The organism is Nocardioides sp. JCM 18999 (assembly GCF_055391175.1).
The window spans coordinates 3,249,191-3,305,027 of sequence record NZ_AP043887.1 but is presented as its reverse complement, the minus strand read 5'-3'; the positions used below and the strand labels follow the sequence as shown (position 1 = coordinate 3,305,027).

Sequence of the window (55,837 nt, the reverse complement as noted above, 5' to 3'; positions counted from 1 at the left end):
CGCGGGAGGCGCCGACCAGCTGGGCGAGCTCCTCCTGGGTGAGGTCGTGGTGCACGTGCACGCCGTCGTCGGCGGTCCGACCGAAACGGTCGGCCAGGTCGAGCAGCGCCTTGGCGACGCGGCCGGGGACGTCGGAGAAGACCAGGTCGGCGACGACGTCGTTGGCCTTGCGCAGGCGGCCGGCGAGCTGGGCGAGCAGACCGGAGGCGATCTTCGGGCGGCCGTCGAGCCAGCGCAGCAGGTCCTCGTGCGCCAGCGAGGCGAAGGTCGAGTCGGTGACCGCGGTGACCGTGGCCGAGCGCGGGCCCGGGTCGAAGAGCGACAGCTCACCGAACATCTGGCCGGGGCCGAGGATGGCGAGCAGGTTCTCGCGGCCGTCGGCCGACGTGCGGCCGAGCTTCACCTTGCCGTCGACGACGATGTAGAGCTTGTCGCCCGAGTCGCCCTCGTGGAACAGCACCTCGCCACGACGCAGCTTCGTCTCGGCCAGCGAGGAGAGCAGCGCGGTTGCGGCCTCGTCGTCGAGCGCGTTGAAGAGCGTCGCCTGCCGCAGCACGTCGTTGTCCACCAGAACCTCCGTGTTTCGCCGCTGTCGCCCACCACCGGGCCGTCGGGTGAATCCTAGCCGTGGTATTCCTCACAACGGTGCAGCAGGGGTACTCCGAGACGACTCGGTGTCGTATCGTCGCCCGTTGCTCTCCGGCCGTACTCTTGGCGGGTGCGTGCGACGGGTGAGCTGGCTGCGGAGAGCCGCACCGCCCTCGTGAGGCGGGCACGCAAGGTCGACCGGATCCTCGCGGAGACCTATCCCGACGCCAAGGCCGAGCTCGACTTCGACAATCCCTTCGAGCTGCTCGTGGTCACCGTGCTCTCGGCGCAGACCACCGACAAGCGGGTCAACGCCGTCCGTCCGACCCTGTTCGCCGCCTACCCCGACGCCCGCGCGATGGCCGCCGCCGACCGCACCGTGCTCGAGGGCATCGTCGGCCCGCTCGGCTTCTTCCGCGCCAAGACCGACTCGCTGCTGCGCCTCTCCGCCGCCCTCGTCGAGGAGTACGACGGCCAGGTGCCCGGCTCGCTCGAGGCGCTGGTCAAGCTCCCCGGTGTCGGGCGCAAGACCGCCAACGTGGTGCTCGGCAACGCCTTCGACGTCCCCGGCATCACCGTCGACACCCACTTCGGGCGGCTCGTCCGGCGCCTCGGCTGGACCGAGGAGACCGACCCGGTCAAGGTCGAGTTCGCGGTCGCCGACCTGTTCCCGCCCCGGGACTGGACGATGCTGTCGCACCACCTGATCTGGCACGGCCGGCGTTGCTGCCACGCGAAGAAGCCGGCCTGCGGCGCCTGCCCGGTCGCGCGTCAGTGCCCGAGCTTCGGCGAAGGCCCGACCGACCGGGACGCCGCCGAGAAGCTGCTCCGCACGGAGGGTCCGAACTGATGCGCCGGCTGCTCGGGGCGGCCGCGGCCGCCGTACTCGCCGCTGCGCTGACGGCGTGCAGCGCCACTCCGCCGAAGACCACGGCGGAGCAGAAGGACTTCCCGGTCGACACCCCTGAGCTGGTCCAGCTGAAGCAGCAGGCCGGGGTCGAGGAGTGCCCGAGCGGCGCCGTCGCGTCGGGCGAGGGCGCGCTGCCGAAGGTCACCCTCGACTGCCTCGGCGGCGGCACCCCGGTCGACCTCTCCACGCTCCAGGGCCCGCTCATCCTCAACGTGTGGTCCAGCGCCTGCGACCCGTGCCGCAAGGAGATGCCGATCCTCGGCGAGTTCCATCGCAAGCACGGCGACCAGATCCCGCTCCTCGGCGTGGACCTGCTCGACAACTACCCGGGGGTCGCGCTCGAGCAGGCGGCCGAGCGCAAGGCGACGTACCCCCAGCTGTTCGACTTCTACGGCGAGATCCAGGAGACCAAGAAGCTCTTCGCGCCGGGTCTGCCGACGTTCTTCTTCCTGCACGAGGATGGCTCGATCACCCGCGAGTCCGGCGGCCTGACGTCGATGGACCAGCTGCTCACGATGGTCGACACCCAGTTCGGGACGAAGCTCTCATGAGCGCGACGCCGAGGCCCGCGTGGCTCGACGAGGTGGCCGCGGGCGCCCGGTCGATCCCGGCGACCAGCCTGACCCGGTTCCTGGTCCCCGACGGTGCCGACGCCCGCCGCTCGGCGGTGCTGATGCTCTTCGGTGAGGGGCCCGACGGCCCCGACCTGGTGTTGACCGAACGCAACCACACGATGCGCTCCCACCCCGGCCAGGTCTCGTTCCCCGGCGGTCGGCTCGACCCGGGGGAGACCGTGACCCAGGCCGCGCTGCGTGAGGCGCACGAGGAGATCGGGATCGCGCCGTCGTCGGTGGAGGTGGTCGGGTTCCTGCCCGAGCTGTGGCTGCCGCCGAGCAACTCCGCCGTCACCCCGGTGCTGGGCTGGTGGCCCGAGCAGCACACGCCGACCCCGACCTCGGTCGACGAGGTGCACGCGATCTACCGGGTGTCGATCGCCGAGCTCGCCGACCCGGATCACCGGATCACCGTCTCCTCCCCGGCGCACAACTGGCGCTCCCCGGGCTTCCTGATCGGGCCCGACAAGGACGTCATCCTGTGGGGCTTCACCGCCGGCGTGGTCGAACGCTTCCTCGCCTACCTCGGGTGGATCACCCCGATGCCGGACGCGCGCGAGGTCGAGATCCCCGCCTACATGCTCGCCGGCTCCGAACGTGCCGGTGGCCGCGACCTCCCCGAGGTCTCAGAGTGAAGGACCTCGCGTGAACTGGTTGGACTGGGTCCTGATCGTGCTGGTGGCCTGCTACGCCTTCTCGGGCTACTGGCAGGGCTTCATCACCGGCGCCTTCGCCACCGTCGGGCTGCTGCTCGGTGGCTGGGTCGGCGTCTGGCTCGCGCCCCAGGTGCTCGGCGACGCCAACCCCTCGGTGTGGGTCTCCCTCGGCGCCCTCTTCATCGTGATCCTGACCGCCTCGCTGGGCCAGGGCCTCTTCCAGTACGCCGGCGCGCGGGTGCGCGACACGATCAGCTGGCGTCCCATCCGCGCCCTCGACGCGCTCGGCGGGGCGGCCCTGTCCGCGGCCGCCGTGCTGGTCGTCGCCTGGGCGCTGGGGGTGGCGGTCTCCGGCACCCGGATCGGGCCGGTCACCTCGGCGGTGCGCGACTCGACGGTGCTCTCCACCGTCAACGACGCGATGCCGCCGCGGGTCAGCAGCGCCCTCGACCAGTTCAACACCGTCGTCGGGACGTCGTTCTTCCCGCGCTACCTCGAACCCTTCGCTCCTGAGCGGATCGTCGACGTCGGTCCCGGCCCGGCACGGCTCAAGGGCGACCCGGACGTCGAGGCCGCCGGCAACTCCGTGTTCAAGATCCGCGGCGCGAACTCGTGCGGCCGCGGTGTCGAGGGCTCCGGCTTCCTGATCGCGCCTGGCTACCTGATGACCAACGCCCACGTCGTGGCCGGCGTGAACAAGCCGCAGGTCTCGCGCGGCTCGAGCAGCGAGCCCGGCAAGGTGGTCCTCTACGACCCCAGCGTCGACGTGGCGGTCATCGCCTTCGACAGCGGCAAGGCCGCCTCCCTGGATCTCGCCGACGCCAAGGCCGGCGACGGGGTCGCGATCCTCGGCTATCCCCAGGACGGACCCTTCGACGTCGAGCCCGGCCGGATCCGGTCCGAGCAGCGGCTCCGCTCCCCGAACATCTACGGCACCGGCACCGTCATCCGCGAGGTCTACTCGCTGCGCGGCCTGATCCGGCCCGGCAACTCCGGCGGCCCCGCGATCGACGGCAACGGTGACGTCGTCGGCGTGATCTTCGCGGCCTCCGTGACCGACCAGGACACCGGCTACGCGTTGACCGCCGACCAGGTGCGGCCGCTCGTCGAGGCCGGGATCACCCGGACTGCGCGGGTGCCGACCGGCGACTGCGCCTGATCCCGGCGAGCGTCTCGTCGAGCAGGGTCACGACCGCGACCAGGCAGAGGCACGTCGAGAGCCAGGCGTACTGCTCCAGGCCGGGGAGGTAGGCGGTCAGTGCCTGCACCGTCGCCACGTACCAGCCGAAGCAGGCAGCGAGGACGGCGACCGGCAGGCCCGACAGGTGGCCCCAGTCGGCCCCGACCAGCATCACCAGCGTCAGCAGGATCATGCCCGTGAGCGCCAGCCCCGGCAGGTACACGGCGACGTTGATCGCGAACGCCGGCCCGGCCTCGAGGTCCAGGTTCGGATCGGTCGACGGGGTCAGGAAGACCAGGCCGTAGATCAGCACGCCCCATCCGGCGATCAGGGCGGCGGCGCCGGCGATCCGGTGGGCGCGGTTGCTCCAGCCGCGGGCCACGTCACAGCCTCGGTGTGCGCGGCGGTTCGGTGCGGCGCTGCCGGGTCGCCTCGATCGCGACCCCGAGCTGGAGCAGCCGGCTGTCGTCGTACGCGCGGCCGGCGATGGTCAGGCCCACGGGCATCGCGATGTCGGCCATCAACCCCATCGGCACGGTGACCGTCGGGATGCCGAGGTGGCGTGGGACGAGGTTGCCGTTGGCCACCCAGACCCCGTTGCGCCAGCCCTGGTCGGCGGAGGACTCGGAGACGTCCATGTCGGCGGGACCGACGTCGGCGACGGCGGGGAAGACGACCGCGTCCAGCTCGAGCGAGTCCATCCAGGCCTCGAGGTCGACCCGGCGGGTCTCCTCCAGGCCGGCCAGGCCGGCGGCCAGCTCCGGGATCTCTTCGAACGAGCCGTAGCCGTCGGCGGTGGCCTGCGCCGGATAGGTCGCGATGTCGTCGTCGAAGCCGGTGTACCGGTCCGGCAGGGCACCCGGCGGGTGCGGGAAGATCGTGGCGCCGTCGAGTCCCGCGAGGGTGTCGAGAGCGGGATCGCCGTTGGCGGACAGGAAGTCCTCCCACGACCAGGCCGACAGGTCGACGATCTCGCGCCGCAGGAACGCCGGCGTCACCAGACCTCGGGTGAAGACCGTCGGCGCCCCGGCCCGGTCGCCCTCGTAGTTCGACACCACCGGGAAATCGACCTCGACCACCTCGGCGCCGGCCGCCTCGAGATCGGCGCGCAACGCCTCCCACAACGCGATCACCGAGGCGCGGGTCTCGATCCGCTCGCCCGTCGGGCCGCCGATCCCGGTCGCACCGACCCCGGCGTCCGGGTCGGCGTTGATGTACATCCGCGGCACCCCGAGCCGGACGCCCTGGAGGCTCGCGGAGGTGGCGAGCGCCGGGTACGACGCCGGGCGCACCGTGCTCGCCGCCGGAATGTCCACCCACGACTGGGAACGCCACAGGTCCCCGCGCGTCTCGGGATCGTCGGCGACGATCACGTCGAGCACCTCGAGCAGGTCGGCCATCGTCCGGGTCTGGGGGACGACGACGTCCATCGTCGGCACCAGCGGCCAGTTGCCGCGCACCGAGATCACGCCCCGCGACGGGGTGTAGGCGCACAGCGCGTTGTTGGTCGCCGGCCCGCGACCGGACGACCAGGTCTCCTCGCCGAGTCCGAACGCGCCGATCGAGGCGGCCGTGGCCGTCCCCGACCCGTTGGAGGAGCCGGAGCCGAAGGGTGCGGTCAACCAGTCGGCGGCGTACGGCGACTCGGCCCGGCCGTAGAGGCCGCGCTGCATGCCGCCGTTGGCCATCGGAGGCATGTTCGTCTTGCCCAGGCAGATCGCACCGCCGGCCCGGAGGCGGGCGACGGCGAAGGCGTCCCACTGGGCGACGAGGTCGGCGAAGGCGGGGGAGCCGCAGGCGGCCGTGAGCCCGCGGACGAGGTAGGAGTCCTTGGCGGTGTACGGGATCCCGTCGAGCGGGCCCAGCAGCTCACCGCGGGCGCGACGCTCGTCGGAGGCGGCCGCCTCGGCCAGTGCCGCGGGGTTGTCGACGATCACCGCGTTCAGCCGCGGGCCGGAGCGGTCGTAGGCCGCGATCCGTGCCTGGTAGGCCTCGACCAGCCCGACCGACGTGACCGCGCCGCTGTCGAGGGCGGCGCGCAGGGAGGCGATCCCCGCTTCGACGACGTCGAATCCGGACGCCGTCGTGCTCATCGGAGCGTCAGGCCTTGCCGGTGAAGGCCTGCGGGATCTTCTTCGCCTCGGCGATCGCCCGTTCCGGTGCGCGCACCTTCTGGACCTTCTTCACGCCGAGGAAGATCAGCAGCGCCGCGACGGCGACGTACACGAAGAAGATGATCATGAAGGCCCACTGCAGGTCGAGGCCGTCGCCGTTCCAGTGGATCAGGTAGGCGAACGAGAACGACAGCATGATGATCGCCAGCACGACCAGGAAGATGGCGCCGGCGAACATGCCGATCCCGGTGCCGCCGTTGGTCAGGCTCACCTTGAGCTCGGACTTCGCCAGCTCGATCTCCTTGGAGATCAGGCTCGAGATGTCTCGGCTCGCGTCGGAGACCAACCGGCCGATGGTGGGCTCTTCGGGGGTGGGCTGCGTCATACGGGGGACCTTACTAAACGGTGACGAGAGTTGGCCGTCGGTCCGTCCTCATCGCGTGGCATTCTCGTGCTCCTCGATGCGTCGGTAGGCCCGGTTGCGCCCGCGCAGCACGACCGCCGCGAGCAGCGCCGAGGTCAGCGAGCCCAGCAGGACGCCGACCTTGATGTGGTCGGTCTGGGCGTCGGTGTCGAAGGCGAGGTCCCCGATCAGCAGCGAGACGGTGAACCCGATGCCGCCGAGCATCGCCATCCCGATGACGTCGATCCAGGTCAGCCCGTCGTCGAGCTCGGCGCGGGTGAAGGTGGCCAGCAGCCAGGTCGACACCGTGATCCCGATCGGCTTGCCCAGCACGAGCCCGGCGATCACCCCGAGGGTGAGGGGGTTGGTGAGCGAGTCGGCGATCCCGTCGAGGCCGCCGAGGGAGACCCCCGCGGCGAAGAACGCGAACAGCGGTACGGCGACGCCGGCCGAGACCGGTCGGACGACGTGCTCCAGGTGCGTGGCCATCCCGTCGTCGGCGGTGCCGGAGGCCCCGATCACCGGGACGACGAATCCCAGCACGACCCCGGCGACGGTGGCGTGGACCCCGGAGGCGTGCACGCACCACCAGGCGGCACCCGCCAGGGGGAGGAGCAGCCACCAGGTGGTGCGGCCGCGACGCACGACCACGGCGAACCCGACGATCGGTAGGACGGCCAGCAGCAGGTACCCCGGCGAGAGGTGGTCGGTGTAGAAGAGCGCGATCACCGTGATGGCGAGCAGGTCGTCGACCACCGCGAGGGTGAGCAGGAAGGTCCGCAGACCGCTGGGCAGGTGCGTGCTGATCACCGCGAGCACCGCGACGGCGAAGGCGATGTCGGTCGCGGTGGGGACCGCCCATCCGGCCAGGTCACCGCCGTCGGTCAGGTTGACCAGCACGTAGATCAGCGCCGGCGCGAGCATGCCGCCGACCGCCGCCCCGACGGGCAGCGCGGCCCGGCGCAGGTCGGCGAGGTCGCCGTCGACGAACTCCCGCTTGAGCTCGAGGCCGGCGACGAAGAAGAAGATCGCCAGCAGCCCGTCCGCCGCCCACTCCTCCAGGGACAGGTGCAGGTGCAGGGCGTCGGGCCCGACGACGTGCTCGCAGAGACGTTGGTAGGCGTCTGCGGCGGGACTGTTGGCCCAGACCAGGGCGATCGCGGCGGCGACGATCACGAGGATCCCGCCGACCGCCTCGGTCCGCAGGATGGCTGCGACGCGGGCGCGTTCGATGGTCGGGATGGAGGTGAAGAGACGAGGCACGAAGTCTCCTTCGGGGTCGGTACGGGCGTTGCCGACCAGACTTCCCGGCGCACCTGCGAGCCAGCCTACTGATCGCCCCTGTTCGCGCCGGCGTGATGGGATGGGGTCATGGGTTACCTGATGCCCCCGGAGTGGGCGCCGCAGGAGCGGATCTGGATGGCGTTCCCGGCGCCCGGCTACTCGCTGGGAGAGACCGAGGAGGAGGCCGCCGAGGCACGTGCTGCCTGGGCGGCGGTCGCCAACGCGATCATCGAGTTCGAGCCCGTGACGGTCGTCGTCGATCCGTCCGAGGAGGCGAACGCACGGGCGCTGCTCGACCCGCGGATCGACCTCGTGACCACGCCGCTCAACGACGCCTGGATGCGCGACATCGGGCCGACGTACGTCCACGACGAGTCCGGTGAGCTCGCTGCCGTCGACTGGATCTTCAACGGCTGGGGCCAGGCCGAGTGGGCCGCCTGGGACAAGGACGAGCTCGTCGGCCGGTTCGTCGCCGAGACCTCGCAGGTGCCGGTGGTGGACTCGCCGATGGTCAACGAGGGCGGCGGCATCCACGTCGACGGCGCTGGCGTGGTGATGGTCACCGAGACCGTTCAGCTGGGCGAGGGACGCAACGACACCTGGACCCAGGAGCAGGTCGAGGCCGAGCTGGGGCGCACGATCGGAGCCACCGAGGTGGTCTGGCTGCCGCGCGGGCTGACCCGGGACTACGAGACCTTCGGGACCCGCGGGCACGTCGACATCGTGGCCACCTTCACCGCGCCGGGGCAGGTGCTGCTGCACCGCCAGGACGACCCGGAGCACCCCGACTTCGAGCTCTGCCGCGAGCTGAAGGCGCAGCTGTCGGAGCGGTTCACGGTGACCGACCTGCCGGCCCCGGTGACCATCCGGGACGAGGAGGGCTGGGTGGACTGGTCCTACGTCAACCACGTCGTGGTCAACGGCGGCGTGATCGCGTGCAGCTTCGACGACGACAACGACGCGGCGGCCGTCGCGATCCTGGAGGCCGCCTACCCCGGACGGCGCGTGGTCACCGTCGACGCCCGGCCGATCTTCGACCGCGGCGGCGGGATCCACTGCATCACCCAGCAGCAGCCGTTGCCCCGGCCGTCGGCGTGACCGGCTCGATGGAGATCCGGCGGCTGAGCTACGACCACCCTGATGCCGTCGCGCTGATCGGTCGGCTCCAGGAGTTCTACGCCGAGCGGTACGGCAGCGGTGACGACGACCCGATCGAGGTCGAGGCGTTCGCCCTGCCTCGGGGGGTGTTCCTGGTCGGCTATCTCGACGGGATCCCGGTGGCTACGGGCGCCTGGCGCCGCATCGAGCTCGACCGCCTGGGTGCCGCGACGCTCGCCGAGGTGAAACGGATGTACGTCGTCGCTGAGCACCAGCGCCGCGGTCTGGCGGGGGAGATGCTGGAGGCTCTGGAGGACACCGCCCGGCAGGCGGGGGTCGAGGCACTCGTCCTGACCACGGGCACGGGCCAGCCCGAGGCGGTCGCGTTCTACGCCGCGCGCGCGTACGACCGGATCGACCCGTTCGGTCACTACGCGCACTCGCCCGCGGTGCGGGCCTTCGGCAAGCTGCTCGTCGACCCCCTTGACCGGATGTAGAACGCGTTCTAGTTTCGGGGCATGACTGCGACCCGCGAAGCGATTCTTGAGACCGTCAACGCCTACGTGAACCTGGTGGCCAACGGCACGACGGACGAGATCATGGACCTCTTCGCCGAGGGCGCGACCGTCGAGGACCCGATCGGCACCGACGTGCGCAGCTCGCCTGAGTCGATCCGCGAGTTCTACGCCACGCTCCAGGACCTCAAGCAGACCGCCGAGATCAAGGCGGTCAAGATCGGTGCGGGACAGGCCGCGTTCCTCTTCGAGCTGGTCACCCACGCCGACGACGCGACCTACACCGTCGCCCCCATCGACGTGATGACCTTCAACGACGACGCCAAGATCACCAGCATGCGGGCGTTCTGGTCCGACGAGGACTTCCAGATCAGCTGAACTGGAGGAAAGTAACGCGCGAATCCGGGTGAACCGGGGCAAAGTAACGCCACGTGTCCAGGAAGAAGCGGGCGAGGAAGCCGCCGATCGACAAGAAGAAGATCGCCAAACGCCTCGACCGTGCCCTGAAGCAGAAGCTGCTCGTGCGCATCCGGCGGTGGATCCCTGACGCCGACCGGATCGACGGGTACGTCGTCGGGGTCGGTGCGCGATGGGTGGCGCTGGCCGATCTCTCCGACGAGATGCACCTCGACGGGTGGACCTTCATCCGGCTGAAGGACATCCAGGCCGTGGACCTCGATCCTGACGTCGAGTGCTTTCCCACGCGCGCGGTCAGGTTGCGTGGCCAGTGGCCGCCGACGAACCCGTGCCCCGACGTCGCCGTGCTCGATGACGTCGTCTCGCTGGTCACGACGGTGCGTGACCTCTCGCCGCTGGTGACCGTGCATCGAGAGTTCTCGAGGCCGGACGCCTGCTGGATCGGCGCCGTCACCGACATCGACGAGCGTCGACTGTGGCTGCATCAGGTCGATCCCGATGCGGAATGGGGTCGCAAGCTTCGACAGAAGGACCTCGACGACCTCACGCGGATCCAGGTCGGCGGCGCATACGAGGAGGCGCGCGCTCTCGTGGCCGGGCCACGGCCCGCGTCCGACTGAGAACCTGCGAAGCGGTGGAGCGCCACGGTCAGTAGGTGACCGTGGCGCTCCACAGCCGGGGTCAGTCGTCGGTGTTCTTCGCCTGGCCTGCGGCGATGAAGTCCATGATCGACGCGTCCGCCAGGGTGGTGGTGTCCCCGACGTCGCGCTTCTCCGCCACGTCGCGCAGCAGGCGGCGCATGATCTTGCCCGAACGGGTCTTGGGCAGCTCGGGGACGATCATGATCTCGCGCGGCTTGGCGATCGGGCCGATCTCGGCCCGGACGTGGTCCGAGAGCGACTTCTCGATCCCCGATTCCGGACCGCCGTCGACGCCCTCGCGCAGGATCACGAACGCGACGACCGCCTGACCGGTGTCCGGGTCGGTCGCGCCGACGACGGCCGACTCGGCCACGGCCGGGTGCGAGACCAGGGCCGACTCGATCTCGGTGGTGGAGAGTCGGTGGCCCGAGACGTTCATGACGTCGTCGACCCGCCCGAGCACCCACAGGTCGCCGTCCTCGTCCTTCTTGGCACCGTCGCCGGCGAAGTAGAAGCCGCGATCGGCGAACATCGACCAGTAGGTGTCGACGTACCGCTCGTCGTCACCCCAGATGGTGCGCAGCATGGAGGGCCACGGCTCGGTGACCACGAGGTAGCCGCCCGACGCGTTGGGGACCGGTTCCCCGGCCTCGGTGACGACGTCGGCGCTGATCCCGGGCAGCGGCGTCATCGCCGAGCCGGGCTTGCCGGCCGTCACGCCGGGCAGGGGGCTGATCATCATCGCGCCGGTCTCGGTCTGCCACCAGGTGTCGACGACCGGGGTGCGGTCGCCGCCGATCACGCGGCGGTACCAGACGTAGGCCTCGGGGTTGATCGGCTCACCGACGCTGCCGAGGATCCGCAGGGACGACAGGTCACGTGCGGCGGGGACGGCGTCGCCCTGCTTCATGCACGCCCGGATCGCGGTCGGCGCGGTGTAGAAGATCGTGACGCCGTACTCCTCGATGATCTGCCACCAGCGACCCCGTTCGGGGGCGTCGGGCGTGCCTTCGTAGAGCACCTGGGTCGCACCGTTGGCCAGCGGGCCGTAGGCGATGTAGGAGTGGCCGGTGATCCAGCCGACGTCCGCGGTGCACCAGTAAACGTCGGTCTCGGGCTTGAGGTCGAAGACCGCGTGGTGCGTCCAGGCCGCCTGGGTCAGGTAGCCGCCGGAGGTGTGCAGGATGCCCTTCGGCTTCCCGGTCGTGCCCGAGGTGTACATCACGAACAGCGGGTGCTCAGCGTTGAACGGCTGCGGGGTGTGGTCGGACGACGCGGTGTCCACCACGTCGTGCCACCACAGGTCCTTGGCGCCCCAGGCCACGTCCTGCCCGGTCCGGCGTACGACGACCACGTGCTCGACCTCGTGGCCGGCGTCGGACGCCTTGACCACCGCGTCGTCGACGGCCGGCTTGAGCGCGGCTGCGGATCCGCGCCGGTAGCCGCCGTCGGCGGTGATGACGACCTTGGCGCCACAGTCCTCGATCCGGGCGGCCAGGGCCTCGGCCGAGAAGCCGCCGAAGACGACGGTGTGGATCGCGCCGAGTCGGGCGCAGGCCTGCATCGCGATCACCGCCTCGGGGATCATCGGCAGGTAGATCGCGACCGTGTCGCCGGCGCTGACACCCAGATCGGTGAGCGCGTTCGCTGCTCGGGAGACCTCGTCCTTGAGGTCGGCGTACGTCAGGTCCCGCTTGTCCTCGAGGGGCTCGCCGACCCAGTGGATCGCGACCCGGTCGCCGTTGCCGGCCTCGACGTGGCGGTCGATGCAGTTGGCCGAGACGTTGAGCTCGCCGTCGCCGAACCAGCGGAAGAACGGGGCATTCGAGTCGTCCAGGACCGTCTGGGGAGCCGTCGACCAGGTCAGTCGCGCCGCCGCCTCGGCCCAGAAGCCGAGGCGATCGGCCGCTGCGCGTGCGGCGTCGTCGGCGGTCACGTTGGCGTTCGCCGCGATCTCCGCCGGCGGCGGAAAGCGGCGCTCCTCGTGCAGCAGGTTGGACAGGGTCTCGTCGGTCACGGTGCAGGATCCTTTCCGGCCAGTCGATCTTCCCCGAGTGGCGCGGGTCACAGTCTAGGTCGCTGGTGGGTTGCACCAACGTTGCCCACTAAGGTCGCCTGCGTGAGTACTCCGCTCGTCCCTCGCGTCCAATGGCGGACGTGGGCGAACCTGATCACCCTGGTCCGCACGGTCGCCGCGATCATCCTCGGCGTCATCGCCATCACGCAGGCCTCCGTGCCGATGCTGGCGATCGCCTACGGCGTCTACTGGGTGGGTGATTCGGCCGACGGCAACGCGGCGCGGATCCTCAAGCAGGAGACCCGGTTCGGGGCGACCTTCGACATCCTGTCCGACCGCGCGAACTCCTCGCTGCTGCTCGTCGGACTGCTCGGGATGCACCACGAGTTCGCCTGGCCGCTCGGGATCTACTTCGTCCAGTTCATGGTCGTCGACCTGCTGCTGACGCTCTCGTTCCTGTACTGGCCGCTGGTCAGCCCGAACCACTTCTACGAGGTCGACCGCACCGTCTACCGGTGGAACTGGTCGGTGCCGGCCAAGGTCGCCAACACCACCCTGCTGATCCTGCTGCTGCTCGCCTCCGGGCTGTGGGGACTGCCGGTCTGGGTGATCACCGTGGTGGCGATCTGCCAGCTCGTGGTGAAGCTGGTCTCGGCCCACCGGGTCTACGGTCTGATCACCGAGCTGGAGCGCACCGAACTCGCTGGCGCGTGAGCGAAAGCCTGACTGGGTAACCGGGATGGGTGACCGGAGTGGGTGAGGCGCGTGGCTGAGCTGGCGCTCGCCTGCCTGATCGCGATCGGGCTGGGCTGGGCCTCTGCGGTCATCCCGGTGATCAACGCCGAGGCGATCGCCCTCGCCGGCGGTGCGGTCAGCAGCGTCAACGACGCGATCTTCGTGACGCTGGCCCTGGCGATCGGTACGACGCTCGGCAAGTGCACCCTCTTCCTCGGCGTCCGCACCGGCAAGAACGCGGTCGCCCGCAAGCGAGCCGTCGACGCCGAGCTCGAGGCCGAGCAGCTCCTTCGCGGAGACCAACACACCGAGGTCGCCCGAACGGCGACCGAGGTGTCCGAGGTGGCCGAGTTGGCCGAGCCGGGGGACGAGGACGCTCCGCCGCCGAGTCGGTGGAAGCGGTTCAACGCCTGGCTGCTCGACGGACTCTCGCACCCGGTGAAGGGCCCGATCGTCATCTTCATCTGCGCCTCGGTCGGGATCCCGCCGCTCTTCATCACCGCTTCGGTCGCGGGTCTGTCGCAGATGAAGATCGTCCCCTTCGCGATCGCCGTCTTCATCGGACGCTGGATCCGGTTCCTCGCGATCGCGATCCCCGCCGCGATGGCGCTGCACCACTGACCGGCCATCTCGGCGAACGACGAGTCAGTACGGGCCGGAGACGATGTTGGTCAGGGGCGCCCCGAGGGCGTAGCGGGTGACCTGCTCGCCGATCAGGCGCTTGGCGCGGGGGTAGAACGAGCTCGCGGTGCCGCCGACGTGCGGCGTCATCAGGACGTTCGGGGTGGTCCAGAGCGGGTGGCCGGGCGGTGGCGGCTCGGGGTCGGTGACGTCGAGCGCGGCGCTGATCCGGCCCTCGGTGCACGCGGCGATCAGGGCCTCGGTGTCGAGGATCCCGCCACGGGCGACGTTGACCAGCAGGGCGCCGGGCTTCATCCGCGCGATCATGGCCGCGTCGAACAGGCCGGCCGAGTCACCGGTCAGCGGCAGGATCAGGATCACCACGTCGGCGTCGGGCAGCAGGTCGGGCAGCTCCGCGACCGCATGCACCGGTCCGTGATCGCCCGTCCGAGCCGTCCGCCCGACCATCACCGTGGTCGCCTCGAACGCCTCCACCCGACGTCGTACGGCGTCGCCGATCGCTCCAGCGCCGACGATCACGACCCGGGAGTCGGCCAAGGACGTGTGCCACTTCCGGTCCCAGACCTGCCGGTCCTGCTCGCGCACGTAGGTCGGGATGCCCCGCAGGGCGGCCAGCGTGAGCGTCAGGGCGAGCTCGGAGGTGGAGGCGTCGTGGATGCCGCGACCGCTGCACAGCGTGACCTGCTCGGGCACCCGACCGCGGAACACGTCGACACCGGCGAACTGCACCTGCAGCACCTCGAGCGCCGTCATCCGGATGAGCACGTCGAGGATGTCGAAGTCGAAGCCGTAGGGCACCGCGGCGAACCGGACCTCCTCGATCCGGGCCAGGTCCTCGGTCGCGAGTGCGCCGAGATCGACGTGGCGGACCTCGGCGCGCTGGAGTGCCTCGGGAGCGATGCCGAGCTCCTGCACGGGGTAGGGGACCCAGACGAGTGGTGTGACGATCATCGGTTTGAGCCTATCCAGGGTTACCCTCGTGGGGTCTCCCCGAGCCGCCGACAGGGTCACCTGTCTTCGGGTTGAGGCCAGGAGGGGACACTCACATGTCCGTCGCCGTTCTCGGCTCCTACGCCCAGATCCTCGGGCCCCGTCAGCGTCGGGCCGTCGTCGGGGCTGCCCTCGTCGGACGCCTGCAGCGTTCGATGTCCAACCTCGTCGTGCTGCTGCTGGTCGCCCAGCACACCGGCTCCTACGGCGCCGCGGCCGCGGTCGCGAGTGCCTCGATCATCGGGGTCGGCGTCGGCGGACCGCTCTGGTCCCGGCTCGCGGACCGGCGTGGGCAGCGCCCGGTGCTCGCGGCGAGCCTCACCACCTCGGTGGTCTCCGCGATCGCGCTGATCGCCGTGGTCACCCAGGACGCACCGCGGTGGACCTGGCTGGTGGCCGGCTTCGCCGTCGGCGCCACCGCCCTCGACTTCGGCAGCCTGATCCGGGCCCGGTGGGCCCGCGCCCTGACCGACCCGGCCCAGCGGCACACCGCCCTGGCGCTGGAGTCGGTGCTCGATGAGCTCTCCTTCGTCCTCGGCCCGTCCCTCGCCGCCGGACTGGCGGCCGCCGTCGGTGCCGGCTGGGCGCTCGGCGTCGCCACCGTCGCCGGCATCATCGGCGCAGCAGGCATCGCCTGGTACGGCGAGACCGTCGGTGCGTCCGACGTTCCCGCCCGCCGCGCCGGCGGAGTCGACGAGTCCTCCCGGCCGGCCGTCAGGCGTCGCGTGCTGCCGCGCGGGGTCCTGCCGATGCTGCCGGCCTACGCCGGCGTCGGGATGGGCTTCGCGACCATCGACGTCTCCGCGGTCGCGGTCGCCACGGAGGCCGGGATGGGCGGCATGGCCGGCCTGATCGTGGCCGCCTTCGCGGGCGGCAGCGTGATCTCCGGGATCGTGGTCGGCCCGCTCACCGCCTCCTGGTCGATGCAGCGCCGGCTGGTGCTCTCGTTCCTCGGCTACGCCCTCGTCGTGCCGCTGCTGCTGTTCGCGCACGACGTCCCCACCATGCTCGGGGTCGGCTTCCTGGTCGGTCTGTCGACCTCGCCGGTCCTGATCGCCGCGATGTCGTTCATCCAGACCTACGCCGAGCCGCACCGCCGCACCGAGGCGATGTCGTGGCCCGCGGTGGCGATCTCGGTCGGGATCACCGTCGGTGCGCTGATCGCCGGTGCGGCGATCGACGCCGACGGAGCCTTCGCAGGACTCAAGGTCGCGGTGCTGGGTGCCGTCGTGGTCGGCGCGAGCGCGGTCGTGGTGCGGCTGGTCTCCCGCCGCGGGATCGTCACTGAAGCAGCGTGAGGATGTTCTGCGCCGACTGGTTGGCCTGACGCAGCATCGACATCCCGGCCTGGGCCAGGATGTTGGTCCGGGTGTAGGCGGCCATCTCCGCGGCCATGTCGGTGTCGGTGATGCTGCTCCGTGAGGAGAGCAGGTTCTGCTGCGCCACCGAGATGTTGTTGATCGTGTGCTGCAGGCGGTTCTGGTAGGCGCCGAGGTTCGCCCGACCGGTCGAGACCGTCTGGATAGCCCGGTCCAGCACGTCCAGGGCCGCCGTGGCGGCACCGGCGCTGGACAGGTCGAGGGAACGCGTCCCGAGGGTGGCCGACGACATGTCGCCGACGGCGTTGATATCGAGTGTCTCCCCGGCGTTGGCGCCGATCTGGAGGGTGACGGCCTCGGTCTGGGCCGCCACGGCGCCGTTCGTGACCTGGAGCGTGGCCGACTTGCCGATGTCCGCTGCTGTCAGCGTGGCGCTGCCGAAGGTGATCTGGACCGCCACGTTGTTGTTCATGTTGAGCCCCAGCGCGACACCCTGGAAGGGGCCACCTCCGCCCGGACCGTTGAAGTCGTCGATGTAGAAGTCTGTGCCGTCGGTCCCGGTGACGTGGATCGCGATCTCACCCGGGTTCGTGCCGGCCTCGATCCCGAGAGTGATCCCCATGTCCGTGGTGACCGCTCCGGGGGTGCCGTCGCCCCAGTACGGCGTCCCGATGCTGGCGATGAGCTTGTCCGTCGATCCCGACGCGCCGACGGTGACGTCGGACGCGGTCAGGGCGCCGTTGAGCAGCTTCTGGCCGTTGAACTCGCTGGTGCTGGCGATCCGGTCGAGCTCCTTGTTGAGCTGGGTGATCTCCTTGCCGATCGCGGAGCGGGAGGCGGCGTCGTTGGAGTCGTTGGCGGCCTGGACGGCCAGGGTCCGCATCCGTTGCAGGATCGCGTGGGTCTCGGTCAGGCCGCCGTCGGCGGTCTGGAGGAGGTTGATCCCGTCCTGGGCGTTCCGGATCGCCTGCCCCAGGCCGTTGATGCTGGAGGTCAGCCGCTGTGCGATGGCCAGGCCGGCCGCGTCGTCGGCCGCTCGGTTGATCCGGAGCCCGGAGGAGAGCCGCTCGACCGCGGTCGCCTGCGCGCGCTGCACGGCGGCGAGGTTGCGGTAGGCGGTCAGCGCGCTGACGTTGGTGTTGATAGCGAGCGCCATCGGGGTTCCCTCCGTGGAACGACGATGCCGTCCCTCCCTGGACGGCAGTTCCCTCTTCGGCCGGGTGGTCCCGGACCTGAGCCCCGTCAGTGCCAGGTGAAGAGCTTGACCTCGCCCGTGTCGTCCCCGGGCATCGCGTAGTCCTCGAGCACCCGCGGCAGCGCGACCGCTGTGTGCTCGATGCTCGGCGTCGGTTCGTTGCTGGAGATCAGCGTGGTCGGCATCGGCGGGGTGACCGGCTGCTTGTCGGTCACCTTGGCCCGCCAGACCTCGCACACGTAGGGCAGCCGCATCCCGCCGGTGCCGCGGCCGTAGTCGTCGTACAGCGCCTCGACCTGGCGACGGACCTCGTCGCGCTCCTCGGGGGAGCGGCTGATCGTCACCGAGCGGCTCAGCGCGAGGTCGACCAGGGTGTCGCGGTCGATCTCCTGCCAGAACGTGAAGGTGGCGTAGTCGACGCCCGCGAAGTAGCCCGACGCGACCAGGTCCTCGGTGGGGTCGACGCCGTCCGACGGGGTCGGGCCGATGATCCGACCGAGCTTGCGCACCCACGGGATGGACTCGTCGCGGCGGTTCCAGGCCAGCGCGAGGTGTCCGCCGGGCTTGAGCACGCGGGCGATCTCGGGCAGCGCCTGGTCGAGGTTGAACCAGTGGAAGGCCTGCGCCGCGACGACCACGTCGACGGTCCGGTCGGGGACGGGCAGCTGCTCGGCGACGGCCTTGGTGGCCCGGACGTCGGGCAGGTGTCCGGCCAGGACGTCGAGCATCGCGTCGTCGGGATCGGTGGCGAAGACGTGGTAGCGCTGGGCGACCAGGCCGCGGGTCAGCTTGCCGGTGCCGGCACCGAGCTCGAGCACGGAGACGAACGTCGTGCCGGGCTGACCGACCATCCAGGTGACCGCTTCGGCGGGGTACGACGGCCGCCCACGGTCATACGCTTCGGCCTGCTGACCGAAGGAGCGAGCGGGTTCCACCATGGCGGCCAGACTAGTCGTCGTTAGCCTTGTCCCTCGTGACTGATCCGCTCGCACGTCTCGTGTCTCTCGAGGGTGTCGCCTCGGCCTACGCCGCCGCCCGTGACGGGATCGACGTCCTGCAACGCGACCGCGGGCTGCGCAAGACCACACCGGAGCAGACGGGAGAGGCGCTGCTGCGGGGCGCGCACGCCAGCGCGGTGCTCTCCGGGTCGGAGTCGACGCTCGCGCAGCTGCGTGCCGGCGAGGGCGACGAGACCGCCGAGGACGCGGTCCGGCTGTCGGCCGAGCTGCTCTCCCTGGTGCCGGTGATCAGCACCGCGCCCCTGCAGGCGCTCGCCCGGCTGCACGCCGTCGCGGCCGCCGGTCGGGTCGGCGACGACGCACTCGGCCGGCCGGTCTCGGCCGAGGCCGCCGTACGGCTCAAGGGGCTGGCCGACCTGCTCTCCTCGCCCACGACCGCGCCCGCGCTGGTGGTCGCCGCGATCGTGCACGCCGACCTGGCCACCGCGGCACCGTTCGCCTCCCACAACGGCCTGGTCGCCCGCGCCGCCGAACGGCTCGTGATGGTCGCCCGCGGCGTGGACCCGAAGTCGTTGACCGTGCCGGAGGCCGGACACCTGGCGCTGCGCGCGGAGTACGAGTCCAACCTGCGCGGCTACGCCGGCGGCACGCAGGCTGGGGTGCACGCCTGGCTGCTCTACGGCGCTGAGGCGTTCACCGCCGGGGCCGAGGCGAGTCCGCTACGTCGCGAGGCGCTCTGACCCGGTAGTGCACGTGCGTGGCGTAGGGCGAGCTCCAGGTGCCCAACACCGCGAGATCGAGATCGTGGTCGAATCCTTCGAACAGGCGCTTGCCGCGTCCCAGCACCACGGGCGCGGTGGAGATCGCGAGCTCGTCGACGACGCCCGCGGCCAGGCCCTGGCGGATCAGGTCCGCTCCGCCGCAGAGCGAGATCGCGCCGTCGCCGGCAAGCTCGCGCCCTGTCGCCAACGCCGCACCGAACCCGTTGACGAACACGAAGCCCGTGCTGGGATCGGGCTGGTCCTCGGTGCGGTGGGTCAGCACCACCAAGGTCCCCGGAAATGGGTTCTGGCCGCCCCATCCGCCCGCCGAGTCTTACATGCCGCGGCCGGCGATGCCGCTGGACGTTCCGTCGGTGATCGTCTCGAAGAAATCCCGGTCCGCACCGGACATCCCGTCGGTGTGGTGGTCGCCGTCCGCGTAGGTCCACGGACCGCCCATCACCCAGTAGCGCAGCCGCTCGCCGCCGATCCCGAGACCGTGCTCCGGACCGTCGTGCGGCCCCACGATGTAGCCGTCGACCGACGTGGTGATCCCTGCGATGACCTTTCCCATGGCGCGTCCGCCTCTCGACGATCAGGATCCGGACAAGACGATGGCACCCGGCTCAGGGGAACCGGGTGCCATCTTCACTTCACGCGTCCATCGGGTTACCAAGCGTGCACTTGTCCTATTGCTGCCGGCGGGTTGTCTCTCCGCTGCGAACAGCGTCCTCAAAGAAGGAGCGATCACCGCGTGGGTACCCAACCGCGTGTGGCCTTGTTGATTTGTTCTGACTCCTGTCTACGCCTCATCGGTGCCATAAACAAGGGTTGATCTTCGCTGCCCCCGGAGGCAGGGTGGGAGGGTTGTCAGGCGCCGATGCGCCGGCGCCGGGCACTCGCCCAGATCACGCCACCGGCCACCATCACACCGCCCACCGCGAGCGCGGCCAGCGTCGGCTTGGCCGCCGGGAGGGTGGCCCGGAGTGCGACCGGCTTGGTGAAGACCAGGATCGGCCAGCTGCGCTCGGTGGCGGTCCTGCGCAGCTCCTTGTCCGGGTTGACCGCGAACGGGTTCCCGACGGCCTCGAGCATCGGTACGTCGGTCACGGAGTCGGAGTAGGCGAAGGACTCGGTCAGGTCGTAGCCGCGAGCGGCCGCCAGCTCCCGGATCGCGGTCGCCTTGTTCTCGGCGTAGGCGTAGAAGGTGATCTCGCCGGTGTAGCGACCCTCGTCGTCGATGCCGACCTGGGTCGCGATGACGTGGTCGGCGCCGAGCATCTCGCCGATCGGCTCGACGACCTCGACCCCGGAGGCGCTGACGATGATGACGTCGTGGCCCGAGGCCTTGTGGTCGGCGATGAGCTGGACCGCCTCGTCGTAGACCAGCGGGTCGACGACGTGGTGCAGGGTCTCGGCGACGATCTCCTTGACGGTGGAGACGTCCCAGCCGGTGACCAGCTCACTCATGAACTGGCGCATCTCCTCCATCTTGTCGTGGTCGGCGCCACCGAGGACATACATGAACTGCGAATAGGCGCTACGCAGCAGGGTTTTGCGGCTCAGCAGTCCGCCCGCCGCGAACGGACGGGTGAAGGCCAGAGCGCTCGACTTGGCGATGATCGTCTTGTCGAGGTCGAAGAACGCTGCCACGGTTCCCACCCCTTCATCGTACGGGCACCGGTCGTGTCCCCTGCGGGGACTTCGGTCACGGTTATCCCCAACGCTCGGCCACTTCCGGCACCGTGGGCGGCGTGCTCGGCACCCTCGTGGCATGCCGCTCCCGTCGCCCTCGACCGCACAGAACGCCCCGATCGCCCTCGTCGTCACCCGGGACTCGTCGCTGCGCGACGAGCTGACCGATCTGGCCGCAGCCGCCGGGGCACCGGTCGCGTGCGCCGACGACCCGGGCAGTGCGCTGCGCCGCTGGGTCTCGGCCGGTGCGGTCCTGGTCGGGGCTGACCTCGTCGGTGAGCTCGCCGCCAGTGCCCCGCCGCGCCGGGGCCAGGTCGCCGTCGTGGCCTGGCAGGACCCGGCGGCCGCCGTCTACCGCGCCGCGTGGGGCGTCGGTGCCGACAGTGTGGTCGAGCTGCCGGAGGGACGGGGCTGGCTGCAGGAGACCCTAGGTGGACTGGGGGAGTCGGAGGCGTCGCGCGGCTTCACCTTCGGGGTGGTCGGCGGATCGGGTGGGGTCGGTGCGACCACGTTCGCCTGTGCCCTCGGCCAGGTCGCGGCAGCGCCCTCGGCCGTGGTCGACCTGGACCCGCTCGGTCCCGGGGTCGACCGGGTGCTCGGGCTCGAGGAGGTCGCCGGCATCGGCTGGACCGACCTGGCGGCCAGCCGCGGTCGGCTCAACGCCCAGACCCTGCGCGCCTCGCTGCCGCGCCGTGACGGGGTCTCCGTGCTGGCCTACGGCTCGACGCCGGTGGACGTCGCCCCGACGGTGGTGCGCGACGTGCTGGCCGCGGTCCGTCGTGGGCACGAGGCCGTCGTCCTCGACCTGCCGCGCACGCCGGGAGCGACCTGGGAGGAGGTCGTGCCGCGCTGCGACCTCGTGCTGGTCGTGGTGCACCCGACCGTCGGTGGGGTGGCGTCGGCGCTGCGGGTGATCGCCGCGCTGCCGGACCGCGACCGGGTGCGCGTGGTGATCGGGCACGGAGGCGGGGCCGAACCGGCGGTGGTCGAGCGGGTGCTCGGCGCGCCGGTGATCGCCGAGCTGCCGCGATCGCGCCGGATCGCCGAGGCCGTCGACCTGGGCTACGGCCCGGTCCGGCACCGGGGCGAGCGGCTGGCCCGGGTGGTGCGCGAGGTCGCTGGGACGGTCGGCGTCGCATGAGCGCCCTGCCGCAGGAGAGCGATCTCACCGACGTCCGCTCCTGGCTCGCGGCCCGACCGGGCGACATCACCCCACACCGGGTCGCCGAGGCACTCCGGGCGACCGGTCGTCCGGTCGGGGACCAGACGGTGCTGGCCACGGTCGACCTGCTGCGCCGGGAGGTCGACGGCGCCGGGCCGCTCGAGCAGCTGCTGTGCCTGCCGGGCGTGAGCGACGTCCTGGTCAACGGGCCGGACCAGGTCCTGATCGACCGGGGGCACGGGCTGGAGACGGCTGCCCTGACCTTCCCGGACGAGGCAGCGGTCCGGCGGCTCGCCCAACGGTTGGCGGCCGCGGCCGGTCGACGACTCGACGACGCCGTCCCCTACGTCGACGCCCGGCTCACCGACGGCACCCGTCTGCACGCGGTGCTGGCGCCGATCGCGCGCCCGGGGACCTTGATCTCGCTGCGGGTCCCGGCCCGCACGACGCTGCCGTTGGAGGCCAGCGTCCCGGCGGCGCTGATCCCCGTCGTGCGGCAGATCGTGGAGCGGCGCCTGGCCTTCCTGGTCAGCGGCGGCACCGGATCGGGGAAGACGACGCTGCTGGCGGCGCTGCTCGGGCTGGTGCCCGCGACCGAGCGAGTGCTGATCGTCGAGGACTCCTCCGAGCTGCGGCCCGACCATCCGCACGTGGTCGCACTGGAGGCGCGGCCGGCGAACGTCGAGGGTGCCGGTGCGGTCACGCTCCAGACCCTGGTGCGGCAGGCGTTGCGGATGCGCCCGGACCGCCTCGTGGTCGGGGAGGTCCGCGGCGCCGAGGTGGTCGACCTGCTGGCCTCGCTCAACACGGGCCACGAGGGCGGATGCGGCACCGTGCACGCCAACTCGGCCCGCGACGTCCCGGCCCGCCTGGAAGCCCTCGCCCTGTCGGCCGGGTTGTCGCGGGAGGCGACGCACGCCCAGATCGCTGCCGGCCTCGACCTGGTCCTGCACATCGACCGCAGCACCCGCCGGGTCACGCAGGTCGCGATCCCCCACCGCGCCCGCTCGGGTCCTGTGCAGATGGTGCCGACGGTGACCTGGGTCGACGGCACCGTCGTGCCCGGGCCGGGGGCGGAGAGGCTGGCCGAGCGCATCGGCGCCCCGGTGGGAGGCCCGCCATGAGTGCGGTGCTCACCGCGACGTCGATCACCGCAGCGGCAGCGAGCGCGGCCCTGCTGGTGCGGCCGACGCCCGGCCCGCTTCGCCGGTCCGGCACCGCCCACACCGGCCGCACAGCGCTCGGCGCAGCGGCGGCGCTGGTCTGCCTGACCGCCGTCCTCGCCCCGCGGTGGGCGCTGCTCGGTGGACTGATCGGTCTGGCCGGTGTCGGAGGACTCGCCCTCGTCCGGCGCCGCGCCGCCGACCGCGCGGCCCAGCAGGTCGCCGCGCGGATCATCGAGATCTGTGAGCAGCTCGCCGCCGAGCTCGCCTCCGGCCAGCCGGCCGGATCGGCCCTGGCGCGGGCCGCCGACGCCTGGCCGGCCCTGGCACCGGTGGCCGAGGCCGAGCGCCTCGGTGCCGACGTCGCCCGCGCCTGGAGGCAGCTGGCGCACGAGCTGCCGGGAGCCGTGGCGCTGCGCTACGTCGGAGCGACCTGGCAGGTCGCCCGCCAGACGGGTGCCGGCCTGGCCGGCGCACTCGACCTGGTGGCCGCCGACCTGCGTGACGCCGCCCGCACGCGGTCGATCGTGACCGGGGAGCTCGCTTCGGCCCGGGCCACGGCCCGTCTGGTCGCGCTGCTGCCGGTAGCGGCCCTCGCGTTGGGCAGCGGGATCGGCGGCGACCCGTGGCACGTGCTGCTCCACACGACCCTGGGGGTGGGCTGCCTCGCGGTCGGGTTGGCGTTGGGCGTGGCCGGACTGTGGTGGATCGAGCTGATCGCGCGCGGGGCCGAGCGATGAGCCTCGCGCTCCTCGCAGTCGCAGTCGCAGTCGCTGGCGCGAGCGCCGCCGTCGCGCTGCTGGCCGGTCCGCCGCGGATCGGGCTCGGCGTCGTCGTACCCGGCACCCCGTCGGTCGACCTCACCCGCGAGGAGTGGTGGGTGCGCCGACATCGGGCGCTGCTCTGCTGCGGGGTCGCAGCCGGTGCCTGGGTGCTCGTCGGTGGCACCGTCGGTCTGGCGGTCGCGGCGCTGGTCGGGGGGTGGTGCTGGCGGGCGATCGGTCGGGCCGAGCCGACCTCGACGGTCGTCCGGCGCCGTTCCCTGGCCGCCGACCTCCCGATCCTGGTCCGGCTGATCGCCACCGGGATGCGGGCCGGACTGGCGCCCGCGACCGCGACCGAGTCGGCCGCTCGGGCGCTCGACGGTCCTGCTGCGGAACGTCTCCTCGAGCTGCTGGCGCCGCTGCACCTCGGCGCGGATCCGGGTGAGGTGTGGCGCCGGGTCGCTGCCGAGCCGGGAGTCGGACCTCTCGGGGTGGCTCTGCTGCGCTCGCACGACACCGGCGCCGCGGTCGGGATCGTCATCGAACGGCTGGCGCTGGAGCTGGCCCGCGCGACTCGGGCCGAGACCGAGGAGCGTGCCCGGAGGGTCGGCGTCCAGGCGGCGTTGCCGCTCGGGGTCTGCCTGCTGCCCGCGTTCCTGGCGATCGGGATCGTCCCGGTCGTCGCGGGCCTGGCGGGCGCCCTGGGGTGGTGAGAGCTCCCGGTCGCAGCGAGCGGTCGGGTGAGGAGGAGGTTCACGATGAAGGAACGGATGATCGGACGCAGTGCCGGGCGCCGGCAGCGCGGGATCACTACGGCGGAGTACGCCGTCGGGACGGCCGCCGGCGCCGGGTTCGCCGGGCTGCTGTTCAAGATGCTGACCGGGGGATTCGGCAATGACCTGCTGGAGAAGCTGTACCAGCACGTGCTGTCGCTGCTGGGCCTGTGAGACGCACCCGATCCGGCCGAGGGGCGGCCACCGCGGAACTCGCGGTGGCCCTCCCGGTGCTGGTCGCCGTCACGATCGGCCTGGCCTGGTTCCTCGCCCTCGGGGTGGCCCAGGTGCGTGCCGTCGACGCCGCGCGTGAGGCGGCCCGTTCGCTCGCGCGGGGCGATCCGCGAGCCGAGGCGATCGCCCGAGCCCGCCGCATCGGTCCGGCGGGCAGCCGGGTCACCGTGCGGGGTGAGGAGCTGATCCGGGTCCGCGTTCGCGCGACGGTGCACGGTCCGGGCGGGATCCTCCGCTGGGCCGCGGTGACGGTGCACGCCGACGCGGTCGCGAGTCGGGAGGACACCGGATGACTCAACGCGGCTCGGTGGTGCCGGCCGCCGTCGCGATGATCGGGGTGCTGGCGTCGGTCGGCCTCGGTGCCGCCGCGGTCGGTGCCCTGATCGTCGACCACCGGCGTGCCCAGTCCGCCGCGGACCTCGCTGCGCTCGCGGCCGCCACGGCCCACCAGGTCGGCGGTGACTCGTGCGGACGGGCCCGGGCCGTCGCGCTCGCCAACGGTGCTCGGCTGATCGGGTGCGACGTCGAGTCGTTCGCCGTCCAGGTGACGGTGCGGGTCACCGGGCCGCGCTGGCTGGGCCTGTCCGCCGACCTGGACGCGGTGGCCCGAGCCGGCTCAGATCACCCAGGGCTCGGGTGAGCGCTGGTGCAGCGTGGCGTCCATGCCGCCGTCGACGAAGAGCACCGAGCCGACCACGAGCGAGGCGTTCGGGGAGAGCAGGAAGGCGATCGCGGCGGCGATCTCCTCCGCGGCCCCGTCGCGACCGAGGGGGGAGACGAATGCATCGATCAGGTCACCCAGCACCGGGTCGGCCCCGACGGCTGTGGCCATCGGGGTCGCGATCTTGCCGGGAGCCACCGCGTTGACCCGGATCCCGGCACCGATCCACTCCGGTTTGATCCCCTCGCTGCGCGCCCACCACGCCAGGGCGGCCTTCGAGGCGGGGTAGATCATCACGGCGTCGCGCCCGGATGCTTCGGCGCGGGCGACGTCCTCGTCCTCGGTGAGGATCGCCTCGGCGACCTCGACCGGCCAGTTCGGCTGGGACGTGATCGAGTTCGAGGCGAGCAGGACGACCGAGGCGTCCCCGGCCGCGGCGAGCTCGGCGTGCAGCCCGCGGACCAGCCCGATTGCACCGAAGAAGTTCACCGACGCCACCAGCTCGGGGTCACCGCCGGTCAGTCCGGCGATCCCGGCCGCGGGCACGATGCCGTGCACGACGTCGGTCTGCTCCCGCACCGCGGCGACCGCGGCGGCCCGACCGGCCGGCGTGGCCAGGTCGGCGACGATGTCGGCCTCGTGCCGGTCGATCGTGATCACCCGGTGACCCTGCTCGGCCAGGTGGGCGACGGTCGCCGCGCCGATGCCGCTGGCAGCACCGGTGACGACGTACGTGCGGGTGGTGTTCATGAACCGTCCTTGATCCGGATGAGACCCGCGAGGGTCGCGATGTAGGCGGCTCCGTCGGGGCCGAGGTAGATGGCGGCATAGTGGTTGTTCCACTGGATGCCGGTCCCGGTCAGCTTCGACCAGACGACCTTGCCGGTGCGGATGTCGATCGCGGTGAAGTACCAGGCGTCGATGCCGTCGCCCCGAGCGGGCTTCGTGTACGCGTAGAGCAGCCCGCTGCCGAGGGAGGCCTTGGCCACCGACGTCGGTGCCGAGATCGTCCGGTTCTCCCAGGCGAGCCTGCAGCCCTTCTTGGTCACCACCACGCGACTGATCCCGGGTGTGGTGGTGGCGCCGAAGTTGGTCGTCTGGACGCCGGCGTACCCGTAGTTGTTCTCGGCCAGGACCGAGTTGCCGACCGCGACCAGGCTGTTCTCGGTGGTGCTGGCCCCGCTCGGGAAGATCGGGACGGCGCAGTGCAGCCGCTTCTTGACCCCCTTGCGACGGTCGTAGAAGAGCACCCGGGTGCGGGGTTCGGCGTTGTCGGTGATCGCGACCCAGCGCTTGCCGATCAGGGTCGGGGAGGTGCCGGAGCCCTGGGAGAGCATGCCCGGCTTGGTCGCGGACCCGCGGTCGTAGGAACGGCGCCAGGTCACGTGCGGTCGACCGTCCTTACCGGCGTCGACGCGGTACATCGCTCGTGTGGTGACGGCGTACATCCCGCCGGTCTCGTCGGTGGAGATCGAGTTGAAGAAGCCCTCGTCCTTGCCGAGTCGCAGCGTCCTGACCGCACCGGAGCCGCGGTTGAGGGTGCCGACCGTGCCCTGCTGGGTGACGAACCAGATCAGCCCGTTCCAGGCAAGACCGGTGGCGACCAGGCAGTCGCCGTCGGGGATCTTGCTGTCCAGCTTCCACTCCCGGCGGGCGACGAGGCCGACCGAGGGGGTCTCGCGGACGTCGACCTGGACGATCGAGTTGCGGGTCGTGGTGGCGAACGCACGGTTCTTCGGGTCGAGGAAGAAGTAGGTGCCCCCGCAGATGTCGGTGAACGGGTTCGCGCCCGTGGTGAGGTCCCGGGTCGACATCGTGACCTGGTCGATCGCGCGCAGGGAGACCGGATCGATCAGCATCATCACGAACCCTTCGAGCCCGCCGCACAGGCCGACGATCCGGCCCCGGGAGTCGAAGGTGATCGTGGCGCACTCACGCACGCCGTACGACTGCGTGGTCTGGGTGAGGTTGCGGCCCAACGGGCCCCGGACCGCGTAGGCGTCGGTGCTGTAGGCGTCGTTGTGCATGCTCGAGCGCCCGTTGCGGGCCAGGCCCGGATTCTGCGGGAGCTTCCAGCTCTGCGTGATGGGGCGGGCCGGGACGGCACCGCCGATGAAGCCGGGCACCAGCAGATCGGTGGGCAGAGCAGGGATCGGGAGGCCGGGGATGGCCGGGACCGGGGGCAGCTGGGCGGTCGGTTCGTCGGCTGCTCGGGTCGGTGCCAGGGCACCGGCGAGGAGGAGCGCCGCCAGCGCGCCGACGGCGCCGATCCGGAGCGGGCGAGAAGGGAGCATTCGCAGAATGTAACCCGTCGGTTACTCTTCGTCCATGGATTCGGCGAAGGCTTCGACGAACCAACCTCCCACCCGGCCCCGGGGCCCTGAGCAGGTGCGGGCCGCCGTGCTCGCCGCCACCCGGGAGCTGCTCGTCGAGCGGGGGTTCGAGGGCTTCTCGGTGCGCGACATCGCCGCCGCTGCCGACGTCAACCACGCGCTCGTGCACCGCTACTTCGGCACCAAGGCCGACGTCCTGGAGGCGGTGCTGAACGAGGAGGCCAACAAGCTCGTCGCCGCGTTCACCGCCGCACCAGAACCCGCGACTCGACCCCCCAGAACCCGGGACTCGGCTGCAGGAACCCGGGACTCGGCTGCAGGAACCCTCAAGTCGGCGAAGGTGCTGGCGGTCCTGGAGGAGCAGCCGCTGTTCTGGCGGGCGCTGGCCCACGCGGTGCTGAGCGCGCCGGAGTCGGCGGTGCCGGGGACGGCGCGGACCACGGAGTTCTTCGGGTCGCTGTGGCGGAACGCGCCGCAGGAGCGGGCCGCCGAGGCCAGTGCGGCGGGGGCCACGGTGCTGGGTTGGTTGATCTTCGGGTCCTTCATGGGCGACGTGACCGGTGCCGACCCGGCGGACGTCCGTCGCCTGGTGGCTGAGCAGGTCGACCGGCTCACCCTCTGAGCCAGGTCACCGACGGGGGTCAGTCCCCGTCGCGGGACTCCTTCTCGAACTGCTCGGCCATCGCCTCGTAGCCCTTCCGCTCCTTGCGGCGGCGCCACTCGCTGCGCGCACCCCAGCGGGTGATCAGGATGCCGAGCAGGACCAGGACGGCCGCGAGCGCACCGGCGATGAAGACGGCCGTGGCGCCCAGGTGGACACCCATCAGGCTCGCATCGCCGGTGTCACCGGAGGCGAAGAGGCCGACCAGGACGAGCAGTCCGCCGAGCAGGATCATCACGAGTCCAAGGGCCAACATGGGCTGAGACTAACCGTTTCAGAGCGTTCCGAGCAGGGCACGCAGCAGCCGCGCCGCCCCGTGCTTGTCCAGCGGGTTGTTGCCGTTGCCGCACTTGGGGGACTGGATGCACGAGGGGCAGCCGTCGTCGCACTCGCACGCCTCGATCGTCTCCAGCGTCGCCGTCAGCCAGGTCCGCGCCGTCCGGTAGCCGCGTTCGGCGAAGCCGGCCCCACCGGCGTGGCCGTCGTACACGAAGACGGTGAGCAGCCCGGTGTCGGGATGGACGGCGGTGGAGACCCCGCCGATGTCCCAGCGGTCGCAGGTCGCGAACAGGGGGAGCAGCCCGATCGAGCAGTGCTCGGCGGCATGGGCCGAGCCCGGCAGGTCGGCCTGCTCGAGCTCGGCGGCGGCCAGGACGCCCGGCGGGACCGTCCACCACACCGCCGAGGTCCGCAGCGTGCGGACCGGCAGGTCGAGCAGCTCCTCGCCGATGATCTCCCCGCTCGGCACCCGACGCCGGAGGAACGACACCACCTGGTGGGAGACCTCGACGTCACCCCAGCTGAGCCGGCACTGGCCCCACGCCTCGTGCTCCTTCTCCTCGACGATCCGGATCTCGGTCTGCTCGCGCGCCATCGTCGAGTACGGCGGGTCGGCCCGCTCCATCTGGGCGACCCGGTCCTCCAGGTCGAGATGGTCGACCAGCCAGGTCTCGCCCATGTGCAGGTAGACGGCGCCGGTGTGGGCGGTCGAGTGCGCCCGGCCGATGTCGACGGTGCCGACCACCCGGCCCGAGGAGCCCTCGATCAGCTGGACGTTGCCGCCGTCCGATCCCCGGATGTCGACCAGGTCCGCGGCCCGACGCGCGTCGGTCCAGAACCATCCGCGCGGGCGCTTGCGCAGCACCCCGGCAGCGGTCAGCTGCTCCAGGAGGGGGACCATCGTCGGCCCGAAGAGCTCCTCGTCGGCGCTGGTCACCGGGATCTCCTGGGCCGCGGCGCACAGGTGCGGGCCGAGCACGTAGGGGTTGCTCGGGTCGAAGACGGTCGCCTCGACCGGCTGCCCGACCAGCGCCTCGGGGTGGGTGACGAGGTAGGTGTCGAGCGGGTCGTCGCGGGCGATCAGCATGCCGAGCGCGTCCTGGGCGCCGCGGCCCGCCCGCCCGAGCTGCTGCCACAGCGCGGCCCGGGTGCCCGGGTAGCCGGCGATCAGCACCGCGTCGAGGCCGGTGACGTCGATGCCGAGCTCGAGCGCGTTGGTCGCGGCGATCCCCCACAGCTCCCCGGTCCGGATCGCGGTCTCGATCGCTCGTCGTTCCTCGGGCAGGTACCCGCCGCGGTAGGCCGCCACCCGCGCGGGCAGCGACGGGTCCACCTCGGCCAGGTGCGCCTGGGTGGTCATCGCGACCTGCTCGACGCCGGCGCGGGACCGGACGAACGCCAGGGTCTTCACCCCGGACACGACCAGGTCGGTGAGCAGGTCGGCGGTCTCCGAGGAGGCGGCCCGGCGCAAGGGGGCGCCGTTCTCCCCGGCGTACGCCGTCAGCGGTGGCTGCCACAGCCCGAGGGTCAGCGTCCCCCGGGGCGACCCGTCGCGGGTGACCGGCACGACCTCGAGCCCCGTCAGCCGGGCCCCGGTGACCTCGGGCTCGGCGATCGTGGCCGAGGCGAGGATGAAGGTCGGGTTCGCCCCGTACGAGGCCGCGATCCGGCGCAGCCGCCGCAGCACGTGCGCGACGTGGGCGCCGAAGACGCCGCGGTAGTGGTGGCACTCGTCGACGACGACGTAGGACAGCGAGCGCCAGAACGAGGCCCAGCGGCTGTGCCCGGGCAGCATCGACCGGTGCAGCATGTCGGGGTTCGTCAGCACGTACTCGGCGAAGGCGCGGGTCCACTCCCGCTGCTCCCGCGAGGCATCGCCGTCGTGCGCCGCGACGCGGACCCCGAGCTCGAGCGCCTCGATCCGGGCCAGCTGGTCCTGGGCGAGCGCCTTGGTCGGGGCGATGTACAGCACGCTGGCGCCGCGCTGCCCCCGCTCGCCCCGCGACTCGAGGATCCGGGTCAGCCCCGGCAGCTGGTAGGCGAGCGACTTGCCCGACGCGGTCCCCGTCGCCAGCGCCACGTGCGCTCCGGAGACGGCGGCGTCGGCGGCGACCACCTGGTGCCGCCACGGCCGGTCGATGCCCCGGGACCGGAACGCCTCGACCACCTCGGGATGCGCCCAGCCCGGCCACTCGACCGTGTCGGCCTGCCGTGCGGGCAGCTGCTCGACGTGGGTGAGCCGACCCTCGCGCCCCGGGGCGGCCGAGAGCCGATCCACGAGCGCTGTTACCGACATCACCGCGGCATGGTTACATAGGCCAGGTGGATCTCAGTCTCTCGACCTCCGAGCTCGCCGGCGCCCAGGTGGTAGCCGTGGTGGGCGAGATCGACGTCTACACCGCGCCGCGGCTGCGGGAGAAGCTCGTCGAGCTGGTCGAGGCCGGCCACTACCGGATCGTCGTCGACCTCGAGGGCGTCGACTTCCTCGACTCCACCGGGCTCGGCGTGCTGGTCGGTGGGCTCAAGCGGGCCCGCACCCACGAGGGCAGCCTCACCCTGGTCTGCACCAACGAGCGCCTGCTGAAGATCTTCCGGATCACCGGGCTGGCGAAGGTGTTCGACATCTTCCCGACCGCGGCCTCGGCCGCGGGCGCCGCCTGACAGCTACTTGATCTTCAGCGCCGGGGGCCTGCTCGTGGCGGCCAGCAGCGCGGCGTTGCCGCTGAACTTCACCGTCAGCTGGTGGGAACCCTTCTTCTTCACCTTGACCAGGGCCACCCGGACGACACCCTTGGCCGGGACGGTGGCCGCCGCGACGACCGTGGTTCCGTCCAGCACCGTCACCGAACCGGTCAGCGGGAGGCCCTTCGCGGACGTCACCGTGACGGTGAGGACCCCCTTCTTCGGCTTCGCCTTGACGGCGCCGAGCTTGGCCGTCACGGTGGCGGCGGCCTTCCCGATCCGGACGCCGGTGGCCGACGCGATGCCGTCGGCGTAGCCCGCCCGGCGCCAGCTGACGGTGGCCGCGATCAGGGCGCCCACGTCGCCGGCGCCGACGGTGTAGCCGCTCCCGGTGGCGCCGGTGATCGGCTTCCCGTTCCGGGTCCAGGCGTACGTCGCCGTCCCGGCCGCGCTCCACGCGCCGGCGCTGGCGCTCAGCCGCTGACCGACCGTCGGCGTGCCCTGGACCACCGGCTTCGACGTCGTACTGGGAGCGTCGCCGAGGAGACCGGTCACGCCGGCGCTGTTGACCGTCGCGGCGTCGTACCCGAGCGCGGTGGCGGTGTAGGTCACCGTGATCGGGCGACCGACGGCGGTCGGGGTGACCACGTAGGTGGTGGCGTTGTCACTGCCCGACACGGTCGTCCCGCCGACCGCCCACGCCCAGGTGAACGTGGTGCCCGCCGCGCCACCGGTCGGCGGCGTCGCCGGAACGGTGAGCGTGGAGCCGACCTTGCCGGAGCCGGTCGGCTTCAGCGGCTGCGCGAGCGTCCCCTGGGTGCCGGAGGCGACGGTCGCCGTGGCCGACGTGGAGGAGGCCGACGCGGTGAAGGTCACGGGCGTCGAGTTGCCGCCCCGGTAGGCGTCCCGCTTCACGGTCTCCGACAGCGTGATCGTGCCACCGGCGTCGGCGGTCGTCGGCGTGTAGGTCGCCGAGGTGCCGACCACGGTCGCCGGCTGGGTGCCGTGCTTGACCCGCCACGTGTAGGTCGGCGTGTAGTCCGTGCCCAGGCCCGCGCCTGCCCACGGGTCGCGCGCCGTCAGCAGGGTGCCGACCTTCGGGCTGCCGGTGTAGTCGACCGTGGCCGACGGGCTGAGGCTGTGCGCCCCGTCGGTGCAGGTGAGCCTGATGGTCAGGTCGATCGCCGGGCTGCCGACGTAGAGCGGCGGCGTGGACGCGGAGCCGCAGCCGTCGGCCGAGGCCAGCACCTTGTAGTAGGCGCCGCCGGTGACGTCCCACCGGAAGGTGCCGGCGTCGTCGGTGGTGTCGGGGTTGGTGCGGTTGTCGGGGGACATCTGCTCCGAACCGTCGGGCACCTCGGTGTAGGTGCCGACACCGTTGGTCGACGTGCCGTCGGCGTCGGCGAGGGCGGACAGCGTCACCGTCGCCCCGGAGATCGGCCGGCCGTACTGGTCGACGACCGCCCCGGAGGGGTCGATGTAGAGGCTGAAGCTCGTGGGGGCCGCGCCGCACGTCGGCGCGATGTTGGTGCTGACCGTGACCTGCCCGTGCGCGGGGAGGAGTGCCGGGATGGTGGCGGAGTAGGTCGTGACGCCCGCACTCGTGGCGGAGGTGAACGTGCCGGTCCGCTGGGTCTGGCCGGGCTCGCCGACGAACGTCATCGACCAGGTCGGCGGCTGTCCGTCGGCGGTCGTCGCGCAGCCGGTCAGGGTCACGGTGGTGGCCTCGGACCAGTTGATCGTCGGTTGGCTGGTGCCGCCGCCGGTGCTGATCACCCCGGCGCCACCGATGCTGACGTTCCCCGGCGGCGGGGGCGGGACGGTGATGCTGATCGCCCTCGTCCCGGTGGCGGTGTCCGGGGCGAGGTAGGTGGCGTGCGCGGCGTGGGACCAGTCCGCCGTGGAGGCGGTGATCGCGTAGGTGTGCCCCTGCAGCAGCACCAGGACCGCCTGGCCGGCGCCGTTGGTGAAGGCGCTGGCCGAGGTCCCGCTGACCTCGTCGAAGGCGGAGACGTAGCCGCCCGCCACGACGCCGGTGCGCGCGCCCGTGGTCGTGACGCTGACGGTCACGCTCGTCTGGGCGACCGACGGATCGACCACCGGCACCGTGGACAGGGTCACGTCGTACGGCGCCATGCCGGTGCTGGTGGCCCGGACCCGGATCGAGACCGGCCGGCCGGCGGCCGCGGCGGGGATGACGAGCTGGGTGCCCGTGCTGGTGTGCTCGGTCCAGGTCGGGTCGTACCAGCGCCAGGTGTAGTGCGGCACCACTCCGGTCGCCCACGCAGCCGTGACGGCGACGGTGTCGCCGATGGTCGGGTGGGTCGAGGAGAGGGCCGGCGCCTCGAGCGGCGTCACCGGCTCACCGTGGAGGCTGAGGCTGCCGAGGTTGGTGGTCGCCCCGATCTGCCACGGCCCGAAGTCCGTTGCCGTCCCGTGGGCGTCGTACGCCGTGAGCGCGTAGCGGGCGCCGGGCAGGACCCGGAACGCGAAGGCTCCGTTCTGGCCGGTGCTGGCCTCGAGCGGAGCGATCAGCGCCTGGCCGTCGACGTCGGTCGCGGAGGCGGAGATCGAGCAGGAGCGGCACGGCGTCCCGTCGGCGTTGAGCAGCTTGCCGCTCAGGGTGGCGCCGGTCCGGACCTGGAGGGTGGGGCCGGCGGTCGGGTTGCTGGTGCCGAGGTAGGCGACGCTGCCCGGAGCGTTCTGGTCGACCGGCTTGAATCCGTTGGCACCGGACCAGACCCGGGGATAGGCCACCCCGGAGTCACGGTCCTGCGCGTCCAGGGCGACGGCGTAGGTCGCTCCGGGGACGAGGTCGGTGAAGCCGTACTCGGTCCCCGCCGTCCGCGTGCTGTCGACCAGCCCCCAGGCGCCGCCGGACCAGCGGTAGAGGGAGGCCTGCGCCGTGATCGAGTCGACCGAGACACCGGCCGGTGGGGTGAGCTGGCCGACCAGCGCGTGCGCGCCGACGGTGGCGACGATCGTGCCGACGTCCGCGTTCGACCCGTCCTCCGGCAGCAGGACCGGGTTCGAGGTCGCCGGGGCGTAGCCGGGCTTCGGGTGGTCGACCTGCACCCACACGCCGACGAACGGGCCGTGCAACGAGCGCGGGGAGAGGCCGAATCGGCCGTCAGCGTCGGTCGTCCCGCTGGTCACGTACTGACCGGAAGGGCACGACGGCGGGCAACCGCTGGGGTTGGCGACGTAGAGCGCGATCGTGGCGCCGGCGATCGGGTGGGTGCCATCGGTGAGGCGGCCGGTGACCTGGCGAGGCGCGGGCAGGGTGAGGGTGCCGAGGTCTCGCGCGGCGTTGACCGCCCACGGTCCGAAGGACGCGCTCGTGGAGTCCTCCCCGGTGGCCGAGAGCTCGTAGTGGCCGCCGGGCAGGACGCGGAGGCCGAACTGTCCGATCCCGGAGGTGTGGACCGACACGGGGTCCAGGGCGCCGCCGGGCCCGGTGCCCAGCAGGTGGCCGGAGCAGCCGTCGCAGGGGCTGCCGTCGTGGTGGACGAGCGTGCCGGTCAGGTCGACGCCCTCGCGGACCGCGACGGTCGGTCCGTCGGTCGGGTTGGTCGCCCCGGTGTAGGCGACGGTGCCGGACGCGTGCTGGTCGACCGGGGCGAATCCGGTCGGACCCGACCAGGAGGTCGGGTACCGGATGCCGGTGTCCGCGTCGTGGAAGCTCACCTTCACGGCGTAGGTCAGGCCGGGGACGAGGCCGGTGAAGCCGTACTCGCTCGACGTCCCGGTCCAGGAGTCGGCCGACGTCCAGCCGGAGCCGTCCCAGCGGTAGAGCCGCACCTCGAGCTCGCCGGGACCGGCGTCGGTGTTCGCGGGCAGGACCAGCGGCCCGATCAGGGCGTGGCCGCCGAGGGTCTCGACGATCGTGCCGACGTCGGCACTCCCTCCGTCGGCCGGGGCGGCGACCACGGTCGAGGCGGCGGCGACGCGGCCGGGCCGAGGGTGATCGAGTCGGACCCAGTACGAGGCGAACGCCGCCAGGGAGGCCTGCGGGTTGAGCGTGAACGAGCCGTCCTCGGCGGTGCGGGCATCGTCGACCCAGGTGCCGCTGCAGTCGGCTGCGGCCGTGCCGGGTTCGCAGTCGTCGGAGCCGTAGAGCGTGACGTCAGCGCCGGCGATCGGGTCGGTGCCGTCGGTGAGGTGCCCGGTGATGCTGCGCGCCTGGGGGACCGTGCTGGCGACGGTCGTCGTCTCACCGCTCGGCACCCGCAGCACCGTGGCGTCCTCGGTGGCGGTCACCAGGCCGCTGTCGCTGTGGAACGCCCAGGCGGGGGTGTCGTCGCTCGTGGTGAGCACCTTCAGCAGGTAGTCGACGGTCGGGTCGACGTGGAAGGTGAACGAGCTGTTGCCGTCCTCCTCGGGCGCGATGGTGGCTTGGGCGGCCACCTCGCCCCACGGGCCAGCGCCGTCGTCGTTGTTCGTGAGGAGTGAGACCTCGTAGCTCCCCCGGGTGAGCGGGTCGCCGTCGGCGTCGACGAGGTCGACCCGGAGCTTGGTCGGCACCGGCAGGGTGATCGTCCCGGCGTCGTACGACGTCTGGTCGGTGGTCAGCGTGAAGACGTCGGTGCTCGGGTCGTCCTGGGCGGCGGTTCCGCCGAGGAACGTGTCCCCGCCGGTGAGGTGGTTGTGCGCCCCGATCGTGTACGCGGAGCCGAAGCGGAGCCGGAACGTCCAGGCGCCGTCACCCTGCTCGAGCCCGTCCGACACCTGCTGCCACTGCTCGCCGACCGGGTCGTAGAGGTACGCGTTGAGCCAGGTGTCGGACCCGGTGACCGGGTGCCCGGAGGTGTCCTCGACGTTGACGGTGACCAGGGACCGGTCCGTCCACAGGGTGAGCGTGCCGGTCGAGATCGTCGCGGCGCCGGCGGGGATCTCCCACTGGGCGGCGTTGCTCAGGGAGGTCGTGGTGCCGTCGGGGCTCAGGTAGTAGCGGGTGCCGCCGTTGATCGCCTGGGCGGCCAGGACGAACTCCTCACCCTGCGGCACCGTGACGGCGAAGTCGCCGTCCCCCTGGTCCGCCGCGGCGTAGGTGTAGTGCCACCCGCTGCCCGACCGGGTCATCGCCCACACCGCGATCTCCCGGTCGGAGATGCCGCGACCGAGCCCGTCGACCACCCGCACCGAGGCGACGCCGGTAACCGGCTCGCTCGCCCGGGCTGCCGCCGGGCCGGCGAGGCTGACGCCGAGGCTCAGCATCGTCGTCACCAGGAGGATCGTGGCGGTGCGTGCCGTGGCACGAGTGATCACGGACATGTGGAACCCCATGTTTCGCGTCTGAGGACGGCTTCCGAGCGCCGCGTTCGCGGAACGTAACCCAGGCTCAGGGAGCGCGTGGGCGTTTCTGATCGCATCGGGCCTTTCGGACTAGGCTGGGCCGGTGTCCGGAGCCGTTCAGCATCACGACCTGCCCCACCGACTCCGGAAGGCGCTGGTCGCCGCCGGATTCACCTACGACCAGGTCGCCGAGCAGCTCGGTCCGCTCGCGCACGCGGCGCTGGGTCGCAACGAGACCGTGCCCGGTCGGCAGGCGACCAAGGGCGGATCCCCGCTCGAGACGCTGATCCGGCTCTTCCTGCTCCAGGTCCCCGTCGACGCCTCCGCGGCCGAGGCGGCCCTGCCGGGCCTGGTCGACCAGCTCGCGGTCAACGGACTGCTCGAGCAGTCGATCGGCGAGGTCGCCGCCCGGATGGACGTGCGGCCGTACTCCGTCGACGACGCCGTCGGGTCCCAGGACCTCTGGGTGGTCAGCGACCTCACCCCCGGCCTGGACGGCGGCCCGCAGCGGGTCGGCACCAACTACGTCCTCGGGATCAGCCCCGCCTCCACCTCGCTGGCCCAGCTCACCCTGCGCCACGAGGTCGGCACCAGCCTCGACCTCGGCACCGGCTGTGGCGTCCAGGCCCTGCACCTGGCCCGGCACTCCCGGTCGGTCGTCGCCACCGACGTCAACACCCGCGCCCTGTGGATGACCTCCTTCAACGCCGCGCTCAACGACGTCGCCGACCTGGTCGACGTCCGCAACGGCTCCTTCTTCGAGCCGGTCGCGTCCGAGACCTTCGACCTGATCGCGACCAACCCGCCGTTCGTAATCTCCCCGGCCACCGGCGAGCGCCTGGTCTACCGCGACTCGGGCCTGCCCGGCGACCGGGTGGTCGAGGACATCGTCCGGGCCGCCCCCGACCGGCTCAACCCCGGTGGCTGGTGCCAGATCCTGGCCAACTGGGTGATCCGCACGGACCAGCCCTGGGACGAGCGGCTGGCGGGCTGGCTCGGTGAGGACACCGACGCCCTGATCGTCCAGCGGGAGATCCTCGACCCCGCCGCCTACGTCGAGCTCTGGCTCAAGGACTCCGGGCACTGGGGAGGCGAGGAGTACCTGTTCCGCTACGACACCTGGCTCGCCTGGATGGAGAGCCACGGCATCGAGGGCGTCGGCTTCGGCTGGATCAACCTGCACAAGACCGGTGCCGGGGCCCCGCGCACCGAGCTGGTCGAGTGGCCCTACGACGTCGAGCAGCCGATCGCCCCGGCGATCTCGGCCTGGGGCGACGCCGTCCGTGCCGAGGTCGACCTCGACAGCCACCTGGTCGCGCCGTCGGACCTGCAGCAGGAGACCTTCGGCGCCCCCGGCGCCGACGACCCGTCGGCGATCGTGCTGCGCCAGCAGCGCGGCCTGCGCCGGGCCCACCAGGCCGACACCGTCACCGCGGCGCTGGTCGGCGCCTGCGACGGCGAGCTGAGCCTGGGCCAGATCCTCGACGCGATCAGCAGCCTGCTCGACGCCGACCCCGCCGAGACCCGGGAGACCTACCTGCCCGTCGCGCGGACGCTGGTCGAGCAGGGGTTCCTCACGCTGGGATGACCTCCGGTCGCGGTGGCCACGGCTCCGTGGCCATCGCCTGGAGGGCTCGCTCCCGGACCTCCAGGAGACGGGACCGGGCGCGGGCCGTCAACAGCCCGGGCTGCCCCAGCGGCACCAGCCCGGCGGCCTCGGAGGGCCAGCGCCAGCCCGGTCGATCATCCCCGGCCCAGGCGTAGACGCTCCGGATCGCGAGCTGCACCTTCTTGCCCACCGCACTCGCGCCGGCGTCCGAGCCCAGGAACTCCCGGATCGTCTTCTCCGTCTCCATCCCGATCGGGTGGAGCAGACCGTTGGCCTTCCCGACCGCCCAGATCACGCCCAGGGCCAACCGGACCGGCCGCTCGTCGCGCAGCAGGCTCGGGCGCCGCTCCACGGTCAGCGCGAGTCCTCGCCGCAACGCCAGGTGGATCTCACCGCCCCGCCCGTCGAAGAACCGCTCGCTGGTGGCGTCGAGCAGTTCCGCGACCGCGCCGTACCGCTCGAGCTGCTCCGGTTCGAGGCCGGTCGGTGCGGCCGGCACCGGCCCCCGCAGCGGGGCCGCATCGAGGGTGAGCACCGCCTGCCGCGACCCGCAGTGGGAGTCCAGCCAGTTCATCGCCGCCACCCAGTCGGGCGGGTCCTGGACCAGCGTCGCCGGGCCACGTCGTGACAGGGACACCACGTCGTAGAGCAGGTCCCGGCACTCGGGGCACAGGTGCAGCGCCCCATCAGCATCGCCGAGCGTCCAGCCGGAACCGTTGTAGTCGTCGTACATCTGAGACCTCCATCGGGGGAAGTCGTCGTCCAGGACGATCGCACCAGCAGCCACCGACAGAACCTAGGATCGACGCCATGGTTGCCAGTAAGTCCGCTCGGGAGCGCAAGGCCGGGGTCGAGGCGGGCCCGCTCGGCCAGGTGAAGATCGACATCGGGGCCGACGAGCAGTTCGTCTACAAGATCACCTGCACCACCTGCACGGTGAAGGGCGGCGCGAAGGGCAGTCGGAGCGAGCGCGCCTGGTCGGTCTACCGGCCCGGCGAGGACAACGGATACATGGCCGCGATGGACCGCTGGATCTTCCACCTCAAGCAGAAGCACCCCGATGCCGACGCGCCGTGTCTGGCCTACGCCGAGGCCGCGGAGCAGCGTCTCCACGAGCGGCGCGAGCAACGCGACAGCGCCTCGGACTGACGCCGACAACATCACCACTGGACACGACGAGGTACCTTTCGTCGCGTGGCACACAAGTTGGTGATCGTCGAGTCCCCCGCGAAAGCACGCACTATTGGCGGCTATCTCGGGGACGGCTTCGTCGTGGAGTCCTCGATCGGCCACATCCGTGACCTGCCCCAGTCCGCCGCGGAGATCCCCGCGAAGATCAAGGACAAGCCGTGGGGCCGCTTCGGCGTGGACACCGAGAACGGCTTCGAGCCGTACTACGTCGTCCCGCGCGACAAGAAGAGCCACATCACCAAGCTCAAGAGCCTGCTGAAGGACGCCGACGAGCTCTACCTCGCCACCGATGAGGACCGCGAGGGAGAGGCGATCGCCTGGCACCTCCTCGACGAGCTCAAGCCGAAGAACATCCCCGTCAAGCGGATGGTCTTCCACGAGATCACCAAGTCGGCCATCCAGGAGGCCGCCGCCAACACCCGCGACATCAACCAGTCGCTGGTCGACGCCCAGGAGACCCGCCGCATCCTCGACCGGCTCTACGGCTACGAGGTCTCCCCGGTGCTGTGGCGCAAGGTCGCCTCCGGCCTCTCGGCCGGCCGGGTCCAGTCCGTCGCCACCCGGCTCGTGGTCGATCGGGAGCGCGACCGGATCAAGTTCAAGGTCGCCTCCTACTGGGACCTCGAGGGCACCTTCGACGCCGGCAGCAAGGCCGAGTCCGGCACCCGGATGTTCCCGGCCAAGCTGCACTCGATCGACGGCACCCGGGTCGCCTCCGGCTCCAACTTCAACCAGAACGGCGAGCTCACCGGCAACGTGGTCCACCTGGACCGCACCCGGGCCGAGGCCCTCGTCAGCGCCCTGGCGGACACGACGTACGACGTCCGCAGCGTCGAGTCCAAGCCCTACCGCCGCTCGCCCTACGCGCCGTTCCGCACCACGACGCTGCAGCAGGAGGCCAGCCGCAAGCTCGGGATGAGCTCCAGCGTGACGATGAGCGTCGCGCAGCGGCTGTACGAGAACGGCTACATCACCTACATGCGTACGGACTCCACGAGCCTGTCCGACACCGCGATCACCGCGGCCCGTCGCCAGGTCGCGGAGCTGTACGGCGCCGACTACCTGCCCGACGCCCCGCGGGTCTACGCCTCCAAGGTGAAGAACGCCCAGGAGGCGCACGAGGCGATCCGTCCCTCGGGCGAGACCTTCCGCACCCCGGCGCAGACCGGGCTCACCGGCGACCAGTTCCGGCTCTACGAGCTGATCTGGATGCGTACCGTCGCCTCCCAGATGAAGGACGCGGTCGGCCAGACCGTCTCGATCCGGCTCGGCGGCCCCGCCACGACCGGCGAGGACGTCGTCTTCGGCACCAGCGGCCGCGTGATCACCTTCCACGGCTTCCTCAAGGCCTACGTCGAGGGCACCGACTCCGCGGAGTCGGAGAAGGACGACGCCGAGACCCGGCTGCCGAACCTCGTCGAGGGCGACCCCGTCAACGCCGGGAAGCTCTCGGCGAACGGGCACGAGACCAAGCCCCCGGCGCGCTACACCGAAGCCACCCTGATCAAGGAGCTCGAAGAGCGCGAGATCGGTCGCCCGTCGACGTACGCCTCGATCATCTCCACGATCCTCAACCGCGGCTACGTGTTCAAGAAGGGCACCGCGCTGGTGCCCGCCTGGATCGCCTTCGCCGCCAACCGGTTGCTCGAGGAGCACTTCGACCGGTTCGTCGACTACGACTTCACCGCCTCGATGGAGCGGGTGCTCGACGAGATCGCCAACGGCAACGCCACCCGCGCCGAGGAGCTCGCCGAGTTCTACTTCGGCACCGCTGCGCTCGAGGGACTGCGGCAGGTCGTCGACAACCTCGGCGACATCGACGCCCGCGCCAACGCCACCTTCCCCGTCGGCGGTGCCGACTCCGGGATCGAGCTGCGGGTCGGCAAGTACGGCCCCTACCTCGAGGGCCCCGACGACGACGGCACCCCGCTGGGCAAGCGCGCCAACGTGCCCGACGACCTGCCGCCCGACGAGCTCACCGTGGAGAAGGCCAAGGAGCTGCTGGCCAACCCGACCGGCGTCGACATCGACCTGGGCTCGCACCCCGAGACCGGTCTGCCGATCGTGGCGAAGGCCGGCCGGTACGGCGCCTACGTCACCGAGGTGCTGCCCGAGGACGCCCCCAAGGGCGCCAAGGCCCGCACCGCGTCGCTGTTCAAGGACATGACGCTCGAGACCATCACGCTCGACGACGCGGTCAAGCTGCTCACCCTGCCCCGCGTGGTCGGCGTCGCCGAGGACGGCGAGGAGATCACGGCGCAGAACGGTCGCTACGGCCCGTACCTCAAGAAGGGCACCGACTCGCGCTCCCTCGTCACCGAGGACCAGCTGCTCACGATCACGCTGCCCGAGGCGCTGGCGATCTACGCCCAGCCCAAGGCCCGCGGTCGCGCCGCGGCCGCTGCGCCGCTCAAGGAGTTCGGCAACGACCCGGTCTCCGGTGCGCCGATCGTCGCCAAGTCCGGCCGCTTCGGCGACTACGTCACCGACGGTGAGTACAACGCCACCCTGCGCAAGGACGACGACCTCGCCACGATGACGCTGGAGCGGGCCGCCGAGCTGCTCGCCGAGCGACGGGCCAAGGGTCCGGCCAAGAAGGCGGCGAAGAAGACCGCCAAGAAGGCCGCCGCGAAGAAGACGACGACCAAGAAGGCCGCCGCCAAGAAGACGACGGCGAAGAAGGCTGCGAAGAAGGCGTGAGCACGCCGACCAGCACCGTCCTCACGCGCGCCGAGGGCACCAGCTTCACCGTCGTCACCTGGCCAGCCGCTGACGCGGCCGGTCCGGTCGTGCTGGTCGAGCCCGCGATGGGGATGCCGGCGGGCTACTACCACCGGCTGTGCGCCGCCTTCGCCGATGCCGGGCTGACCGCGGCGCTCACCGAGCTGCGCGGCCACGAGGCTCCGCACGAAGGTCCGGGCGGCCGGGTGCCGAGCCACTCCTACGACTTCGGCTACGCCGAGATGCTCGACGACCTCGAGGCCAGTGTCGCCGAGGTCGAGCGCCAGTTCCCCGACCGGCCGATCGTCGTGCTGGGCCACTCGATGGGCGGCCAGCTCGCGCTCGCGTTCGCCGCCGCCCAGCCCGGGCGGATCGCCGGCCTGGTGCTGGTCGGTTCGGGGACGCCGTACTGGCGCGACTTCCGGCCGTTCCTGCTCGGTGTCGCCCCGCTGTTCCGCCTCACGGCGACGGTGCTCGGCCACTTCCCGGGCAAGCAGCTGAAGTTCGCCGGCCGCGAGTCCCGCGGCCTGATCCGGGACTGGAGCCGGCTCTCGCTCACCGGACGCCTCCCCGGAGCCACCCCTGAGCAGCTGGCCGCGCTCGAGCTGCCGATCCTCGACTTCCACATCGCCGACGACTCGCTGGCGCCGATGTCGGCGGTCGCGGGCCTGGTCCGGCTGGCGCCGAACGCGCGGGTCGACCTGCGCACCCTCGAGGGCGAGGGGATCGACCACTTCAAGTGGGCCCGCCGCCCCGAGTCGGTGCTCGACCAGATCGTGACCTGGACGTCGTCGGCACTCGTCGGCGACCCCGCCTAGGTTGGTGACCGTGAGTTCTCCGGGTGTGTTCAGCGACACCGGCGTCTTCGTCTGCTTCGAGGGGGGCGAGGGGTCGGGCAAGTCGACCCAGTCGGCGCTGCTGGCCGAGGCGGTCACCCAGCGTGGGCTGACGCCGCTGCTCACCCGTGAGCCCGGCGGCACGGAGGTCGGGGTCAAGATCCGCGAGATCGTGCTCTCCCCTTCGACCGGTGCGTTGGCCGACAAGACCGAGGCGTTGCTCTACGCCGCCGACAAGGCCGAGCACATCGAGACGCTCGTCCTGCCCGCGCTGGCGCGCGGCGAGGTCGTGATCATGGACCGGTACGTCGACTCGACGCTTGCCTACCAGGGCGCCGGCCGAACGTTGCCGGTCGCCGAGGTCGAGCAGGTGGCGCGCTGGGCGACCGGGAACCTGCGCCCGCACCTGACCGTCGTGCTCGACCTGGAACCGTCAGCCGGTCTGGGCCGATTCGAGGGCCGCGACAGGATCGAGGGGGAGTCGCTCGAGTTCCACCAGCGGGTCCGCGAGGCGTTCGTCGCGATGGCGGGCGCCGACCCCGAGCACTACGTCGTCCTGGACGCCCGGGCTCCGATCGAGGAGATCCATGTCTCCATCCTCAAGCGACTCGCGCCGCTGCTCGACCGGGCGGAGTTCCGGTGAGCGTCTGGGACGGCCTGGTCGGGCAGCGCCGCGTGATCGCGACGCTGCGCGAGGCCGTCGCGGGCAAGGGCATGACCCAGTCCTGGCTCTTCACCGGACCGCCCGGATCGGGCCGCTCCAACGCGGCCATCGCCTTCGCCGCCGCCCTGCAGTGCACCGCGGCCGACACCGCTGAAGGGGGTGGCTGCGGCACCTGCCACGCCTGCCACACCGTGCTGGCCGGCTCGCACGCCGACGTCACCGTGGTGCGCACCCAGAAGCTCTCGATCGGTGTCGACGAGGTTCGCGAGCTGGTCCGGCGGTCAGCGCTCGCGCCGGTCGGGAACCGCTGGCAGGTCCTCATCGTCGAGGACGCCGACCGACTCACCGAGCAGGCCAACAACGCGCTGCTCAAGGCGATCGAGGAGCCGAGCCCCCACACCGTCTGGATCCTGTGCGCCCCGACCGTCGAGGACCTGCTGCCGACGATCCGCAGCCGCTGTCGGCTGGTCACGCTCAGCACCCCGTCGACCGCGGAGGTCGCCGACTTCCTGGTCCGGGCCGACGGCGTCAGCGCCGCGCTGGCGTCGTACGCCGCGAGGGCCTCGCAGGGCCACATCGGCCGTGCCCGCGCACTGGCGCGGGACGAGGCCACCCGCAACCGCCGCCGCGACGTCGTCGCGATCCCCGGCGGACTGCGCAACCTGGCCGCCTGCATGCGGGCGGCGACGCACCTCGTCGAGACCGCCAAGGAGGAGGCCGACGCGATCACCTCCGAGCTCGACGCGCAGGAGAAGGCCGATCTCGACGCCGGCTACGGCGTGGTCGACCGGGGTCGGCGACCCCGCGAGTACGGCCCGGCGCTCAAGCGGCTCGAGGACGGTCAGAAGACCCGCGCCAAGCGGCGCCACCTCGACGTCATCGACCGGGGCCTGATGGACCTGGTCAGCGTCTACCGCGACGCGATCACGCTCGGCTCCGGATCGGGCGTCCCGCTCGTGAACGAGGAGATCCGAGACGATGTCGAGCGGCTCGTCGCCGCCTCGACACCCGAGGCGAATCTCAACCGGATCAGCATCATCTTCGCCGCACGGGAGCAGATGCTGGAGTTCAACGTGCCGCCGGCACTGGCCCTGGAGTCACTCATGGTCGGTCTGATGGCCCTTCCCCAGGAGGTCGGAGCATGAAGCCCAAGCTGGTGGCGTGGATCGTGATCGCGGCCCTGATGCTCGGCGGACTCGCGACACTCGTCGCCGTGGCCATCTCCGCCGACTCCGGCTCCGACGGTTCAGCGCGGGAGCCACAGAAGGTCTCCCCGCAGCCCGGCTCGAGCGACGCCCCGGACGCGGCGCTGGCGGCCTTCTACGGCCAGAAGCCGACCTGGAAGAAGTGCCGCGACACCTTCTACTGCGCGACCGTCAAGGTGCCGGTCGATTACGCCCACCCGGACGCCGCCAGCATCGACCTGGCCCTGCTCAAGGTCCCGGCGGCGGGGAAGCGGATCGGGTCGCTGGTGGTCAACCCCGGCGGCCCCGGTGCTCCCGGCACCGACTACGCCGCTGGTTACGCCGACGCCTTCGGTGACCCGCTGCACGAGAGCTTCGACATCGTCGGGTTCGACCCGCGCGGCACCGGGGCCTCGAAGCCGATCGACTGCCTGAGCGACAAGGAGCTCAACGCCTACATCGAGCTCGACCCGTCTCCCGATACCCCGGCCGAGGAGGCGCAGAGCTTCGCCACCGCCACCGAGTTCGGCGAGGGCTGCGTCCGCCGCTCGCCGGTGATGTCGCCGCACGTCTCGACCGAGGAGGCGGCCCGCGACATGGACGTGCTGCGCTCGGCCCTCGGTGAGAACACCCTGACCTACTTCGGTGCCTCCTACGGCACCAAGCTCGGCGGCACCTACGCGGACCTCTTCCCGACGAAGGTGGGCCGGTTCGTCCTCGACGGTGCGGTCGACCCCGCACTGCCCTCGGCCGAGCTCACCCTCGAGCAGGCCCGTGGCTTCCAGACAGCCCTCGACGCGTACGTCGACAACTGCCTGTCCACCAAGGGTGGCTGCTTCCTCGGCGACAGCCGGACGGCGGCCGAGCAGCGCATCGCCGACCTGCTCGACCAGGTCGACGCGAAGCCGCTGCCGACCACGGACGGCCGCGGCCTGAGTGAGGGAGAGGCGTTCCTCGGGATCGCACTGCCGCTCTACGCCCGCGACTACTGGGTCTACCTGAGCGCGGGACTGAAGGAGGCGTTCTCCGGCAAGGGCGACATCCTGCTCCAGCTGGCCGACGCCTACGCCAGCCGCGACGGCAAGACCTTCACGGACAACTCGATGGAGGCGATCTACGCGATCAACTGCCTCGACGACCCGTGGGCGCTGACCACCGCCGCGGAGGTCCACGACGTGACGCCGAAGTTCGTCGAGGCCTCCCCGACCTTCGGCCGGCTGTTCGCCTGGTTCACCACCGCCTGCGCCGGCTACCAGGTCGACTCCGACCACGGCCCGCACGAGGTGCACGCCACCGGCTCCGACCCGATCGTCGTGATCGGCACCACCCGGGACCCGGCGACCCCGCTCAAGTGGGCGGAGTCGCTCGCCGACCAGCTGGACTCCGGCGTCCTGATCACCCGCGACGGTGACGGCCACACCGGCTACAACTCGGGCAACGACTGCGTCGACGACGCTGTCGAGGACTACCTGATCAACGACGTCGTGCCGAAGGACGGATTGACCTGCTAGCCGAGTCCCGGGTTCTGGTGGCTCGAGTCGCGGGTTTCGGTGCCGTTTTCACTGCGGGGCTCGGTCGCCGGTATGCTTCCGGCCGTTACCTCGGTAACACGCCGCCTTAGCTCAGTCGGTAGAGCACTTCACTCGTAATGAAGATGTCGTCAGTTCGATTCTGACAGGCGGCTCCGCCACGTGGCCCCAACCTGCACCGGTAGGTTGGGGCCGCTGCCATTTCCTCGACAGCTCTTCTCGTCCTGGAGGAACGCCATCAGTACCGAGGTGAACGAACCCGCGCCCGCCGGTGCATTCCAGCCGGCTGCCTCCCGACGGCGCTTCGTCGTCTCGCTCTGCCTGAGCGCGCTCGGGTTCGGGCTCTGCTGCTACCTCGCCGTCGTCGGCAGCGTCCTGAACGGGGCCACCGCGCCGCCGGGGGACCCTGGATTCGCCGCCCTGGGCAGGGGGACCCTCGGATTCCTCCTCTTCCTGCTCGCCGTGCCGCTCGCTGTGCTCCCGCTCCTCGGTGCGCTCGTCGCACTGATCGGACGTCGCGACGAGAAGCGCGACGGGTGCTGGTCGGGCCTGTCGGCGGTCGGCCAGATCCTCGCCCTCGTCTCGGTGGTCGCGCCGATCGCGGCCTGGTTGTTCACCTGGTATCTCCTCGGATCCGTGCCTCCGGCCGGCGTGTCGTTGTAGCTGCCGTGACCCGCCATGGTGCTCAGCCTGCGAGCGATCCTGAAGGGGTGCAGGATCAGACACCGGACGCGGTTCCGGGTCGGATGGGTGGCACTCCCGAGCGACCGGCCCGCTTCTTCGGCTCCGCGGAGGAGTTCGGTGCCTGGCTGGCGCTGCACCACGCCACCGAGACCGAGCTGTGGATGGGTCTGAAGAAGAAGCACGTCGCCGATCGCGGGCTGACGTGGGAGGACGCGGTTCCCGAGGCCCTGTGCTGGGGATGGATCGACTCGCTCGCCCAACGCATCGACGACGACACTCGTCGCCAGCGCTGGACTCCTCGGAAGAAGACCTCCAGCTGGAGCAAGATCAACATCGACCTGGTCGAGAAGCTGCGCGCCGAGGGCCGGATGCAGCCCAGCGGGTTGGCGATCTGGGAGCAGCGTCGAACCGACGAGGCGCCCTACAGCTATGCAGGTCCGGAGCAGCAGCTCCCCGACGGCTATGTCGCGCAGCTGGCTGCTTCCCCCGCGGCGACCGCGTTCTGGGAGCAGGCGACCGCGAGCTATCGCAAGGTCTGCACCTTCTGGGTGGTCTCGGCCAAGCAGCAAGCCACGCGGGACCGCCGGATGACCCAGCTGGTCGAGTGCTCGGCTGCTGGGGAGCTCGTGCCCAGCCAGCGCTATGGCGAGGCGCCGCGGTGGCTGGAGCGGGCGGCGGCCGCCGCAGCGGCTGCGGGCTGACCAGAACCCGCCGCGGAGCAACGACTCTCAGGCCGGGAGGATCGGCCGATTCTCGTAGAACGTCTGCAGGACCACGGTCGTGCGGGTGCTGACCGACGCGGCCAGCCGGATGTCGCGGACCAGCGCCTCCAGGTGGCGCGGTGAGGCCACCCGGACGAAGAGGATGTAACTCGCGTCGCCGGCGATCGAGTGGCACGCCTCGATCTCCTCGAGGTGCTCGAGCAGCTCGGGTGCGTTGTCGGGCTGCGCGGGGTTGAGCGGCGTGATCTCGATGAACGCCGCGAGCGGCTTGCCGACGGCCTCGGCATCGACGATCGCTCGATACCCCTGAATGACCCCCTGGGACTCGAGCCGCTTCACCCGGGTCTGGACGGCCGACGTCGACAGGCCCGTCGCGGCGGAGAGATCGGCGAGCGTGGCGCGGGCGTCGCGGGAGAGCTCGCGCACGATCGTCGCGTCGATGGGGTCGTCGGCCATGGGCTCGAGCCTAGCAAGCCCCGAAGGCCGAAACAGGAAAGATTCCGGCCTGTGGACTGGAGAGCCGGATGAATTCCTTCTAGAGTGGGTGAACCGTCATCCTGACGACGATCGGAGGTTCACCATGCCCATCAGCCAGACTTCTTCCCAGGCCATCCTCGGCGAGCCCGAGGTCGTCGAAGACGTCATCGCCCGTGCTGCCGGCGTCGAGACCTCCGACGCCTGGCTCCGGCTGAAGGACGCCGCCTCCGCGCTCCAGCCGCTGCAGGTCCAGGACGGTTCGATCCCGGACGCCTCCGCGCACCCGGTCGCTCGCGAGCACGTCGACACGATCATCGCCTCGATCCTCGAGCTGCGACCGGCCTTCCCGCACGACGCCGAGTACCTCGAGGCGTCGATGAGCGACTTCCACCGCTGGACGGACGAGGGCTTCGGGGTGCCGGACTTCCGTGACTCCCTCGTCGCCTTCCAGCCGCAGCAGCACCGGATCGACGGACTGCGCCACCTCGCGGTCTTCCCGATGTACACCCAGAACGGCTCGTCGGACCGGCACGTCGAGGCGGTCCTGGTCGAGGTGATCTGGCCGGAGTTCATCGCCGAGCTCGAGCAGGAGTACACGAACAAGCTCTTCGTGTCGCTGCGCTTCCTCGACTTCACGCCCGGCTACGACACCAACTCGGCGGTGCTCTTCCCCGAGACCGTCGCGATGCGTGACGTCCCGGCCTTCACCTGGGGCGCGATCTTCCAGGACCGCGAGGCTGCGCGTTACCGCCGCGTGGTGCGGGCCGCTGCTGAGATCACCAAGCTCGACCTGCCCGAGGCCGCCGAGCACATGCTCGACGACCAGGAGCTGACCGAGAAGACGTTCGTGATGTGGGACATCATCCACGACCGCACGCACATGCGCGGGGACCTGCCGTTCGACCCGTTCATGATCAAGCAGCGGATGCCGTTCTTCCTCTACTCGTTGGAGGAGCTGCGCTGCGACCTGACCGCGTTCCGCGAGTGCGTCGCGATCCAGGGGCGGCTGTCGGTGCGTGAGGATCTGACGCCGGCCGAGACCGAGATGCTGCAGCACGCCGAGCTCGTGCAGTACGCGATCCTCTTCGACCGGATCTTCCGGTTCGCATTGACCGGCTCCCGGGTGCGCAACTACGACGGGGTCGGTGGACAGCTGCTCTTCGCGTGGCTGCACCAGCGTGGCGTCCTGCACTGGACCGACACCGCGCTCGCGTTCGACTGGGACGACGTCCCGGCGGCCGTCGTCGCGCTCGGTGACGCGATCGACGAGCTGTACTGGCGCTCGATCGACCGGCCCAAGACGGCGCACTGGCTCGCCGCCTACGACCTGGTGCGCGGCACCCTCACGCCGAACCCCGCGTCGGCCTGGGCCCGTGGCCTGCCCGAGGAGGTCCTCGCCGGACCGCCCAAGGGCTACACGGACGCCGTCCTGGACGACGAGTTCCCGCTGTCGATGTTCTTCGAGGCGCTGGGCAAGAAGATGAAGCCCGTGATCGAGTCCACCGCCGGGATCGTCGGCACCGATGTCTGAGTCCGTCGCCGGATCCGTCGCCGGTTCCGTGGCGGGACGGCTGGTCCTGGTCGCCGGCGCCACCAGCGCCTCCGGACTCGCGGCGACGCGCACCCTGGTCGATGCCGGGGCGCGGCTCGTCGCGGTCGGGCGGGACTCCGCGCGGCTCGAGCCGATCGCCGCCGCAGGGGCGAGCGTCGAGGTGTGCGACCTGGGTGACGAGGCGGCGGTCACCGCCCTCGCCGACCGGGTGCGGGCGACGTACGGCCGGGTCGACGGAGTACTCCACCTCGTCGGCGGGTGGCGCGGTGGCGGCGGCCTGGCCGGCCAGACCGACGAGGACTACCGCGTCCTCGAGGGTTCGTTGACCGCGCTGCGGCACGTCTCGCGCGCCTTCGACGACGATCTGACCGCCTCGGAGGCCGGCCGTCTCGCGGTCGTGTCGTCCCCGGCGGTCGACCGTCCGCTGGCCGGCGGGGCCAACTACGCGGCCGTGAAGGCGGCGACCGAGGCCTGGGCGCGCGCCGTCGCCCAGGGCTTCGCGAAGGCCGCCCGCGATGCCGGTCGACCGCTGGCAGCGGCTTCTGTCGTCTTCCGGGTCAAGGCCCTCGACGGGCTGGAGGACACCCTCGCCCAGCGGTACGTCGACCTCTGGGCGATCAACGCCGAGACTGTCAACGACACCATCGTCGACCTCACCGCAGAGATGGGACACCAGTGAGCACGATCCACGACCCGGACGTCCGCGGCTTCGCCTCCGACAACTACTCCGGCATCCACCCCGAGGTGCTCGCCGCGATCGCGGCGGCCAGCGGGGGTCACCAGGTCGCCTACGGCGAGGACGTCTACACCGAGCGCCTGCAGCAGGTGATGGCCCAGCACTTCGGTGACGGCGTCGAGGCGTTCCCGGTGTTCAACGGCACGGGAGCCAACGTCGTCGGGCTCCAGTCGATGCTGCCGCGCTGGGGCGCCGTGATCTCGGCGTCGTCGGCGCACATCAACGTCGACGAGGGCGGTGCGCCCGAACGTGTCGGCGGGATCAAGATCCTCAACGTGCCCACCGAGGACGGCAAGCTCACCCCCGAGCTGATCGACCGCGAGGCCTGGGGCTGGGGCGACGAGCACCGTGCCCAGCCGCTCGTCGTCTCGATCACCCAGTCGACCGAGCTCGGCACGGTGTACTCGGCCGCCGAGATCCGCGCGATCGCCGACCACGTCCACGGGCACGGCATGCGGCTGCACCTGGACGGCTCGCGGATCTCCAACGCCGCAGCCTCCCTCGGACTGCCGCTGCGCGAGTTCACCCGCGATGCCGGCGTGGACGTGCTCAGCTTCGGTGGCACCAAGAACGGCGCCATGCTCGGCGAGGCGATCGTCGTGCTCGACCCCGAGGCCGCGACCGGGCTGACGTACCTGCGCAAGCTCGACATGCAGCTCGCCTCGAAGATGCGGTTCGTCTCCGCCCAGCTGATCGCCCTGCTCGAAGGCGACCTGTGGCTGCGCAACGCCTCGCACTCCAACGCCATGGCCCAACGCCTGCGCGCCGGGATCGAGGCCGGCCTCGCCGACGGGTCGATCCGCGGCGTGAGCTTCACCCAGCCGACCCAGTCCAGCGCCGTGTTCGCCACGTTGCCCGACGGTGTGGCCGACCGGCTGCGGGAGTCCTTCCGGTTCTACGACTGGGACGCGGCGATCAACGAGGTGCGCTGGATGTGTTCGTTCGACACCAGCGAGAGCGACATCGACGCGTTCATCAAGGCGATCGCGCAGGAGACGCAGGGCTGACCCTGCCCAGGATCCTCGCGAGGGCGATTTCCCGCCGCACGCCGTCACGCCGTGCCAGCATGAGGGCACCCTCGAGTGCTCGGAGTGCGGATGAACCAGTCGTTGCCCTGCCCCGATTGCGGTGAGCGGCTGCCCGCGCCGGTCCCGAGCGCCTGCCCGAACTGCTCGATCCGGCTGTCCGGACCCCTCGCGATCAGGCTGTGGAAGCTCGACGTCGAGCTGGGCGACCTCGAGGAGCGTCGCACCGCGATCGGGACCGAGCGCCGTGCCCTGATCGAGGCGCTGCACGCACCGCCCGGCCCTGCCGAGGCGGTGCAGCGCGTCGCGTCGTACGACGACCCGCGCCCCGCTCCCGTCGGGCCCGCGCCGGTGATGCCGGCGGCGGCCGGACGCACGCTGAGCGTTCAGCAGCTGCTGCTCGGGCTCGGTGCGGTGCTGCTGCTCTCCGCGCTCGGCTTCCTCGGCCTGGTGATGTGGCTGGTCGTCGGGATCTGGGGGCAGGCGGCGATCCTGCTCGCCCTGACCGCCGGGTGCGCGGTCGGCTCGGGGGCCTTCAACCGGCGCGGGCTCGCCGCAGCCGCCGAGACGTTCGGTCTGATGGCGGCCGGCCTGATGTTCATGGACGCCGTCGCGATCCGCTCCTTCGGGCTGTTCGGGCTCGACGCCGCCGCCTTCGGTCTCTTCTGGGCGGTCGCCGCCGCGGTCGGCGCCGGGCTGCTGCTCGCCGTCGACCGGGCCGCCGGTGAGACCCCACGCCGCCTGGTCTCCCTGCGTCCGCTGGCGACTACCGCGGCGGTCGCGGTGCCCTGGCTCCTCGCGGGGGAGATCGACCACGGCGGCATCGAGGTGCCGGTGGTCCTGGGGGCGATCGCCCTGGTCGACGGGGCCGTCGCGGCGGCGGTCCTGCGGCTGAGCCACCGGGTGAGCAACCGGACCGAGTCCCCGTCGTTCGTCGTCGCGATGATCGCCACCGGCCTCGCGCTGCTGGGCTACGAGGTCTCCGCCCTCCTGATCGCCTACGACCTCGAGGGCGACCTCGGCGACCGGTACCTGGCCTGGGCGTTGGCGCTGATCCCCCTCGTCGCGCTGGCGGTGGTCGTCGTGCGTCGCCCGGCCTCGACGCTCCTCCAGGCCGGACTCGGCTTCGGAGTCCTGCTCGCCGCCGGCGTACCCCTCCTCGACGCGCCGTGGTGGAGCCTGCCGATCGTCGCGGCGGTGGCCGCAGCCATCCTCCTCGTCGCCGAGATGGCCGGTCCAGGGGGCCGACTGTTGGGGGCGGTCGCGGCAGTGATCGGCGTCCTCACCTACCCGATCCTGCTGATCCTGACCGAGGCGAACGCGGCCTCGCTGCGTGATCTCCTCCTCGACACCGGCGACCACACCACGGTGCCCGCGATCGCGGCGATGGCACCCGCCCTGATCGCGACCGGAGTCTTCGGCGTCGCCGCCTGGCGGGCACGCGCCGACACCGCTCGCCTGACCACGTACGTCGCCGGGGTGATCGTCTCCGTCCTCGCGGTCGAGCTGGCCTTCCTGCTCGACCGTGACGAGGCGTGGTGGTTCGCGATCGGACTGGCCGACGTCGTGGTCCTGACGGCGCTGGCCGCGGTGGCGGTGATCCGCGCCGGCGCGGACGCGCTGCCGGTCGAGGTCCTGCTCCTCGGCGCGGCGGCCGGGTCGGCGATGGTGACCTTCGGCTTCGCGGCGGCGCTCGACGACCAGGAGGCCGGACTGCACGTCGTGCTGCTGCTGGCGATCATCGGCGTCGGTGGTCTGGCCTACGCGCTCCTGCCCGGTCGCTTCGCCGCCTCCTACCTCGGCTCCGCCTTCATCTCGTCGGCCTGGTGGGTCTTCCTCGCCTGGCGGTCGGGCTCGCTCCCGATCGAGATCTACACGCTGCCCGCGGCCGCCCTGATCGGTCTGGTCGGACTCGCCCAGGCGCGCCGGTTCCGCAACGCCGGCCGGACCCCTCCGAGCCTGGCGGTCTACGGCCCGGCTCTCACGATCGCGCTCCTGCCCTCGGTCCAGGTGGGGCTCGACGACTCCGACGCCCTCCGGCTCGGGCTGACCAGCCTGGTCGCCGTCGCACTGGTGCTGCTCGGCGTCGGCACCCGGACGAAGGCGCCGGTCGTGGTCGGCGGGATCGCGATCCTGGAGATCGCGCTGCTCCAGGGCGGTCCCGTCCTGAGCGGGTTCCCGTTCTGGCTCACCGGCGGCATCGCCGGGGCGATCCTGCTCTGGGCCGGGGTGCGGTGGGAGGCCACCGTCGCCACCGGCAAGCGGTCCGCGGCCTGGTTCGAGTCGCTGCACTGACCCGGCGGCGTACCGTCGGTGCATGAGCCGCCCTGCTCCGACCACGCCGCTCGCCGCCACCCTCGTGCTGCTCGTCAGCCTCCTGGTGGCCATCCCTCGAGGTCCTGCCGAGGCCGTCACCCCAGCGCTGCAGGTCACCAACGTGGTGGCCGGGCTCGATCTCCCGTGGGACGTGAAGGCGCTCCCCGGCGGCCGGCTGCTGATCAGCGAACGCCGGGCCAAGCGGCTCCTGGTCCGCACCGGATCGACGACCCGGGTGCTGGCCTTCCCTTCGTCGAGCGTCTGGGCCGCGGGCGAGACCGGGCTGATGGGGCTGGCCGTCGATCCCGCGTTCGCGAAGAACCGGCGGATCTACACCTGCCAGGGAGGATTCCGCTCCGGGGGCGGCCACGACGTCCGCGTGATCGCCTGGCGGATGAACGCCGCCTTCACCGGGGTCACGAAGGTGAAGGTGCTGCTCGCAGGACTGCCGTCGACCTCGGGCCGACACGGCGGCTGCCGGCTCCTGATCGCCCGCAACGGCGCCCTCTACGTCGGGACCGGCGACGCCGCCGTCGGGACGAACCCGCAGAGCAAGCGCTCCCTGGGAGGCAAGGTGCTGCGGCTCAACCGGATCACCGGAGCCCCGTGGCCGAAGAACCCGTGGCCGCACGCCGCCTCGGTCGCCCGCCGCTACGTCTTCACCTACGGGCACCGCAACGTGCAGGGGCTCGCGCAGCGCGCCGACGGCTCGGTCTGGTCCGTCGAGCACGGCTCCGATCGCGACGACGAGATCAACCGGCTGGTCAAGGGCGGCAACTACGGCTGGAACCCGGTGCCGGGCTACAACGAGTCGGTCCCGATGACGGACCGGGGCCTGCCCGGAAAGCAGCGCGGGGCGCGCTGGCGCTCGGGTTCCCCGACGATCGCGACCTCAGGTGCGGCCTGGGTGAGCGGGACGCGCTGGGGCTCCTACGACGGCACCCTGGCGGTCGCGGCGCTCAAGGGCAGCCGACTGCTGTTCCTCACGTTCAACGCGCAGGGGCACCTCGTGTCGGTGCGCACCCCGGCCGCGCTGCGGAGCTTCGGTCGGCTGCGCTCGGTCACCAGTGCACCCAACGGCGACCTGCTGGTCACCACCTCCAACGGCGGCAACGACCGGGTCCTGCGGGTGACCCCGCGCTAGAGCGCTGAGAGCCGCTCCTCCAGGCTTGCGGCGACGCGATCGGCGAGGATCTTCAAAGCCGGCGGCATCAGTGGCGTGGTGAGCTTCGCCGGACCGTGGAGCTCGAAGTCGGCGTGGTAGGTCACCGCCGTGCCGGCTCCGTGCGTCTCGAACGTCATCGTGTCGATCGTCGTCAGCGACTTCCCGGCCTCACCACGGAGCTGGAATCGTTGCTGCTCGACGTACTCGGTCACGGTGTAGTCGACCTCCTGGTCGGAGCCCAGGATCTCCGAGACGTTGTGGTACTTCGTCCCGACGCCGCCATCGCCCGAGACACGCACGGTGCTCCTCGTCGGCGGGTCCCACTCCTCGGTGGTGGTGAAGTCCGACAAGTAGTCCCACACCTTCGCGAGTGGCTGGTCGACGGTGATGGTTCGTTCCACATGGGGCATGGATCCGGGGTACCCGCAGGAGCCGAGGCCATGCTCTCCGCGCGCCTTCGCGGATGCGGGAGACTGGTCGGGTGAATCCTCCGTACCTCCCCGCCGCCGACCGCTACGACTCGATGCCCTACCGCCGGGTCGGCGTGAGCGGCCTGCGGATGCCGGCGATCAGTCTCGGGCTGTGGCACAACTTCGGTGACGACGTACCGCTCGAGCGGCAGCAGCAGATCCTGCGCACCGCCTTCGACGCCGGGATCACGCACTTCGACCTGGCGAACAACTACG

56 protein-coding genes and 1 tRNA gene (2 of these 57 cut by a window edge) are annotated in these 55,837 nt (G+C 71.5%); 37 read left to right on the top strand and 20 right to left on the bottom strand.

The features are described from left to right. Positions 1-568, bottom strand: the 5' portion of a protein-coding gene (locus ACZ5J1_RS16405) for a Crp/Fnr family transcriptional regulator (protein ID WP_464560607.1). Its footprint begins 110 nt before the window's first position; the window shows 568 of its 678 coding nt (coding positions 1-568); it begins with the start codon at positions 566-568; its stop codon lies off the left edge, out of view. 150 nt (positions 569-718) lie between these two features. Between ACZ5J1_RS16405 and nth the strand changes: the two genes are divergently transcribed. Genes nth through ACZ5J1_RS16385 form a run of 4 tightly spaced genes read left to right on the top strand, consistent with a single transcriptional unit; the run spans position 719 to position 3,927 of the window. Beyond that, on the top strand, positions 719-1,438 hold the full coding sequence (nth, locus tag ACZ5J1_RS16400; protein ID WP_464560606.1) for an endonuclease III: 720 nt from the start codon (positions 719-721) through the stop codon (positions 1,436-1,438). Further along, complete coding sequence (locus ACZ5J1_RS16395; protein ID WP_464560605.1) at positions 1,438-2,049, top strand: TlpA disulfide reductase family protein; 612 nt, start codon at positions 1,438-1,440, stop codon at positions 2,047-2,049. Before nth ends, ACZ5J1_RS16395 begins: the two co-directional genes overlap by 1 nt. Next, positions 2,046-2,747: an NUDIX hydrolase gene (locus ACZ5J1_RS16390; protein WP_464560604.1), complete on the top strand. Its 702-nt coding sequence runs from the start codon at positions 2,046-2,048 to the stop codon at positions 2,745-2,747. Before ACZ5J1_RS16395 ends, ACZ5J1_RS16390 begins: the two co-directional genes overlap by 4 nt. 10 nt (positions 2,748-2,757) lie before the next feature. Continuing rightward, a complete protein-coding gene (locus tag ACZ5J1_RS16385) occupies positions 2,758-3,927 on the top strand; it encodes a MarP family serine protease (RefSeq protein WP_464560603.1) in 1,170 nt (389 codons plus the stop codon). Here the strand turns inward: ACZ5J1_RS16385 and ACZ5J1_RS16380 are convergent. The 4 genes from ACZ5J1_RS16380 to nhaA are packed head-to-tail and all read right to left on the bottom strand — an operon-like array spanning position 3,887 to position 7,728. Then, a complete protein-coding gene (locus ACZ5J1_RS16380; protein ID WP_464560602.1) occupies positions 3,887-4,330 on the bottom strand; it encodes a hypothetical protein in 444 nt (147 codons plus the stop codon). The genes ACZ5J1_RS16385 and ACZ5J1_RS16380 overlap by 41 nt on opposite strands. Before the next feature lies 1 nt (position 4,331). Then, a complete protein-coding gene (locus tag ACZ5J1_RS16375) occupies positions 4,332-6,041 on the bottom strand; it encodes an amidase (protein WP_464560601.1) in 1,710 nt (569 codons plus the stop codon). A gap of 7 nt (positions 6,042-6,048) precedes the next feature. Next, the gene (locus ACZ5J1_RS16370; RefSeq protein ID WP_464560600.1) at positions 6,049-6,447 is read right to left on the bottom strand and encodes a phage holin family protein; all 399 of its coding nucleotides are present in this window, start codon (positions 6,445-6,447) and stop codon (positions 6,049-6,051) included. 48 nt (positions 6,448-6,495) lie between these two features. After that, complete coding sequence (gene nhaA / locus ACZ5J1_RS16365) at positions 6,496-7,728, bottom strand: Na+/H+ antiporter NhaA (RefSeq protein WP_464560599.1); 1,233 nt, start codon at positions 7,726-7,728, stop codon at positions 6,496-6,498. A gap of 108 nt (positions 7,729-7,836) precedes the next feature. Between nhaA and ACZ5J1_RS16360 the strand changes: the two genes are divergently transcribed. The 4 genes from ACZ5J1_RS16360 to ACZ5J1_RS16345 are packed head-to-tail and all read left to right on the top strand — an operon-like array spanning position 7,837 to position 10,399. Then, positions 7,837-8,847 (top strand): agmatine deiminase family protein, encoded by a 1,011-nt coding sequence (locus tag ACZ5J1_RS16360; RefSeq protein ID WP_464560598.1) that lies wholly within the window; start codon positions 7,837-7,839, stop codon positions 8,845-8,847. Further along, positions 8,844-9,344: a GNAT family N-acetyltransferase gene (locus ACZ5J1_RS16355; RefSeq protein ID WP_464560597.1), complete on the top strand. Its 501-nt coding sequence runs from the start codon at positions 8,844-8,846 to the stop codon at positions 9,342-9,344. Before ACZ5J1_RS16360 ends, ACZ5J1_RS16355 begins: the two co-directional genes overlap by 4 nt. Before the next feature lie 21 nt (positions 9,345-9,365). Continuing rightward, a complete protein-coding gene (locus ACZ5J1_RS16350; RefSeq protein ID WP_464560596.1) occupies positions 9,366-9,740 on the top strand; it encodes a nuclear transport factor 2 family protein in 375 nt (124 codons plus the stop codon). Positions 9,741-9,793: 53 nt separating this feature from the next. After that, positions 9,794-10,399 (top strand): hypothetical protein, encoded by a 606-nt coding sequence (locus ACZ5J1_RS16345; protein WP_464560595.1) that lies wholly within the window; start codon positions 9,794-9,796, stop codon positions 10,397-10,399. Between the two features lie 61 nt (positions 10,400-10,460). On the opposite strand, the gene acs is transcribed toward ACZ5J1_RS16345, so the two are convergent. After that, positions 10,461-12,437, bottom strand: coding sequence for an acetate--CoA ligase (gene acs / locus ACZ5J1_RS16340; protein WP_464560594.1), 1,977 nt, complete (start codon positions 12,435-12,437; stop codon positions 10,461-10,463). Positions 12,438-12,539: 102 nt separating this feature from the next. Here acs and ACZ5J1_RS16335 point away from each other — a divergent pair, with 102 nt between their 5' ends. Together ACZ5J1_RS16335 and ACZ5J1_RS16330 are read left to right on the top strand one after the other, a co-directional pair. Further along, complete coding sequence (locus ACZ5J1_RS16335; RefSeq protein WP_464560593.1) at positions 12,540-13,151, top strand: CDP-alcohol phosphatidyltransferase family protein; 612 nt, start codon at positions 12,540-12,542, stop codon at positions 13,149-13,151. Positions 13,152-13,202: 51 nt separating this feature from the next. After that, the gene (locus ACZ5J1_RS16330) at positions 13,203-13,793 is read left to right on the top strand and encodes a hypothetical protein (RefSeq protein ID WP_464560592.1); all 591 of its coding nucleotides are present in this window, start codon (positions 13,203-13,205) and stop codon (positions 13,791-13,793) included. A 24-nt stretch (positions 13,794-13,817) separates the two neighbouring features. Here ACZ5J1_RS16330 and ACZ5J1_RS16325 read toward each other — a convergent pair whose 3' ends face one another. Further along, positions 13,818-14,765, bottom strand: a complete 948-nt coding sequence (locus ACZ5J1_RS16325) for an NAD(P)-dependent oxidoreductase (protein ID WP_464560591.1) — start codon at positions 14,763-14,765, stop codon at positions 13,818-13,820. 95 nt (positions 14,766-14,860) lie between these two features. On the opposite strand from ACZ5J1_RS16325, the gene ACZ5J1_RS16320 reads away from it, so the two are divergent. Continuing rightward, on the top strand, positions 14,861-16,102 hold the full coding sequence (locus ACZ5J1_RS16320; RefSeq protein WP_464560590.1) for an MFS transporter: 1,242 nt from the start codon (positions 14,861-14,863) through the stop codon (positions 16,100-16,102). Here ACZ5J1_RS16320 and ACZ5J1_RS16315 read toward each other — a convergent pair. Both ACZ5J1_RS16315 and ACZ5J1_RS16310 read right to left on the bottom strand, forming a co-directional pair. After that, complete coding sequence (locus tag ACZ5J1_RS16315; RefSeq protein WP_464560589.1) at positions 16,086-17,279, bottom strand: flagellin N-terminal helical domain-containing protein; 1,194 nt, start codon at positions 17,277-17,279, stop codon at positions 16,086-16,088. The genes ACZ5J1_RS16320 and ACZ5J1_RS16315 overlap by 17 nt on opposite strands. 86 nt (positions 17,280-17,365) lie before the next feature. Next, on the bottom strand, positions 17,366-18,256 hold the full coding sequence (locus ACZ5J1_RS16310; RefSeq protein WP_464560588.1) for a class I SAM-dependent methyltransferase: 891 nt from the start codon (positions 18,254-18,256) through the stop codon (positions 17,366-17,368). Between the two features lie 35 nt (positions 18,257-18,291). On the opposite strand from ACZ5J1_RS16310, the gene ACZ5J1_RS16305 reads away from it, so the two are divergent. After that, positions 18,292-19,017: a Fic family protein gene (locus ACZ5J1_RS16305; RefSeq protein WP_464560587.1), complete on the top strand. Its 726-nt coding sequence runs from the start codon at positions 18,292-18,294 to the stop codon at positions 19,015-19,017. Here ACZ5J1_RS16305 and ACZ5J1_RS16300 read toward each other — a convergent pair. The 3 genes from ACZ5J1_RS16300 to ACZ5J1_RS16290 form a co-directional block, all read right to left on the bottom strand. Beyond that, positions 18,971-19,324 carry a dihydrofolate reductase family protein gene (locus ACZ5J1_RS16300; RefSeq protein ID WP_464560586.1) on the bottom strand — a complete coding sequence of 118 codons (354 nt, stop codon included), beginning with the start codon at positions 19,322-19,324 and terminating at the stop codon, positions 18,971-18,973. The two genes, ACZ5J1_RS16305 and ACZ5J1_RS16300, sit on opposite strands and share 47 nt — an antisense overlap. Positions 19,325-19,372: 48 nt before the next feature. Beyond that, on the bottom strand, positions 19,373-19,612 hold the full coding sequence (locus ACZ5J1_RS16295) for a hypothetical protein (protein WP_464560585.1): 240 nt from the start codon (positions 19,610-19,612) through the stop codon (positions 19,373-19,375). 296 nt (positions 19,613-19,908) lie between these two features. Beyond that, complete coding sequence (locus ACZ5J1_RS16290; protein WP_464560584.1) at positions 19,909-20,700, bottom strand: HAD family hydrolase; 792 nt, start codon at positions 20,698-20,700, stop codon at positions 19,909-19,911. A gap of 112 nt (positions 20,701-20,812) precedes the next feature. On the opposite strand from ACZ5J1_RS16290, the gene ssd reads away from it, so the two are divergent. The 7 genes from ssd to ACZ5J1_RS16255 are packed head-to-tail and all read left to right on the top strand — an operon-like array spanning position 20,813 to position 25,469. After that, on the top strand, positions 20,813-21,874 hold the full coding sequence (gene ssd, locus ACZ5J1_RS16285) for a septum site-determining protein Ssd (RefSeq protein ID WP_464560583.1): 1,062 nt from the start codon (positions 20,813-20,815) through the stop codon (positions 21,872-21,874). Next, a complete protein-coding gene (locus tag ACZ5J1_RS16280) occupies positions 21,871-23,019 on the top strand; it encodes a TadA family conjugal transfer-associated ATPase (protein WP_464560582.1) in 1,149 nt (382 codons plus the stop codon). Before ssd ends, ACZ5J1_RS16280 begins: the two co-directional genes overlap by 4 nt. After that, on the top strand, positions 23,016-23,798 hold the full coding sequence (locus ACZ5J1_RS16275; protein ID WP_464560581.1) for a type II secretion system F family protein: 783 nt from the start codon (positions 23,016-23,018) through the stop codon (positions 23,796-23,798). Before ACZ5J1_RS16280 ends, ACZ5J1_RS16275 begins: the two co-directional genes overlap by 4 nt. After that, positions 23,795-24,535: a type II secretion system F family protein gene (locus ACZ5J1_RS16270; RefSeq protein WP_464560580.1), complete on the top strand. Its 741-nt coding sequence runs from the start codon at positions 23,795-23,797 to the stop codon at positions 24,533-24,535. Before ACZ5J1_RS16275 ends, ACZ5J1_RS16270 begins: the two co-directional genes overlap by 4 nt. A 45-nt stretch (positions 24,536-24,580) precedes the next feature. Next, the gene (locus tag ACZ5J1_RS16265; protein WP_464560579.1) at positions 24,581-24,769 is read left to right on the top strand and encodes a DUF4244 domain-containing protein; all 189 of its coding nucleotides are present in this window, start codon (positions 24,581-24,583) and stop codon (positions 24,767-24,769) included. A 44-nt stretch (positions 24,770-24,813) separates the two neighbouring features. Then, entirely contained in the window at positions 24,814-25,122 is a 309-nt protein-coding gene (locus tag ACZ5J1_RS16260; RefSeq protein WP_464560578.1) for a TadE family type IV pilus minor pilin, read from the top strand. Further along, complete coding sequence (locus ACZ5J1_RS16255) at positions 25,119-25,469, top strand: Rv3654c family TadE-like protein (protein ID WP_464560577.1); 351 nt, start codon at positions 25,119-25,121, stop codon at positions 25,467-25,469. The genes ACZ5J1_RS16260 and ACZ5J1_RS16255 overlap by 4 nt, the downstream gene beginning before the upstream one ends. Here the strand turns inward: ACZ5J1_RS16255 and ACZ5J1_RS16250 are convergent. Together ACZ5J1_RS16250 and ACZ5J1_RS16245 are read right to left on the bottom strand one after the other, a co-directional pair. After that, complete coding sequence (locus ACZ5J1_RS16250; RefSeq protein WP_464560576.1) at positions 25,446-26,240, bottom strand: SDR family oxidoreductase; 795 nt, start codon at positions 26,238-26,240, stop codon at positions 25,446-25,448. The two genes, ACZ5J1_RS16255 and ACZ5J1_RS16250, sit on opposite strands and share 24 nt — an antisense overlap. Then, on the bottom strand, positions 26,237-27,784 hold the full coding sequence (locus ACZ5J1_RS16245; protein WP_464560575.1) for a hypothetical protein: 1,548 nt from the start codon (positions 27,782-27,784) through the stop codon (positions 26,237-26,239). The genes ACZ5J1_RS16250 and ACZ5J1_RS16245 overlap by 4 nt, the downstream gene beginning before the upstream one ends. 34 nt (positions 27,785-27,818) lie before the next feature. Between ACZ5J1_RS16245 and ACZ5J1_RS16240 the strand changes: the two genes are divergently transcribed. Then, positions 27,819-28,445 carry a TetR/AcrR family transcriptional regulator gene (locus ACZ5J1_RS16240; RefSeq protein WP_464560574.1) on the top strand — a complete coding sequence of 209 codons (627 nt, stop codon included), beginning with the start codon at positions 27,819-27,821 and terminating at the stop codon, positions 28,443-28,445. Positions 28,446-28,464: 19 nt separating this feature from the next. Here the strand turns inward: ACZ5J1_RS16240 and ACZ5J1_RS16235 are convergent, their stop codons facing one another. Together ACZ5J1_RS16235 and ACZ5J1_RS16230 are read right to left on the bottom strand one after the other, a co-directional pair. Further along, positions 28,465-28,740, bottom strand: a complete 276-nt coding sequence (locus tag ACZ5J1_RS16235; protein ID WP_464560573.1) for a hypothetical protein — start codon at positions 28,738-28,740, stop codon at positions 28,465-28,467. Between the two features lie 18 nt (positions 28,741-28,758). Next, positions 28,759-31,041, bottom strand: a complete 2,283-nt coding sequence (locus ACZ5J1_RS16230; RefSeq protein ID WP_464560572.1) for a DEAD/DEAH box helicase — start codon at positions 31,039-31,041, stop codon at positions 28,759-28,761. 44 nt (positions 31,042-31,085) lie between these two features. Between ACZ5J1_RS16230 and ACZ5J1_RS16225 the strand changes: the two genes are divergently transcribed. After that, entirely contained in the window at positions 31,086-31,424 is a 339-nt protein-coding gene (locus ACZ5J1_RS16225) for an STAS domain-containing protein (protein ID WP_464560571.1), read from the top strand. A 3-nt stretch (positions 31,425-31,427) separates the two neighbouring features. Here ACZ5J1_RS16225 and ACZ5J1_RS16220 read toward each other — a convergent pair whose 3' ends face one another. After that, on the bottom strand, positions 31,428-36,719 hold the full coding sequence (locus tag ACZ5J1_RS16220) for an Ig-like domain repeat protein (protein WP_464560570.1): 5,292 nt from the start codon (positions 36,717-36,719) through the stop codon (positions 31,428-31,430). A 124-nt stretch (positions 36,720-36,843) separates the two neighbouring features. Here ACZ5J1_RS16220 and ACZ5J1_RS16215 point away from each other — a divergent pair, with 124 nt between their 5' ends. Further along, positions 36,844-38,328 carry a DUF7059 domain-containing protein gene (locus ACZ5J1_RS16215; RefSeq protein WP_464560569.1) on the top strand — a complete coding sequence of 495 codons (1,485 nt, stop codon included), beginning with the start codon at positions 36,844-36,846 and terminating at the stop codon, positions 38,326-38,328. Here ACZ5J1_RS16215 and ACZ5J1_RS16210 read toward each other — a convergent pair. Next, a complete protein-coding gene (locus ACZ5J1_RS16210; protein ID WP_464560568.1) occupies positions 38,315-39,136 on the bottom strand; it encodes a hypothetical protein in 822 nt (273 codons plus the stop codon). The two genes, ACZ5J1_RS16215 and ACZ5J1_RS16210, sit on opposite strands and share 14 nt — an antisense overlap. 23 nt (positions 39,137-39,159) lie before the next feature. Between ACZ5J1_RS16210 and ACZ5J1_RS16205 the strand changes: the two genes are divergently transcribed. The 9 genes from ACZ5J1_RS16205 (at position 39,160) to ACZ5J1_RS16165 (ending at position 47,859) form a co-directional block, all read left to right on the top strand. Continuing rightward, positions 39,160-39,498 carry a hypothetical protein gene (locus tag ACZ5J1_RS16205; RefSeq protein WP_464560567.1) on the top strand — a complete coding sequence of 113 codons (339 nt, stop codon included), beginning with the start codon at positions 39,160-39,162 and terminating at the stop codon, positions 39,496-39,498. A gap of 45 nt (positions 39,499-39,543) precedes the next feature. Then, positions 39,544-42,240: a type I DNA topoisomerase gene (topA, locus tag ACZ5J1_RS16200; RefSeq protein ID WP_464560566.1), complete on the top strand. Its 2,697-nt coding sequence runs from the start codon at positions 39,544-39,546 to the stop codon at positions 42,238-42,240. Continuing rightward, the gene (locus ACZ5J1_RS16195) at positions 42,237-43,079 is read left to right on the top strand and encodes an alpha/beta fold hydrolase (RefSeq protein WP_464560565.1); all 843 of its coding nucleotides are present in this window, start codon (positions 42,237-42,239) and stop codon (positions 43,077-43,079) included. The genes topA and ACZ5J1_RS16195 overlap by 4 nt, the downstream gene beginning before the upstream one ends. A gap of 10 nt (positions 43,080-43,089) precedes the next feature. Continuing rightward, the gene (gene tmk, locus ACZ5J1_RS16190; RefSeq protein WP_464560564.1) at positions 43,090-43,740 is read left to right on the top strand and encodes a dTMP kinase; all 651 of its coding nucleotides are present in this window, start codon (positions 43,090-43,092) and stop codon (positions 43,738-43,740) included. Next, on the top strand, positions 43,737-44,906 hold the full coding sequence (locus ACZ5J1_RS16185; protein ID WP_464560563.1) for a DNA polymerase III subunit delta': 1,170 nt from the start codon (positions 43,737-43,739) through the stop codon (positions 44,904-44,906). The genes tmk and ACZ5J1_RS16185 overlap by 4 nt, the downstream gene beginning before the upstream one ends. Then, the gene (locus ACZ5J1_RS16180; protein WP_464560562.1) at positions 44,903-46,456 is read left to right on the top strand and encodes an alpha/beta hydrolase; all 1,554 of its coding nucleotides are present in this window, start codon (positions 44,903-44,905) and stop codon (positions 46,454-46,456) included. Before ACZ5J1_RS16185 ends, ACZ5J1_RS16180 begins: the two co-directional genes overlap by 4 nt. A gap of 100 nt (positions 46,457-46,556) precedes the next feature. Then, positions 46,557-46,629 (top strand) — tRNA-Thr (locus ACZ5J1_RS16175). 94 nt (positions 46,630-46,723) lie between these two features. Beyond that, the gene (locus ACZ5J1_RS16170; protein WP_464560561.1) at positions 46,724-47,137 is read left to right on the top strand and encodes a hypothetical protein; all 414 of its coding nucleotides are present in this window, start codon (positions 46,724-46,726) and stop codon (positions 47,135-47,137) included. 47 nt (positions 47,138-47,184) lie between these two features. After that, entirely contained in the window at positions 47,185-47,859 is a 675-nt protein-coding gene (locus ACZ5J1_RS16165; protein WP_464560560.1) for a YdeI/OmpD-associated family protein, read from the top strand. A gap of 27 nt (positions 47,860-47,886) precedes the next feature. Here the strand turns inward: ACZ5J1_RS16165 and ACZ5J1_RS16160 are convergent, their stop codons facing one another. Further along, entirely contained in the window at positions 47,887-48,336 is a 450-nt protein-coding gene (locus tag ACZ5J1_RS16160; protein WP_464560559.1) for an Lrp/AsnC family transcriptional regulator, read from the bottom strand. Between the two features lie 124 nt (positions 48,337-48,460). On the opposite strand from ACZ5J1_RS16160, the gene ACZ5J1_RS16155 reads away from it, so the two are divergent. The 5 genes from ACZ5J1_RS16155 (at position 48,461) to ACZ5J1_RS16135 (ending at position 55,130) form a co-directional block, all read left to right on the top strand. Further along, entirely contained in the window at positions 48,461-49,888 is a 1,428-nt protein-coding gene (locus tag ACZ5J1_RS16155) for a DUF6421 family protein (protein ID WP_464560558.1), read from the top strand. Further along, a complete protein-coding gene (locus ACZ5J1_RS16150; RefSeq protein ID WP_464560557.1) occupies positions 49,881-50,588 on the top strand; it encodes an SDR family NAD(P)-dependent oxidoreductase in 708 nt (235 codons plus the stop codon). Before ACZ5J1_RS16155 ends, ACZ5J1_RS16150 begins: the two co-directional genes overlap by 8 nt. Beyond that, entirely contained in the window at positions 50,585-51,652 is a 1,068-nt protein-coding gene (locus ACZ5J1_RS16145; protein WP_464560556.1) for a threonine aldolase family protein, read from the top strand. Before ACZ5J1_RS16150 ends, ACZ5J1_RS16145 begins: the two co-directional genes overlap by 4 nt. A 90-nt stretch (positions 51,653-51,742) precedes the next feature. Further along, on the top strand, positions 51,743-53,965 hold the full coding sequence (locus tag ACZ5J1_RS16140; protein ID WP_464560555.1) for an SCO7613 C-terminal domain-containing membrane protein: 2,223 nt from the start codon (positions 51,743-51,745) through the stop codon (positions 53,963-53,965). A gap of 22 nt (positions 53,966-53,987) precedes the next feature. Then, positions 53,988-55,130: a PQQ-dependent sugar dehydrogenase gene (locus ACZ5J1_RS16135; protein WP_464560554.1), complete on the top strand. Its 1,143-nt coding sequence runs from the start codon at positions 53,988-53,990 to the stop codon at positions 55,128-55,130. Here ACZ5J1_RS16135 and ACZ5J1_RS16130 read toward each other — a convergent pair. Further along, positions 55,127-55,561: an SRPBCC family protein gene (locus tag ACZ5J1_RS16130; RefSeq protein ID WP_464560553.1), complete on the bottom strand. Its 435-nt coding sequence runs from the start codon at positions 55,559-55,561 to the stop codon at positions 55,127-55,129. The genes ACZ5J1_RS16135 and ACZ5J1_RS16130 overlap by 4 nt on opposite strands. A 53-nt stretch (positions 55,562-55,614) precedes the next feature. Between ACZ5J1_RS16130 and mgrA the strand changes: the two genes are divergently transcribed. After that, positions 55,615-55,837 carry the 5' portion of an L-glyceraldehyde 3-phosphate reductase gene (mgrA, locus tag ACZ5J1_RS16125; RefSeq protein ID WP_464560552.1) on the top strand. It continues 842 nt past the right edge of the window, so 223 of the gene's 1,065 nt are visible here — the first part of the coding sequence; its start codon is at positions 55,615-55,617; its stop codon lies beyond the right edge, outside the window.

Bases quoted from the DNA above. Each gene is read 5' to 3' on its own strand.
- ACZ5J1_RS16155 (WP_464560558.1), top strand. From the start codon at position 48,461: ATGCCCATCAGCCAGACTTCTTCCCAGGCCATCCTCGGCGAGCCCGAG.
- ACZ5J1_RS16255 (WP_464560577.1), top strand. From the start codon at position 25,119: ATGACTCAACGCGGCTCGGTGGTGCCGGCCGCCGTCGCGATGATCGGG.
- ACZ5J1_RS16220 (WP_464560570.1), bottom strand. From the start codon at position 36,719: ATGTCCGTGATCACTCGTGCCACGGCACGCACCGCCACGATCCTCCTG.
- ACZ5J1_RS16375 (WP_464560601.1), bottom strand. From the start codon at position 6,041: ATGAGCACGACGGCGTCCGGATTCGACGTCGTCGAAGCGGGGATCGCC.
- ACZ5J1_RS16235 (WP_464560573.1), bottom strand. From the start codon at position 28,740: ATGTTGGCCCTTGGACTCGTGATGATCCTGCTCGGCGGACTGCTCGTC.
- ACZ5J1_RS16310 (WP_464560588.1), bottom strand. From the start codon at position 18,256: ATGGTGGAACCCGCTCGCTCCTTCGGTCAGCAGGCCGAAGCGTATGAC.
- ACZ5J1_RS16295 (WP_464560585.1), bottom strand. From the start codon at position 19,612: ATGGGAAAGGTCATCGCAGGGATCACCACGTCGGTCGACGGCTACATC.
- ACZ5J1_RS16160 (WP_464560559.1), bottom strand. From the start codon at position 48,336: ATGGCCGACGACCCCATCGACGCGACGATCGTGCGCGAGCTCTCCCGC.
- ACZ5J1_RS16320 (WP_464560590.1), top strand. From the start codon at position 14,861: ATGTCCGTCGCCGTTCTCGGCTCCTACGCCCAGATCCTCGGGCCCCGT.
- ACZ5J1_RS16360 (WP_464560598.1), top strand. From the start codon at position 7,837: ATGGGTTACCTGATGCCCCCGGAGTGGGCGCCGCAGGAGCGGATCTGG.
- ssd (WP_464560583.1), top strand. From the start codon at position 20,813: ATGCCGCTCCCGTCGCCCTCGACCGCACAGAACGCCCCGATCGCCCTC.
- ACZ5J1_RS16315 (WP_464560589.1), bottom strand. From the start codon at position 17,279: ATGGCGCTCGCTATCAACACCAACGTCAGCGCGCTGACCGCCTACCGC.
- ACZ5J1_RS16265 (WP_464560579.1), top strand. From the start codon at position 24,581: ATGAAGGAACGGATGATCGGACGCAGTGCCGGGCGCCGGCAGCGCGGG.
- ACZ5J1_RS16245 (WP_464560575.1), bottom strand. From the start codon at position 27,784: ATGCTCCCTTCTCGCCCGCTCCGGATCGGCGCCGTCGGCGCGCTGGCG.
- ACZ5J1_RS16240 (WP_464560574.1), top strand. From the start codon at position 27,819: ATGGATTCGGCGAAGGCTTCGACGAACCAACCTCCCACCCGGCCCCGG.
- ACZ5J1_RS16140 (WP_464560555.1), top strand. From the start codon at position 51,743: ATGAACCAGTCGTTGCCCTGCCCCGATTGCGGTGAGCGGCTGCCCGCG.
- ACZ5J1_RS16325 (WP_464560591.1), bottom strand. From the start codon at position 14,765: ATGATCGTCACACCACTCGTCTGGGTCCCCTACCCCGTGCAGGAGCTC.
- ACZ5J1_RS16180 (WP_464560562.1), top strand. From the start codon at position 44,903: ATGAAGCCCAAGCTGGTGGCGTGGATCGTGATCGCGGCCCTGATGCTC.
- ACZ5J1_RS16395 (WP_464560605.1), top strand. From the start codon at position 1,438: ATGCGCCGGCTGCTCGGGGCGGCCGCGGCCGCCGTACTCGCCGCTGCG.
- ACZ5J1_RS16150 (WP_464560557.1), top strand. From the start codon at position 49,881: ATGTCTGAGTCCGTCGCCGGATCCGTCGCCGGTTCCGTGGCGGGACGG.
- ACZ5J1_RS16350 (WP_464560596.1), top strand. From the start codon at position 9,366: ATGACTGCGACCCGCGAAGCGATTCTTGAGACCGTCAACGCCTACGTG.
- ACZ5J1_RS16275 (WP_464560581.1), top strand. From the start codon at position 23,016: ATGAGTGCGGTGCTCACCGCGACGTCGATCACCGCAGCGGCAGCGAGC.
- ACZ5J1_RS16205 (WP_464560567.1), top strand. From the start codon at position 39,160: ATGGTTGCCAGTAAGTCCGCTCGGGAGCGCAAGGCCGGGGTCGAGGCG.
- ACZ5J1_RS16135 (WP_464560554.1), top strand. From the start codon at position 53,988: ATGAGCCGCCCTGCTCCGACCACGCCGCTCGCCGCCACCCTCGTGCTG.
- ACZ5J1_RS16370 (WP_464560600.1), bottom strand. From the start codon at position 6,447: ATGACGCAGCCCACCCCCGAAGAGCCCACCATCGGCCGGTTGGTCTCC.
- ACZ5J1_RS16390 (WP_464560604.1), top strand. From the start codon at position 2,046: ATGAGCGCGACGCCGAGGCCCGCGTGGCTCGACGAGGTGGCCGCGGGC.
- ACZ5J1_RS16270 (WP_464560580.1), top strand. From the start codon at position 23,795: ATGAGCCTCGCGCTCCTCGCAGTCGCAGTCGCAGTCGCTGGCGCGAGC.
- ACZ5J1_RS16130 (WP_464560553.1), bottom strand. From the start codon at position 55,561: ATGCCCCATGTGGAACGAACCATCACCGTCGACCAGCCACTCGCGAAG.
- ACZ5J1_RS16250 (WP_464560576.1), bottom strand. From the start codon at position 26,240: ATGAACACCACCCGCACGTACGTCGTCACCGGTGCTGCCAGCGGCATC.
- ACZ5J1_RS16280 (WP_464560582.1), top strand. From the start codon at position 21,871: ATGAGCGCCCTGCCGCAGGAGAGCGATCTCACCGACGTCCGCTCCTGG.